The 56,454-nt window shown below is 70.5% G+C and carries 49 protein-coding genes and 1 pseudogene (2 of these 50 cut by a window edge); 25 read left to right on the forward strand and 25 right to left on the reverse strand.

The genetic code is table 11. The annotated features are described in order from the left end of the window. Together ACZ7OU_RS13625 and ACZ7OU_RS13630 are read left to right on the forward strand one after the other, a co-directional pair. On the forward strand, positions 1-661 hold the 3' portion of the coding sequence (locus ACZ7OU_RS13625) for an ABC transporter substrate-binding protein (RefSeq protein WP_470241620.1). The gene continues 227 nt to the left of window position 1, outside the view; the window shows 661 of its 888 coding nt (coding positions 228-888); the start codon falls outside the window, past its left edge; it ends in the stop codon at positions 659-661. Positions 662-775: 114 nt separating this feature from the next. Next, positions 776-946: pseudogene (locus ACZ7OU_RS13630) on the forward strand (SAM-dependent methyltransferase); the annotation flags it as partial. Here the strand turns inward: ACZ7OU_RS13630 and ACZ7OU_RS13635 are convergent. From ACZ7OU_RS13635 to ACZ7OU_RS13645, 3 genes are all read right to left on the reverse strand, one after another. Beyond that, on the reverse strand, positions 943-1,902 hold the full coding sequence (locus ACZ7OU_RS13635) for an LLM class flavin-dependent oxidoreductase (RefSeq protein ID WP_470255233.1): 960 nt from the start codon (positions 1,900-1,902) through the stop codon (positions 943-945). The pseudogene ACZ7OU_RS13630 and the gene ACZ7OU_RS13635 overlap by 4 nt on opposite strands. 11 nt (positions 1,903-1,913) lie before the next feature. Then, positions 1,914-2,432: a GNAT family N-acetyltransferase gene (locus ACZ7OU_RS13640; protein ID WP_470255234.1), complete on the reverse strand. Its 519-nt coding sequence runs from the start codon at positions 2,430-2,432 to the stop codon at positions 1,914-1,916. Positions 2,433-2,538: 106 nt separating this feature from the next. Beyond that, positions 2,539-6,249, reverse strand: coding sequence for a multifunctional oxoglutarate decarboxylase/oxoglutarate dehydrogenase thiamine pyrophosphate-binding subunit/dihydrolipoyllysine-residue succinyltransferase subunit (locus ACZ7OU_RS13645; protein ID WP_470255235.1), 3,711 nt, complete (start codon positions 6,247-6,249; stop codon positions 2,539-2,541). Between the two features lie 258 nt (positions 6,250-6,507). Between ACZ7OU_RS13645 and ACZ7OU_RS13650 the strand changes: the two genes are divergently transcribed. Further along, the gene (locus tag ACZ7OU_RS13650; protein ID WP_470255236.1) at positions 6,508-6,780 is read left to right on the forward strand and encodes a hypothetical protein; all 273 of its coding nucleotides are present in this window, start codon (positions 6,508-6,510) and stop codon (positions 6,778-6,780) included. Here ACZ7OU_RS13650 and ACZ7OU_RS13655 read toward each other — a convergent pair. The 4 genes from ACZ7OU_RS13655 to ACZ7OU_RS13670 form a co-directional block, all read right to left on the reverse strand. Next, positions 6,777-7,280, reverse strand: a complete 504-nt coding sequence (locus ACZ7OU_RS13655) for a DUF4291 family protein (RefSeq protein ID WP_470255237.1) — start codon at positions 7,278-7,280, stop codon at positions 6,777-6,779. The genes ACZ7OU_RS13650 and ACZ7OU_RS13655 overlap by 4 nt on opposite strands. A 190-nt stretch (positions 7,281-7,470) precedes the next feature. Continuing rightward, the gene (locus ACZ7OU_RS13660; RefSeq protein ID WP_470255238.1) at positions 7,471-11,226 is read right to left on the reverse strand and encodes an ABC transporter ATP-binding protein; all 3,756 of its coding nucleotides are present in this window, start codon (positions 11,224-11,226) and stop codon (positions 7,471-7,473) included. Between the two features lie 97 nt (positions 11,227-11,323). After that, a complete protein-coding gene (locus ACZ7OU_RS13665) occupies positions 11,324-12,205 on the reverse strand; it encodes an ABC transporter permease subunit (RefSeq protein WP_470241609.1) in 882 nt (293 codons plus the stop codon). Then, a complete protein-coding gene (locus tag ACZ7OU_RS13670; protein ID WP_470241608.1) occupies positions 12,205-13,227 on the reverse strand; it encodes an ABC transporter ATP-binding protein in 1,023 nt (340 codons plus the stop codon). Before ACZ7OU_RS13670 ends, ACZ7OU_RS13665 begins: the two co-directional genes overlap by 1 nt. A 502-nt stretch (positions 13,228-13,729) precedes the next feature. On the opposite strand from ACZ7OU_RS13670, the gene ACZ7OU_RS13675 reads away from it, so the two are divergent. From ACZ7OU_RS13675 to ACZ7OU_RS13685, 3 genes are read left to right on the forward strand one after another with little or no spacing between them, the layout of a single operon-like run. Then, positions 13,730-14,407 (forward strand): response regulator transcription factor, encoded by a 678-nt coding sequence (locus ACZ7OU_RS13675; RefSeq protein ID WP_470255239.1) that lies wholly within the window; start codon positions 13,730-13,732, stop codon positions 14,405-14,407. After that, positions 14,400-15,752 carry a sensor histidine kinase gene (locus tag ACZ7OU_RS13680; RefSeq protein WP_470255240.1) on the forward strand — a complete coding sequence of 451 codons (1,353 nt, stop codon included), beginning with the start codon at positions 14,400-14,402 and terminating at the stop codon, positions 15,750-15,752. Before ACZ7OU_RS13675 ends, ACZ7OU_RS13680 begins: the two co-directional genes overlap by 8 nt. A 45-nt stretch (positions 15,753-15,797) precedes the next feature. Continuing rightward, on the forward strand, positions 15,798-16,910 hold the full coding sequence (locus ACZ7OU_RS13685; RefSeq protein WP_470255241.1) for an acyltransferase family protein: 1,113 nt from the start codon (positions 15,798-15,800) through the stop codon (positions 16,908-16,910). Positions 16,911-16,912: 2 nt separating this feature from the next. Here ACZ7OU_RS13685 and ald read toward each other — a convergent pair whose 3' ends face one another. After that, positions 16,913-18,028 (reverse strand): alanine dehydrogenase, encoded by a 1,116-nt coding sequence (ald, locus tag ACZ7OU_RS13690; RefSeq protein ID WP_470255242.1) that lies wholly within the window; start codon positions 18,026-18,028, stop codon positions 16,913-16,915. A 172-nt stretch (positions 18,029-18,200) separates the two neighbouring features. On the opposite strand from ald, the gene ACZ7OU_RS13695 reads away from it, so the two are divergent. Both ACZ7OU_RS13695 and ACZ7OU_RS13700 read left to right on the forward strand, forming a co-directional pair. Further along, positions 18,201-19,133 (forward strand): zinc-binding dehydrogenase, encoded by a 933-nt coding sequence (locus ACZ7OU_RS13695; RefSeq protein ID WP_470255243.1) that lies wholly within the window; start codon positions 18,201-18,203, stop codon positions 19,131-19,133. Further along, positions 19,130-19,543, forward strand: a complete 414-nt coding sequence (locus ACZ7OU_RS13700) for a pyridoxamine 5'-phosphate oxidase family protein (RefSeq protein WP_470255244.1) — start codon at positions 19,130-19,132, stop codon at positions 19,541-19,543. The genes ACZ7OU_RS13695 and ACZ7OU_RS13700 overlap by 4 nt, the downstream gene beginning before the upstream one ends. 43 nt (positions 19,544-19,586) lie before the next feature. Here the strand turns inward: ACZ7OU_RS13700 and ACZ7OU_RS13705 are convergent, their stop codons facing one another. Next, a complete protein-coding gene (locus tag ACZ7OU_RS13705; RefSeq protein WP_470241601.1) occupies positions 19,587-20,501 on the reverse strand; it encodes a zinc metalloprotease in 915 nt (304 codons plus the stop codon). 162 nt (positions 20,502-20,663) lie between these two features. Then, complete coding sequence (locus ACZ7OU_RS13710; protein ID WP_470255245.1) at positions 20,664-22,208, reverse strand: PucR family transcriptional regulator; 1,545 nt, start codon at positions 22,206-22,208, stop codon at positions 20,664-20,666. A 50-nt stretch (positions 22,209-22,258) separates the two neighbouring features. On the opposite strand from ACZ7OU_RS13710, the gene ACZ7OU_RS13715 reads away from it, so the two are divergent. Next, a complete protein-coding gene (locus ACZ7OU_RS13715; RefSeq protein ID WP_470255246.1) occupies positions 22,259-22,879 on the forward strand; it encodes a class I SAM-dependent methyltransferase in 621 nt (206 codons plus the stop codon). Here ACZ7OU_RS13715 and rdmE read toward each other — a convergent pair. Beyond that, the gene (gene rdmE / locus ACZ7OU_RS13720; RefSeq protein WP_470255247.1) at positions 22,876-24,402 is read right to left on the reverse strand and encodes an aklavinone 12-hydroxylase RdmE; all 1,527 of its coding nucleotides are present in this window, start codon (positions 24,400-24,402) and stop codon (positions 22,876-22,878) included. The two genes, ACZ7OU_RS13715 and rdmE, sit on opposite strands and share 4 nt — an antisense overlap. Positions 24,403-24,565: 163 nt before the next feature. Between rdmE and ACZ7OU_RS13725 the strand changes: the two genes are divergently transcribed. Beyond that, positions 24,566-25,876, forward strand: coding sequence for a bifunctional o-acetylhomoserine/o-acetylserine sulfhydrylase (locus ACZ7OU_RS13725; protein WP_470255248.1), 1,311 nt, complete (start codon positions 24,566-24,568; stop codon positions 25,874-25,876). Continuing rightward, positions 25,873-26,991 carry a homoserine O-acetyltransferase MetX gene (gene metX, locus ACZ7OU_RS13730; protein WP_470255249.1) on the forward strand — a complete coding sequence of 373 codons (1,119 nt, stop codon included), beginning with the start codon at positions 25,873-25,875 and terminating at the stop codon, positions 26,989-26,991. The genes ACZ7OU_RS13725 and metX overlap by 4 nt, the downstream gene beginning before the upstream one ends. On the opposite strand, the gene ACZ7OU_RS13735 is transcribed toward metX, so the two are convergent. After that, a complete protein-coding gene (locus ACZ7OU_RS13735; protein ID WP_470241595.1) occupies positions 26,942-27,199 on the reverse strand; it encodes a hypothetical protein in 258 nt (85 codons plus the stop codon). The two genes, metX and ACZ7OU_RS13735, sit on opposite strands and share 50 nt — an antisense overlap. A gap of 13 nt (positions 27,200-27,212) precedes the next feature. Continuing rightward, positions 27,213-28,091: an AurF N-oxygenase family protein gene (locus ACZ7OU_RS13740; RefSeq protein WP_470255250.1), complete on the reverse strand. Its 879-nt coding sequence runs from the start codon at positions 28,089-28,091 to the stop codon at positions 27,213-27,215. 80 nt (positions 28,092-28,171) lie between these two features. Between ACZ7OU_RS13740 and ACZ7OU_RS13745 the strand changes: the two genes are divergently transcribed. After that, positions 28,172-28,801, forward strand: a complete 630-nt coding sequence (locus ACZ7OU_RS13745; protein WP_155541160.1) for a TetR/AcrR family transcriptional regulator — start codon at positions 28,172-28,174, stop codon at positions 28,799-28,801. Here the strand turns inward: ACZ7OU_RS13745 and ACZ7OU_RS13750 are convergent. Together ACZ7OU_RS13750 and ACZ7OU_RS13755 are read right to left on the reverse strand one after the other, a co-directional pair. Further along, a complete protein-coding gene (locus tag ACZ7OU_RS13750) occupies positions 28,798-29,298 on the reverse strand; it encodes a hypothetical protein (protein ID WP_155541161.1) in 501 nt (166 codons plus the stop codon). The genes ACZ7OU_RS13745 and ACZ7OU_RS13750 overlap by 4 nt on opposite strands. Positions 29,299-29,344: 46 nt before the next feature. Continuing rightward, the gene (locus ACZ7OU_RS13755; RefSeq protein ID WP_470241593.1) at positions 29,345-29,935 is read right to left on the reverse strand and encodes an SACE_7040 family transcriptional regulator; all 591 of its coding nucleotides are present in this window, start codon (positions 29,933-29,935) and stop codon (positions 29,345-29,347) included. Positions 29,936-30,256: 321 nt separating this feature from the next. Between ACZ7OU_RS13755 and ACZ7OU_RS13760 the strand changes: the two genes are divergently transcribed. The 4 genes from ACZ7OU_RS13760 (at position 30,257) to ACZ7OU_RS13775 (ending at position 35,928) form a co-directional block, all read left to right on the forward strand. Continuing rightward, entirely contained in the window at positions 30,257-31,027 is a 771-nt protein-coding gene (locus tag ACZ7OU_RS13760) for an SGNH/GDSL hydrolase family protein (RefSeq protein WP_470255926.1), read from the forward strand. Positions 31,028-31,175: 148 nt separating this feature from the next. Then, a complete protein-coding gene (locus ACZ7OU_RS13765) occupies positions 31,176-32,789 on the forward strand; it encodes a carboxyl transferase domain-containing protein (RefSeq protein WP_470241592.1) in 1,614 nt (537 codons plus the stop codon). A gap of 2 nt (positions 32,790-32,791) precedes the next feature. Continuing rightward, a complete protein-coding gene (locus tag ACZ7OU_RS13770; protein WP_470255251.1) occupies positions 32,792-34,777 on the forward strand; it encodes an acetyl-CoA carboxylase biotin carboxylase subunit in 1,986 nt (661 codons plus the stop codon). Further along, positions 34,774-35,928 (forward strand): acyl-CoA dehydrogenase family protein, encoded by a 1,155-nt coding sequence (locus ACZ7OU_RS13775; protein ID WP_470255252.1) that lies wholly within the window; start codon positions 34,774-34,776, stop codon positions 35,926-35,928. Before ACZ7OU_RS13770 ends, ACZ7OU_RS13775 begins: the two co-directional genes overlap by 4 nt. Before the next feature lie 59 nt (positions 35,929-35,987). Here ACZ7OU_RS13775 and ACZ7OU_RS13780 read toward each other — a convergent pair whose 3' ends face one another. The 3 genes from ACZ7OU_RS13780 to ACZ7OU_RS13790 are packed head-to-tail and all read right to left on the reverse strand — an operon-like array spanning position 35,988 to position 38,212. After that, positions 35,988-37,331, reverse strand: a complete 1,344-nt coding sequence (locus ACZ7OU_RS13780) for a hypothetical protein (protein ID WP_470255253.1) — start codon at positions 37,329-37,331, stop codon at positions 35,988-35,990. Beyond that, a complete protein-coding gene (locus tag ACZ7OU_RS13785; RefSeq protein WP_470241588.1) occupies positions 37,328-37,663 on the reverse strand; it encodes a hypothetical protein in 336 nt (111 codons plus the stop codon). The genes ACZ7OU_RS13780 and ACZ7OU_RS13785 overlap by 4 nt, the downstream gene beginning before the upstream one ends. A 15-nt stretch (positions 37,664-37,678) precedes the next feature. Next, complete coding sequence (locus ACZ7OU_RS13790; RefSeq protein ID WP_470241587.1) at positions 37,679-38,212, reverse strand: YbaB/EbfC family nucleoid-associated protein; 534 nt, start codon at positions 38,210-38,212, stop codon at positions 37,679-37,681. A gap of 166 nt (positions 38,213-38,378) precedes the next feature. Here ACZ7OU_RS13790 and map point away from each other — a divergent pair, with 166 nt between their 5' ends. The 4 genes from map (at position 38,379) to ACZ7OU_RS13810 (ending at position 41,744) form a co-directional block, all read left to right on the forward strand. Continuing rightward, a complete protein-coding gene (map, locus tag ACZ7OU_RS13795; RefSeq protein ID WP_470241586.1) occupies positions 38,379-39,143 on the forward strand; it encodes a type I methionyl aminopeptidase in 765 nt (254 codons plus the stop codon). A gap of 9 nt (positions 39,144-39,152) precedes the next feature. Beyond that, the gene (locus tag ACZ7OU_RS13800) at positions 39,153-39,665 is read left to right on the forward strand and encodes a GNAT family N-acetyltransferase (protein ID WP_470241585.1); all 513 of its coding nucleotides are present in this window, start codon (positions 39,153-39,155) and stop codon (positions 39,663-39,665) included. 59 nt (positions 39,666-39,724) lie between these two features. Next, on the forward strand, positions 39,725-40,570 hold the full coding sequence (locus ACZ7OU_RS13805) for an SDR family oxidoreductase (protein ID WP_470255254.1): 846 nt from the start codon (positions 39,725-39,727) through the stop codon (positions 40,568-40,570). A gap of 112 nt (positions 40,571-40,682) precedes the next feature. Beyond that, a complete protein-coding gene (locus ACZ7OU_RS13810; protein WP_470241583.1) occupies positions 40,683-41,744 on the forward strand; it encodes an alpha/beta fold hydrolase in 1,062 nt (353 codons plus the stop codon). Here the strand turns inward: ACZ7OU_RS13810 and ACZ7OU_RS13815 are convergent. The 5 genes from ACZ7OU_RS13815 to ACZ7OU_RS13835 form a co-directional block, all read right to left on the reverse strand. Then, positions 41,733-42,599, reverse strand: coding sequence for a peptidoglycan recognition protein family protein (locus ACZ7OU_RS13815; RefSeq protein WP_470255255.1), 867 nt, complete (start codon positions 42,597-42,599; stop codon positions 41,733-41,735). The genes ACZ7OU_RS13810 and ACZ7OU_RS13815 overlap by 12 nt on opposite strands. Positions 42,600-42,602: 3 nt before the next feature. Continuing rightward, entirely contained in the window at positions 42,603-42,815 is a 213-nt protein-coding gene (locus tag ACZ7OU_RS13820) for a hypothetical protein (RefSeq protein WP_470255256.1), read from the reverse strand. A gap of 47 nt (positions 42,816-42,862) precedes the next feature. After that, complete coding sequence (locus ACZ7OU_RS13825) at positions 42,863-44,065, reverse strand: acyl-CoA dehydrogenase family protein (protein ID WP_470255257.1); 1,203 nt, start codon at positions 44,063-44,065, stop codon at positions 42,863-42,865. 20 nt (positions 44,066-44,085) lie between these two features. Continuing rightward, positions 44,086-45,381, reverse strand: a complete 1,296-nt coding sequence (locus tag ACZ7OU_RS13830; RefSeq protein ID WP_470255927.1) for an acyl-CoA dehydrogenase family protein — start codon at positions 45,379-45,381, stop codon at positions 44,086-44,088. Between the two features lie 95 nt (positions 45,382-45,476). After that, a complete protein-coding gene (locus ACZ7OU_RS13835; protein WP_470255258.1) occupies positions 45,477-46,274 on the reverse strand; it encodes an SDR family NAD(P)-dependent oxidoreductase in 798 nt (265 codons plus the stop codon). A 101-nt stretch (positions 46,275-46,375) separates the two neighbouring features. Between ACZ7OU_RS13835 and ACZ7OU_RS13840 the strand changes: the two genes are divergently transcribed. Further along, entirely contained in the window at positions 46,376-47,200 is an 825-nt protein-coding gene (locus ACZ7OU_RS13840) for a helix-turn-helix transcriptional regulator (protein WP_470255259.1), read from the forward strand. Here ACZ7OU_RS13840 and ACZ7OU_RS13845 read toward each other — a convergent pair. Further along, on the reverse strand, positions 47,195-48,400 hold the full coding sequence (locus tag ACZ7OU_RS13845; protein ID WP_470255260.1) for a low temperature requirement protein A: 1,206 nt from the start codon (positions 48,398-48,400) through the stop codon (positions 47,195-47,197). The two genes, ACZ7OU_RS13840 and ACZ7OU_RS13845, sit on opposite strands and share 6 nt — an antisense overlap. A gap of 150 nt (positions 48,401-48,550) precedes the next feature. Between ACZ7OU_RS13845 and ACZ7OU_RS13850 the strand changes: the two genes are divergently transcribed. Next, positions 48,551-49,411, forward strand: coding sequence for an effector-associated domain 2-containing protein (locus ACZ7OU_RS13850; protein WP_470255261.1), 861 nt, complete (start codon positions 48,551-48,553; stop codon positions 49,409-49,411). Positions 49,412-49,417: 6 nt separating this feature from the next. Here the strand turns inward: ACZ7OU_RS13850 and ACZ7OU_RS13855 are convergent, their stop codons facing one another. Then, on the reverse strand, positions 49,418-50,596 hold the full coding sequence (locus ACZ7OU_RS13855) for a TetR/AcrR family transcriptional regulator (protein ID WP_470255262.1): 1,179 nt from the start codon (positions 50,594-50,596) through the stop codon (positions 49,418-49,420). A gap of 147 nt (positions 50,597-50,743) precedes the next feature. Here ACZ7OU_RS13855 and ACZ7OU_RS13860 point away from each other — a divergent pair, with 147 nt between their 5' ends. The 3 genes from ACZ7OU_RS13860 to ACZ7OU_RS13870 form a co-directional block, all read left to right on the forward strand. Next, the gene (locus ACZ7OU_RS13860; RefSeq protein WP_470255263.1) at positions 50,744-51,955 is read left to right on the forward strand and encodes an acetyl-CoA C-acetyltransferase; all 1,212 of its coding nucleotides are present in this window, start codon (positions 50,744-50,746) and stop codon (positions 51,953-51,955) included. An 8-nt stretch (positions 51,956-51,963) separates the two neighbouring features. Beyond that, positions 51,964-54,135 (forward strand): 3-hydroxyacyl-CoA dehydrogenase NAD-binding domain-containing protein, encoded by a 2,172-nt coding sequence (locus ACZ7OU_RS13865; protein ID WP_470241566.1) that lies wholly within the window; start codon positions 51,964-51,966, stop codon positions 54,133-54,135. Positions 54,136-54,241: 106 nt separating this feature from the next. Beyond that, positions 54,242-56,454, forward strand: the 5' portion of a protein-coding gene (locus ACZ7OU_RS13870) for a GH92 family glycosyl hydrolase (protein WP_470255264.1). 124 nt of this gene lie beyond the right edge of the window; the window shows 2,213 of its 2,337 coding nt (coding positions 1-2,213); its start codon is at positions 54,242-54,244; its stop codon lies beyond the right edge, outside the window.

Here is a 56,454-nt window from a genome sequence, read left to right on the forward strand (position 1 = left end):
GGCGCTGCAGGACAAGTCGCTGTCGGTGGTGCCGGACTACAGTGGGAACCTGTTGCGGTACTTCGACAAGGAGACGTCCGCGACGACGTCCCAGGACGTCTACGCGCAGCTGCGCCAGAAGGTCCCGGCCGGGTTCGAGGTCCTGGACCAGGCACCGGCCGAGGACAAGGACCTCCTGGTCGTCGGCGCGCAGCTGGCGGCCTCGGGCGTGAAGACGTTCTCCGACCTGGGGAAGCGCTGCGGTGAGCTGGTGTTCGGCGGGCCGGGCCAGTGGAGCAGCCGCTGGAAGGACAAGATCAAGTCGCTGTACGGCTGCGAGTTCAAGGAGATCCGCACGACCGACACGGGCGGCCCGGTGACGGTGGCGGCGTTGAAGTCGGGCGACGTCCAGGTGGCGGACCTGTTCAGCACGTCGTCGACGATCGCGGCGAACGGGTTCGTGCCACTGGCCGACGACAAGAACATGTTCCCGGCGCAGAACATCGTCCCGCTGGTGGCGCGAGGGACGTTGTCGCCTTCCGAGGCGGCCGCGCTGAACCGCGTGTCGGCGGCGCTGACGACCGAGCAGCTGACGCAGCTGAACGTCGAGTTCACCGAGAAGAAGCGCAACCCACTGGACATCGCCGAGGACTTCCTGGCGCGCAACAACCTGAAGTCCTAGTCCAGGGCGAGCTTCACCCCGAGGCCGATGAAGATGCCACCGGTGGCGACCTCGATCCGCCGCTGGTTCTTCTTCCGGCGCACCCACTCGCAGCGGCTCGGCGACGGCGCGGACCGGCCGCTGCACGCGATGACCGACGCCTTCACCGCGGCCGGCTTCCGCACCGCCGTCGTCAGCGAACCGCCGTTCGCGCCGGAAGCTCGCGAGCTCTTCCCCGATGAGCTGGCGAAGTTCCCGTCCGGGGCCTTCCTGAGCTTCCTGTTCTTCGTCCTCGAGGCCGGCTAACCGCGCAAGGCCGCCGCGACTCGGCCGGCGTCCTCGATTCCCCGCTCCGGTGGCTCCTCCGGCAGCGGCAGGAGCACCACCGACCCGCTCCCGGCCTCGTGCAGCGCGCGCACCGAGGCCACGCACTCGTCCAGCTCGCCGCACACCGCGAGCCGCGAGAGCCACGAAGGATCCAGCGCGGCCGCCAGTTCGTCCACAGTGGACGCCGAGTCGACCAGCTCCAGCAGCTCCGCGGCGAATGGCAACCCTTCGACCTGCACGCGCGCACCGGGGGTCAACGACTCCGCCACGGTCAACCGGGCCCGCGAGGGGTCGCCCAGTGCCAGCCAGTTGTACGTCACCACCACGTGTCCCGGAGCCTCGCCGATCCCCTCCAGCGCCGTCCGCACGAACTCCGGCGGTGACGGCTCGGCCAAGATCGTCCCGTCCGCGGACGTCCCCGCCACCGCCAGGGACTTCGGGCGGCGTACCCCGGCCAGGACCGGCGGCACGACCGCCGGCGGGAACACCAGCTCGACCTCGTCCAGGCTGACGTGCTTGCCCGTCATCGAGACCCGGTCGCCCGCCAGCAGGCGGCGCACCGCCACCAGCGTCTCCTCCAACGCCGCCAGCTGCGAAGCCGGGTACGCGCCGATCTGGCGCATCCACGACGCCACCCCGTGGCCCAGCCCGCCGATCAGCCGGCCCGGGTGCAGCTCCGCCAGCGCCGCCAGCTCCATCGCCGCGATCGCCGGGTTGCGGGCCACCGCCGGCAGGACGCCGATGCCCACCTTGATCGTCGACGTCACCGCGAGCGCCGTCGCCACCGTCGCGATCCCGGCGGCCCAGAAGCAGTCCTCGACCAGCCAGACCTCGTCGAGACCCGCGGCCTCCGCCTGGCGGGCCAGCTCGACCAGCTTGGCCGGTGGCTGCTCGCGGTTGATCCGGACGCCGACGGACGAGGTCGGTGCGTACATGCGGAGGCTCCTCAGATCCGGGAGAACGCGGGCGCGTACTCGAACGCGCCCGCCTGCGTGGGTTTGTAGCCGGTGAGCGTGCGGGCCTGGAAGTGCTTGCCCCAGGCCGGATCCGGCGCCGCGATCGAGAGCGTCGACGCCGTGACGAAGCCGAACCGGCCGTAGTACGCCGGGTCGCCGAGCAGGACGACGACGCCGTACCCGAGCGCGTCCGCCGCGCCGAGCACCGCGTGCATCAGCCCCGATCCGACGCCGGCGGCCTGGTGCCCGGGCCGCACGCCGAGCGGCCCAAGCCCGACGGCCGACGTCGTGTCGTCGCCGAGGCGGGCCCGGCTGCAGCACACGTGCCCGGCGAGCTCGCCCTCGCACACGGCCACCAGCGACAGCGCGTCGAGCAGGTCGCCGTCCGCGCGCAGCTCGTCCACCAGCGGCGCTTCGACCGGGGTGACGCCGGGTTCGCGCCGGAAGGCCTCGCTGTGGATCGCGTACACGGTGGTCCGGTCGGCGGGCGTCTCGCGGCGGATGAGCATCCCGCCACCTTGCCCCGAACCGGCCGCGTGCGAAAGCGGGTTTCACCCGGACGACGAAGGCCTCCTCCCGGCGGACCGGGAGGAGGCCTTCGTCGTGCTCAAGCGATCAGTCGAACGCCTTCGAGATCAGTGCCTTCTGCTCCACCTCGTGCACCTTCGACGAGCCGGCCGACGGCGCCGCCATCGGGCGGCGCGACACGACCTGCAGGCCCGAGAGCAGCTCCGGGAACTTCCGCGGCAGGTTCAGGCCGAAGAACGGCCACGCGCCCTGGTTCTCCGGCTCCTCCTGGACCCACACGACCTGCGAAGCGTTCGTGTAGCGCTCCAGCGCCGCCACCAGCTTCTTCTTCGGCAACGGGTAGTACTGCTCGATCCGCACGATCGCGACGTCGTCCGCCTCGCGCTTCGTCCGCTCCGCGATCAGCTCCCAGTACAGCTTCCCGGAGGTCAGCAGCACCTTGCGGATCTTCGCCGGGTCCGGCGTCACGTCGTCGATGACCGACATGAACCGGGACTGGCCGGTGAAGTCGTCGGTCGCCGACGTCGCCGCCTTGTTGCGCAGCATCGACTTCGGCGTGAAGACGACCAGCGGGCGCTGGATGCCGTCGAGGGCGTGCCGGCGCAGCAGGTGGAAGTAGTTCGCCGGGGTCGACGGCACCGCCACCGTCATCGAGCCCTCCGCGCACAGCGAGAGGAAGCGCTCGATGCGGCCCGACGTGTGGTCCGGGCCCTGGCCCTCCTGGCCGTGCGGCAGCAGCAGCACGACGTCCGAGCGCTGGCCCCACTTGGCCTCGCCCGAGGAGATGTACTCGTCGATGACGGTCTGCGCGCCGTTGACGAAGTCACCGAACTGCGCTTCCCACATCACCAGCGATTCGGGGTTCGCCACCGAGTAGCCGTACTCGAAGCCGACGGCCGCGTACTCCGACAGCGCCGAGTCGTAGATCATCACGCGGCCCTGGCCGTCGGCCAGGTTCTGCAGCGGCGAGTACTCCTGGCCGGTCTTGCGGTCGATGAACACCGAGTGCCGCTGGGTGAACGTGCCGCGGCGCGAGTCCTGGCCGGACAGCCGGATGAGCCGGCCTTCCAGCGCCAGCGAGCCGAACGCGAGCAGCTCGCCGAACGCCCAGTCGATGTCGCCCTCGCGCGACATCTTGTGGCGGCGCTCCATGACCGGCTTGACGCGCGGGTGCGGCGTGAAGCCCTCCGGCACGTTCACGAACGCGTCGCCGATGTGCTCCAGCGTCTCGCTCGAGATCGCGGTCGACACCTTCGCCGGGACCTGCTGCTCCTCCTCGACCGAGGGGGACGCCTTCGCCGGGTGCTTCTCCAGCTCCCGGACCTCGTTGAAGACGTGCTCCAGCTGGCTCGAGAAGTCGCGCAGCGCGGCCTCGGCCTCTTCGACGGAGATGTCACCACGGCCGATCAGCGACTCGGTGTAGGTCTTCCGCACCGAACGCTTCGTGTCGATGATGTCGTACATCGCCGGCTGCGTCATCGAGGGGTCGTCGCCCTCGTTGTGGCCGCGGCGGCGGTAGCAGATCAGGTCGATGACGACGTCCTTGTGGAACGCCTGCCGGTACTCGACCGCCAGCTTGGCCACCCAGTGCGCGGCCTCCGGGTCGTCGCCGTTCACGTGGAAGATCGGCGAACCGATCATCTTCGCGACGTCGGTGGCGTACTGCGACGAGCGCGAGTGCTCCGGCGCGGTGGTGAAGCCGACCTGGTTGTTGACGACCACGTGCACGGTGCCGCCGGTGCGGTACCCGCGCAGCAGCGACAGGTTCAGCGTCTCGGCGACGACACCCTGGCCCGCGAAGGCCGCGTCGCCGTGCATCAGGACCGGCAGCACGGTGTAGCCCTCGCCGCCCTTGTCGAGGAGGTCCTGCTTCGCGCGGACGATGCCCTCGAGGACCGGGTCGACGGTCTCCAGGTGCGACGGGTTCGCCGTCAGCGAGACCTTCGTCTCGCCGTCGCCGAACATGCGGAAGTACTTGCCCTCGGCGCCGAGGTGGTACTTCACGTCGCCGGAGCCGTGCGCCTGGCCCGGGTCGAGGTTGCCCTCGAACTCCTGGAAGATCTGGCTGATCGGCTTGCCGACGATGTTGGCCAGGACGTTCAGCCGGCCGCGGTGCGGCATGCCGATGACGACCTCGTCGAGCTCGTGCTCGGCGGCCTTGTCCAGCAGCGTGTCGAGCAGCGGGATCGCCGTCTCGCCGCCTTCGAGCGAGAAGCGCTTCTGGCCGACGTACTTGGTCTGCAGGAACGTCTCGAACGCCTCGGCGGCGTTCAGCTTCGAGAGCACGTACTTCTGAACCGCGGGGTCCGGCTTCTCGTGCGGGATCTCGACGCGCTCCTGGATCCAGCGGCGCTCCTCGGGGTCGAGGATGTGCGTGTACTCGATGCCGACCGTGCGGCAGTACGAGTTGCGCAGCACGCCCAGGATGTCGCGCAGCTTCATCCGCTCCTGGCCGGCGAAGCCGCCGACCGGGAACTCGCGGTCGAGGTCCCAGAGCGTCAGGCCGTGGGACAGGACGTCCAGGTCGGCGTGGCTGCGCTGGCGGTAGTTCAGCGGGTCGGTGTCGGCCATCAGGTGGCCGCGCATCCGGAACGCGTCGATGAGCTCGATCACGCGGGCGGTCTTGTCGACCGGGCCCTCGGGGATGTCGGCGACCCAGCGGATCGGCTCGTACGGCAGGCGCAGGCTGGTGAAGACGTCGTCGTAGAAGCCGTCTTCGCCGAGCAGCAGCTGGTGGATGCGCTTGAGGAACTCGCCGGACTCCGCGCCCTGGATGATGCGGTGGTCGTAGGTCGAGGTCAGCGTCATGATCTTGCTGATGGCGAGGTCGACCAGCGTCTTCTCGCTGGTGCCCTCGAACGCCGCCGGGTACTGCATGGCGCCGACGCCGATGATGGCGCCCTGGCCGGCCTGCAGACGCGGCACGGAGTGGTTGGTGCCGATGCCGCCCGGGTTGGTCAGCGAGATCGTGGTGCCGGCGAAGTCGTCCGCGGTGAGCTTGTTGTTGCGGGCCTTCTTGACGATGTCCTCGTAGGCCTGCCAGAACTGCAGGAAGGACATGTCCTCGCAGCCCTTGACCGAAGCCACGACGAGCGTGCGGGAGTTGTCCTTGCCCTTCATGTCGATCGCGAGCCCGAAGTTGACGTGCTCCGGCGTGATCGCGAACGGCTTCCCGTCGATGACCTGGTAGTGCCGGTTCATGTTCGGGTAGTTCTTCAGCGCCCGCACCATGGCGTAGCCGATGAGGTGCGTGAAGGAGATCTTGCCGCCGCGGGTGCGCTTGAGGTGGTTGTTGATGACGATGCGGTTGTCGGCCATCAGCTTGGCCGGGACCGCGCGCACGCTCGTCGCGGTGGGGACGCTCAGCGAGGCGTCCATGTTCTTCGCGATGGCGGCCGCGGCGCCGCGCAGCTGCTTCGACTCCGGCTCGTCCTTCTTCGCTTCGGCCTTCGGCTCCGCCTTGGCGGCGGCCGGCTTCGGCGCGGCCTTGGGCTCCGGCTTCGCGGGGGCCGCCTTCGCGGGGGCCGGCTTGGTCGACGCCTGCTTGGCCGCCGACTCCGCGTTCTGCACGGCCTTCGGCGACGGCTGAGCCGCCTGGCCGTTGGTGGCCGGCTTGGCTTCGGCCTGCTGCCGGGCGTTGTCCGCCTTGGCCTGCGCGTTCTGCGTCGGCTTGAAGTCCGCGAAGAAGTCGTGCCATGCGGCATCGACTGAGGAAGGGTCGGCGAGGAACTGGTCGTACATCTCCTCGACCAGCCACTCGTTGGGGCCGAATTGTGACGCAGGGCTGCTGCTGGACACGGCTGGGGCTCGCCTCTATCCGTCTCGATCTCGATCATGAATCCGCTGATGCGCCTACCAGGCTAACCCCCTCGGTGACCGCGATGTGATGGAACCGGCCTGTGTGAGGCGTGGCGCACTAGGGGATCGGTCACTGACTCGATCAAGATGTGCTAAGGGAACCTTAAGCGCTGTACCCGGTACAGGGTTCGCGGCGTCTTTTTGCCGGGTTCGCCCGCCTGCCGCCGGTCGTTCACCACGCCGGGTTCCACTGGAGGGATGTGGCTGGTCGAATGTCCTTCGTTCTGGGACCAGGGCCTGGTGCGGCCGCTGGTGACGGAGTCCGGCAAGGTCGTGCTGCGCTGCGACTCGTGCCAGGCGGTCTGGCCGACGCTGGCCGACTTCGAGGAGATGGAGTGGGTCGAGCCCGACGAGCCGGACTGGCTGGTCGGAGCCGGCGTGCACGTCCGCCCGGGGACGGTCCGGTGGGCTTCGCGGCCGGACGTCGAGGCGGCGGGCATGGGCGCCCTGAAGTGGCGGGCGCTGCCTTAGCCGAGCGGGTACGGCGGCTCGTGGGGGACGAGCTTGACCGCCTTGTGCAGCTGGTCGGTGGCCAGCAGACCGGAGATGTCCCGGACGACCGGGGTGACGTCGGTGACGGCGGTGATCCACCCGCCGGCGTAGCGGTCGAGGGCTTCGCCGGTGAGACCGAGGCGGACAGCTTGGAAGTTCAGCGGCGTGTGGTCGAGATCTCGCTCGGCGTCCCACTGGATGAGCACCGGACCCTCGTGCGAGAGGGCCCACTCGAAGCCCTCGCGCGTGAGGTCGACGGCCAGGACGCGCTCGTGGCCGGGCTTGCTCCCGTTGCCGCTGTGGTAGGCGGCCAGGCGGAAGGACGGGTCGAGCCAGACGGTGCCGTCCGGCTCCCCGAAGGCCTGCTTTTCGAGCGCGGCGTCGGCGACGGCCGGTGAGCACGCCTGGTAGACGCGGACCGTCGTCTCGGTCTGCGCAGCTCGCACCTGCCGGTCGGGGACCCGCTTCTCTTCGAACATGCCCGCCATGCTCCCAGCGCCCCGGCCGCCCGGCCACGGACTTTCGTGCGCAAGAGGGCATCGCCCGTGCTCAGCGGGGCATCACGCGTGACTGGAGGGGCATCACGCGTGATCCCGCGGGCATCAGCGCGATGCCCGCTCAATCACGCGTGATGCCTTCCTGATCACGCATGATGCCCGTTTGCGCACTTCAGCCGAGGGACCAGAGGCGGGCGTAGAGGCCGTTCGCCGCCAGGAGCTCCTCGTGCGTTCCCGTCTCCGCGATGCCGCCGTGGTCCAGGACCACGATGCGGTCCGCGCGGGCCGCCGTCGCCAGGCGGTGGGCCACCACGAACGTCGTGCGGCGGCGGGACACCGTCTCCGTCGCGCGCAACACCGCCGCCTCCGTCGAGGGGTCCAGGGCCGCCGTCGCCTCGTCGAGGAGCAGGACGTCCGGGTCCACCAGCTCCGCCCGGGCCAGCGCCACCAGCTGACGCTGCCCCGCCGACAGCGACCGGCCGCGTTCGCCCACCGGCTGCAGGAAGCCCGCCGGCAGGGCCGCGACGCCGTCGAACGCGCCCACCGCGCGGACCGCCGCCTCCACCTCCGCGTCGGTCGCCGCCGGGCGGCCGTAGCGGACGTTGTCCGCCACCGTTCCCGAGAACAGGTGCGCCTCCTGCGGCACCACGCCCATCCGGCGCCGCAGCCCGGCGAGCTCGTACTCGCGGACGTCCGTGCCGTCGATCCGGACCTCGCCGCCGGTGACGTCGTAGTAGCGCGCCACCAGCTTCACCGCCGTCGACTTGCCCGCGCCCGTCGCGCCGACCAGCGCGATCGTCTCGCCGGCCGCGACGTCCAGCGAGAACTCCGCGAGCGCTGGCGTCTCCGCGCCGGTGTAGGAGAAGTCGACCTCCTTGAACGACACCTCGCCCCGCAGCCGTGACGGCGTCGCGACGGCGTTCTCCGCCGCCGGCACCGACGTCGGCGTCCGCAGCAGGTCGCCGATGCGGTTCAGGCCGACGCGGGCCTGCTGGTAGCCGTCGAACACCGACGACAGCTGCTGGATCGGCGAGAAGAACTGCTGCAGGTACAGCAGGAACCCGAGCAGCACGCCGGCCGACAGCGTCCCGGCCGAGACGCGGTTCGCGCCCGCCACCAGCACGGTCGTCGTCGCCAGGTCGGACATCAGCGCCACCAGCGGGAAGTACGTCGCGACGTACCGCTGCGCCCGCAGCCGCGAGCGCCGGTAGTCGTCGCTGCGCGAAGCGAACGCCTCCGCGGAACGGTCTTCGCGCGTGTACGCCTGGGCGACGCGCAGGCCGCTCATGTTCTCCTGCATGTCCGCGTTGACGAGGCTGACCCGCTCGCGGGCCTCGTTGTACGCCTTCGACGCCGCCCGCCGGAAGATCACCGTCGCGACGGCCAGCACCGGCACCATCGCCAGCGCGTACAGCGCCAGCCCGGCGTCGGTGACCAGCAGCGCCGCCGTGATCCCGGCCAGCGTCAGCGCGCTGACCACCGCCGTGGCGAGGCCGGTCTGCAGGAACGTCGAGAGCGCGTCGACGTCCGTCGTCATCCGGGTCATGATCTTCCCGGACAGCTCCCGCTCGTAGTAGTCGAGCCCGAGCCGCTGCAGGTGCGCGTAGCTGCGGACGCGCAGCGCGTACAGCACCGTCTCGCCGACCCGCGAGGTCAGGCGCGTCTGCGCGAACACCACCAGCCAGTCGGCCGCGATCACGAGGGCGCCGATCCCGGCGGCCAGCCAGATCATCGACTCCACGCCCGCGCGGACGCCGTGGTCGACGCCGAACTGGTAGAGCCCGGGCAGCGCGATCGACGCCAGCGCGTCCGCCGCCACCAGCCCGATCACCAGCGCCAGTGGCCAGCGGACCGGCCGCAGCAGCCGGGCCAGCCGGAAGCCGGGGTCGGGCGCGGTGACGTCCACATCGGACATCCGCGGCTCGTCGACGGCGGGTGCGAGCTTGCGCACGCCTTCGATCAGCTCCGGCGTCGGCGGCACGTCCAGGCCGCCACTGCCGCCGCCTCCGCCGACGAAGCCGCTGCTGTTCGTGTCGCCGCTGCGCAGGCGCGCAGCGTCCGCGAGGTCGTCGACCTCGTCGCGGCTCTCGTCCCGCGGCCACAGCGCCTGCGTGATCCCGGCGGGGCCGCGGTCGAGGCCCTCGCAGCGGTGCTTCTCCTCGACGTCGTCGCCCGGACCCGCGACCAGCTCGCGGAACAACGGGCAGCGCGCCATCAGCTCGTCCTCGGTGCCGACGTCGACGACGCGGCCCTCGTCCAGCACCGCGATCCGGTCGGCCAGCGCCAGGGTCGAGCGCCGGTGCGCGATCAGCAGCGTCGTGCGGCTCGCGGTGACCGAGCGCAGGGTGTCGTGGATCGCCGCCTCGGTGACGGTGTCGATGGCCGACGTCGCGTCGTCCAGGATCAGGATCCGCGGGTCGGTGATCAGCGCCCTGGCCAGCCCGAGGCGCTGGCGCTGGCCGCCCGAGAGCGTCAGCCCGCGCTCGCCGACCAGCGTGTCGTAGCCGTCGGGCAGCGCGCGGATGAACTCGTCGGCCTCGGCGGCGCGTGCCGCCGCGACGATCTCCTCGTCGCTCGCGTCCGGCCGGCCGTACGCGATGTTGTCCCGGATCGAGGAGGAGAACAGGAACGCCTCCTCGAACACCACGCCGATCGCCTGCCGCAGCTGCCGCAGGGAGATGTCGCGGACGTCGAGGCCGCCGACCCGTACCGAGCCCGCGTGGACGTCGTAGAACCGGGGCAGCAGCAAGGAGATCGTCGACTTCCCGGAGCCCGCGGTGCCGACCAGCGCGAGGGTCTCGCCCGGGTTCGCGGTAACCGACAGCCCGGCCAGCACCGGGTCGGTGCGCGTGTAGCCGAACCGGACGTCGGCCAGCTCGACGCCCAGCGGTCCCGGCGGCAGCGGCCGCGCGTCGGGGGAGTCGACGACCTCGGGTTGCGCGTCGATCAGCTCGTACACGCGCTCGGCGCCGGCGCGGGTCAGCTGGGCCTGCACGACCAGGCCGGACAGCATCCGGGCCGGGCCGATCAGCGTCGCGAGGTAGGTCGCGAAGGCGAGGAAGGTGCCCAGGGTGATCGAGCCGTTCAGCGCGAGGACACCGCCGATGCCGAGCACGGCCACCTGACCGGCCGCGGGCAGGGCCGCGGTGGTCGCCGTCGGCACCGCCGACAGCTTCGCCGCGCGAAGCCGCTCCGCGAACAGCTTGCGCGCGGTCCCTTCGAGCTTCGAGACCTCCCGCGCCTCCTGGCCGAAGCCCTTCACGACGCGGACGCCGGTGACGGTCTCCTCGACCTGCTGCGCGACGTCCGCCGCGCGCTGCTGCGCCGACCACGTCGCCGGGAACAGGCGCTTGCGGCTGCGGGCGATGACGACGCCGACCGCGGGTGTGACGACCAGCGCGATCAGCGTCAGCACCGGCGACATCCACAGCATCGCCGCGAACGACAGCAGCGCGAAGATCACCGAGCCGAACGAGAGCGGGATCTGCATGAGGATCCCGACGACCAGCTGCAGGTCGGAGATGGCCCGCGAGACGACCTGACCGGTGCGCAGTGCGTCCTGCTTGCCGCCGTCGAGGCGCGAGACCGCGTTGAAGACCCGCTGGCGCAGGTCGTGCTGGACGTCGAGGGCGAGCTTCCCGCCGAAGTACCGGCGCAGGAACGCCGTGGCGAACGCGACCAGCTGCAGCGAAACCAGGAAGACGGCGATCCCGGGCAGCGCGCCGGTCCGCCCCGCCACCGCGTCGTCGACCGCCGTGCGCACCAGCAGCGGGCTCGCGGCCTGCACGCCGACGCTGAAGACGGCGGCGAGCAGCGAGAGCACGACGACGCCGCGGTGTTCCCAGGCCGCGGCGGACAGCCGGCGGACCCAGCCGACGGTCTCAGCGGGTGGGAGCTCTTGACGGGAGCGGGGCGGAGCGATGGTCACGTTGCAACACTAAGCGCCGCCACCGACAAAATATTTCCCGGAAAGCCGTGAAGGCCGCCTCGAAGACTTCGAGACGGCCTTCACGGACGGGTGAAACTCAGGTGATGTCGCGCTTCTGGTTGCCCGCCCAGCCGAGGCCGAAGAACAGCATCGTCCACGCGAAGAAGATCAACGCCGAGGCCCACCACGAGATCACGCCGGGCGCGCCCGCCGCGAGCTGCAGGCCCAGTGCCGACCAGTGGTCGACGCCGCCGGGCAGGTTGAGCGAGTTGATCCCGAACGCGTCCGCCGCGATCCCGCCCACGATCCCGTTGGCGGTGCCGTTCGGCAGGATCCCGCCCAGGATGTCGGCCGGGCCCCAGAGCGCGATGACGAGGACGTTCTCGACGATCAGGAACCACACCAGGAACAGCACCACCGCCAGTGGCACGTTGCGCAGCACCGCGCCGAACCCGATGCCGAACAGCGTCACCAGCACCGAGGCCAGGATCGTCCCGCCGAGGGCGGCCAGCCACTGACCCGCGCTGGGCCATCGCCCGGCGTCGACCGACACCATCACCGCGACTGCCGAGACGCCGAAGCTGACCAGGCCGTAGATCGCGCCCCAGGCCACGTACGTGAGCATCTTCGCGGTCAGCGCCGCGATCCGGTTCGGCGCGGTCAGGAACGTCGTCGTGATCGTCTTGCTGCGGTATTCGCCGGCCAGCGCGAAGACCCCGAACAGGCCGGGGATCAGCTGCGCGATGTTCACGCCGTGCGCGAACGCCAGCAGCCCGACCGGCAGCTTGCTCGCGTCCAGGCCGACCGCGCCCGCGACCTCGCGCGCGTCGCTCGAACCGATGAAGTCCGCGAAGTCGTTGGTGATCCTGCCCCAGACGAACGTCAGCCAGAACGCCACCAGCGCCAGCGGGATCAGCAGCACCCACCACGTGTTCAGCGAGAGCGTCTTGCGGAACTCCGCTTTGATCAGGTTGCCCATCACTGCTGCGGTCCTCCCCAGTACTGCTGCTGTTGCTGCTGCGGACCCGTCGGCGGATACCCCGGCGGCGGGCCCTGGTACTGCGGCTGCGGGGGATAACCCTGGGGACCGCCGGCGTACTGACCCTGCGTCAGCTGGAAGAACATCCGCTCCAGGTCGGCGTGGTCCTCCTGCATCCCGTAGACGGCGATGCCGGCCTTCGCGGCGATGTCACCGATCTGCTGGACGCTCGACCCGGCGACCGCGACCCGGCCGTCCGGCGTCGGTGAGACGGCGGTGATGCCGTTCTCCTGCAACGCCTTCACCAGCGCACCCGGGTCCGCCGGCTGCACCAGCACGCGCGACTGCTGGCTCTTGCGCAGCTGGTCGAGCGAGCCGTAGTACCGCGTGACGCCCTGGCTGATGATCACGACCTGGTCGATCAGCTGCTCGACCTCGTTGAGCAGGTGGCTCGAGACCAGCACCGTCCGCCGCTGCTCCCGCGCGTACGAGCGCAGGAAGTTGCGCAGCCACAGGATGCCTTCGGGGTCGAGGCCGTTCGTCGGCTCGTCCAGCACCAGCACCTGCGGGTCACCCAGCAACGCCGTCGCCAGCGCCAGCCGCTGCCGCATGCCGAGCGAGAACCCGCCCGCCTTCCGGTCCGCGGCGCTGCCCAGGCCCACCAGGCCGAGCACCTCGTCCGCGCGCCGGTCCGGCACCCCGATGGCCGCCGCGTACACACGGAGGTGGTTGCGCGCCGTCCGGCTCGGGTGGAAACCCTCGTTCTCCAGCACCGAGCCCACGATCCGCGCCGGGTTCCCCAGCTGCGAGTGCGGCCGCCCGTTGATCGTCGCCTGCCCCGCCGTGGGCGTCACCAACCCGAGCAGCATGCGCAACGTCGTCGTCTTCCCGGCGCCGTTCGGGCCAAGGAAGCCCGTCACCGAGCCCGGCTCGACCGTGAAACTGAGGTTCTGCACCGCGTTCACCGCGCCGAACTGCTTGCTCAGGTTCTGCACCACAATCCGGCCACTGCCGTCGTGCATACCGTCCCCTAACGTTCCCGCTGATGCGGCGTCATCCTGCCCTACCCGCGCCGCCCGCGCGCACGGAACGGCCGAACCCGCGAAGAGCGACCTTCGTCACGTTCCGCTACCGGATCCGGCGGGCGGCCGTGCGCGTTGCACGGCGCTGACCTGAGGTTTCGGTGCTGGGGTGGCCCTGGGGGCAGATCAACTTGGTAAAGAATTCATTCGACTTGCCGACCCGGTGGAGCAAAGTCCGCCGGACACCTCTAAGCTAGTAACTGGCGGCCCGCTCCCAATGACCCCCAGGTTGGTTGAGCGGGTCGCCGTTTCGTCTCCGCCTCGGGCTTCGCCTCCTCGGCGTCGGCTCATCCCCTCTACCCGGGGGCCGAGCCCCCGGACCCCCACGGTGCCTCGGGCTCGGCTTCCAGCGTTGTCCCGGTGGCGTGGTCTGGTGGCGCGGTCTGGTTGCGTGTCTGGTTGGCGTCGTTCGGTGGTGCTTGTCTTGTGGCATCGTTGCGCGGTGCGGATCTTGCTCGTTGAAGATGAACGGCGGCTGGCCGAAGCCCTGCGGGCCGGGCTCGGGGCCGAGGGCTATGCCGTCGATGTCGCCCACAACGGGCGGGATGCTCTCTGGCTCGCCGGTGAGCACCCCTACTCCGCCATCATCCTCGACATCATGCTGCCCGGCCTGAACGGCTATCGCGTCTGCCGGCGGCTGCGGGACCAGGGCGACTCCACCCCCATCCTCATGCTCACCGCCAAAGACGGCGAGGACGACGAGATCGAGGCCCTCGACACCGGCGCCGACGACTTCCTGCCCAAGCCCTTCTCCTACGGTGTCCTGCTCTCGCGGCTGCGCGCCCTCATCCGGCGGGGCGGCGCCACCCGGCCGGGGGTCCTCAAACTGGGTGATCTCGAGCTCGACCAGGCCGGCCGGACCTGCCGGCGCGGCACCGCCGACATCACCCTCACCGGCAAGGAGTTCGCCCTCCTCGCCTACCTCATGCAACGGCCGGGACAGGTCGTCACCAAAGCCGAGCTGCTCGACAACCTCTGGGACTTCGCCGCCTCCGCGACCGCCAACCTCGTCGAGGTCCACGTCAGCGCGCTGCGGCGCAAGATCGACGTCCCCTTCGGCGCCGAGACCATCCGGACGGTCCGCGGCGCCGGCTACCACGTGGTCGGCTCGGGTGCCTAGCTTCCTCCGCTCCACCCGGTTCCGCGTCGCCGTGACGGCCTTCGCCGCTTCGGCCGTCGCGCTCGGCGCCGTGTCGGTGTGGTTCGTGCTCCAGGCGGAGGGTCGCCTCCGGAACACCGCCGCCCAGCTGGCCGACGCCCACGCCGACGCCATCGTCCAGCTCCTGAACACCGGCGCCCGGCCCGCCGACCTGGCACTGCTCGTGCGTGACTCGATCTACGAGGTCAAGGACCAGGCCGGCAAGAGCGTCGCGTCCTGCCCCGTCCTGCGCGACGCCACCCTGGCCACCTACGACACCGATGTCACACTCGCGCCGTACGAGTTCGACCGCTCGAGCCAGACGTCCGTCGGTTGCGGGCCCGAACTGCGCGACCTCGACGAATACCTCACCCTGCACGTCGTCCACGCCGACAGTGGCGACAGCGAGTACGACGTCTACGCCGGCGTCCAGATCGACCCCGAGGGCCAGGTGGCCGTCGACTCCGTCCGGACGGTGCTCACGGCCGGCGTCCCCGCGGTCGCGCTGCTCATCGGCGTCATCGCGTGGCTCGCCGTCCGCCGGTCGCTGCGCCCGGTCGAGGCCATCCGCGGCGAGGTCGCCGAGATCGGCGCGCACGACCTGAGCCGCCGCGTCCCGGCTCCGCGCACCGGCGACGAGATCGCGCGCCTCGCCGGGACGATGAACACCATGCTCGCGCGGCTCGACGAAGCCGTGACGCGCCAGAGCCGGTTCACCTCCGACGCGTCGCACGAGCTGCGCACCCCGCTCGCGTCGCTGCGGACGCAGCTTGAGGTCCTGCTGGCCCACCCCGACCGGCTCGACTGGCGGCACTCCTGCGAGAACGCGCTGCTCGACGTCACCCGCCTGCAGGACCTCGTCGCCGACCTGGTGCTGCTCGGCAAGCTCGACCACGCCGGGCCGGACCGTCTCGAACCCGTCCCACTGTCCGAAGTGGTCCAGACGGTCGCGGCCGGCCGGGCGGAGATCGAGATCCGCGGCGCGCCGGTGGTCCGCGGTCACCGGTCGCGGCTGGAACGGCTCCTGCGCAACCTCGTCGACAACGCCCGGCGGCACGCGGTGTCCCGGGTCGCCGTCGAGGTGTCCGCTGTGGACGGATGGGTGGTGCTGTCGGTCACCGACGACGGGCCGGGCATCCCCGAAGCTGACCGCGAGCGCGTCTTCGACCGCTTCGTCCGCCTTGACGACGCCCGCGCCCGCGACGACGGCGGATCCGGGCTGGGCCTGGCGATCGTCGCCGACATCGCCCGCGCCCACGGCGGCACGGCCGCGGTCGAAGGCGGCAGCCGGTTCGTCGTCCGGCTCCCGGAGCTGAAGACGTCTTAAGCCGGCTTCAGGCCGGGCTCAGCGTCGGCGGCCGACGCTGCGGGCATGATCAACTCTTGGCGGCCCCTCGACCACGCCGAATACCGGTCGTCGTCGTGGTTCCCGGGTCTGACCGGCGTGCGCGCGCTCGCCGCGCTGGCCGTCGTGTTCTTCCACTACGGCGGGCCGGTCGTCGACCGGCTGCAGGGCTGGATCGCCGTACAGCTGTTCTTCGTGCTGTCCGGCTTCCTCATCACCACGCTGGCGCTGCGCGAAGAGGACCGCACCGGCCGGATCTCGCTGCGCGACTTCTACGTCCGGCGCGTCTTCCGGATCATGCCGGTGTACTTCCTGCTGCTCGGGCTGACGGCGCTGGCCGTGACGCTCGCCGGGACCTACCAGAGCAGCCGGCTTTCCGACGCGATGCCGTACTACCTGACCTTCCTCAACGAAGTCGTCGACTTCAACACGCCGTACCCGACGTCGTGGTCGCTGGGCGTGGAGGAGAAGTTCTACCTCGTCTGGCCCGCGGTGCTCGTGCTGACGTCGTTCGCGAAGTCCGGGAAGACCGCGCTGCGCCTGATGATCGGCGCGGGCGCGGTGGGCGTCGTGCTGGGTGTGCTGCCGCTGGCGCCTTCGCAGCAGTGGGCGAGCCTGACGGTGCACTACGGCTCATTGGTCGTCGGCTGCCTGCTCGGGCTGGCCCTGCACCACCCGCGCGGGTTCGCCGTGCTGCGGCCGCTGACCAGCCCGGCCGCGGCGGTGCTGGTCGCGCTCGGGTTCTGCGTGCTGCAGCTGTCGGTCAAGCCGCTGGGGCAGGCGCTGGGCGGGAACTGGCAGTTCGTCGTCCCGATCTACGCGGTGGGAGCGGCGCTGCTGCTCGTCGCGGTGGTCTCGGCGGGTCCGGTGCGGCGGCTGCTCGCGAGCCGTCCGCTGACCTACCTCGGTGACCGGTCCTACGCGCTCTACCTGTCCCAGACCGGCGCCGCGGGCGTCGCGGGGCTCCTGCTGCCGACGGGCTTGCTCAAGGCTGCGGCGACGTCGGGTCTCGCGCTGCTCTTCGCCTGCGGCCTGCGACGGTGGGTGGAACTGCCCGCGATCGCGTTCGGCCGGCGGCTGGTGGCGAAAGGGGAGCGGGCCCCTGCCGGGGAACGACAGGAGCCCGCTCGGGTGAAATAGGGTCAGGCGAGAACCGTCTCCAGCGCCGTGTGCGGCAGGTCGTGAGCGACCGCGACCGGGCCGTTCGTCAGGGCGCCGGCGTGCGTGTTGAGGCCCTTCGCCAGCGCCGCGTCCGCCTGCAGCGCGGCCTTCCAACCGTGCTCGGCCAACTGGACGGCGTAAGGCAGCGTCACGTTCGTGAGCCCGTAGGTCGACGTCCGGGGCACCGCGCCCGGCATGTTCGCGACGCAGTAGAAGACCGACTCGTGCACGGTGTAGGTCGGGTCGTCGTGGGTGGTCGGGCGCGAGTCGGCGAAGCAGCCGCCCTGGTCGATCGCGATGTCGACGAGCACACTGCCCGGCTTCATGCGGGACACGAGCTCGTTCGAGACGAGCTTCGGCGCCTTCGCGCCCGGGACGAGCACCGCGCCGATGACCAGGTCGGCCTGCAGCACGGACTCCTCGACCGACAGGCGGTTCGACGTCACCGTGCGGATGCGGCCGCCGAAGTCGTTGTCGATCTGGCGGAGACGGTCGACGTTCGTGTCGAGGATCTCGACGTCCGAGCCGAGTCCCAGCGCGACGCGGGCGGCGTTGATGCCGGCCACCCCGCCGCCGATGACGACGACGCGCGCCGGGTGCACGCCCGGGATGCCGCCGGGCAGCACGCCGCGGCCGCCGCTGGGCTTCATCAGCGAGAACGCGCCGACCTGCGGGGCCAGCCGGCCCGCGACCTCGGACATCGGGGCGAGCAGCGGGAGCGCGCCGTTCGCGGTCTGCACGGTCTCGTACGCGATCGCGGTGGTGCCGGCGGCGAGCAGCGCGTCGGTCAGCGGCCGGTCGGCGGCGATGTGCAGGTAGGTGAAGAGGACCTGGTCGGCGCGCAGCCGGGGGTACTCCTCGGCGATCGGCTCCTTGACCTTGAGGACGAGCTCGCCCTCGGCCCAGGTCTCCTCGGCGGTGGCGAGGATCTTCGCGCCGGCGGCGACGTACTCGTCGTCGGTGATGGACGAGCCGATGCCCGCGCCGGTCTCGACGAAGACGTCGTGCCCGCGGCCGACCAGCTCGTGGACCCCGGCCGGGGTCAGCGCGACCCGGTACTCGTGCCTCTTGATTTCACGGGGAACAGCGATACGCACGGTCGGCCTCCTGGGTCGGTCTGCGTTCGGATTCGGTGCGGTGGTGCCACTCACGGTGAGCCACCCGGACGGCGGTGTCATCGTGCTGAGCGGACATTTCTTCGCCGTTATCGTGGTGCTACGCGGACAAGAACGTTGACTTCGACCGCGCTGGAGGTTGCAGCGTGCAGGCATGAGAGCTGTGTGGTTGCGGGAGTTCGGCGGGCCGGAAGCGCTGGAGCCGGGGGACGCGCCGGACCCGGTCCCCGGGGCCGGGCAGGTGCTGGTGGAGGTCGCGTTCGCGAACACCACGTTCGTCGAGACGCAGACGCGCGCCGGGACGGGACCGTTCCGTCCGACGCTGCCGATCGTCCCCGGCAACGGCGTCGGGGGCGTCATCAGCGCGGTCGGCCCGGGCGCGGACCCGGGGCTCGCCGGGCAGCGGGTGGTGACGTCGACCGGCGGGTCCGGCGGGTACGCCCAGCGCGTCGCGGTGGACGCGGCGGCGGTGTTCGCGGTGCCGGACGCACTGGCGCTCGACGCGGCGGTGGCGCTGCTCGCGGACGGCCGGACCGCGACGGGCCTGGTCCATGCGACCAGGGTGCGGCCCGGCGATCGAGTCCTGGTCGAGGCGGCGGCGGGCGGCGTCGGCGGCCTGCTGGTGCAGCTGGCGAAGGCGGCGGGAGCTTCGGTGGTCGGCGCGGCGGGCGGGCCGGCGAAGGTGGCCCACATCCTGGGGGCGGACGACGTCGTCGACTACCTGGCCCCGGACTGGACGTCTTCGGCCGGCGAGGTCGACGTCGTCTTCGACGGCGTGGGCGGGGCGATCGGCACGGCGGCGTTCGGGCTGCTGCGTCCGGGCGGGCGGATGGCGATGTACGGCCTCGCGGGCGGCTCGTGGGCGGAAGTGTCGGAGGAGGCAGCCGCGGCGCGCGGAGTCTCCCTGGTCCGGTCGATCGGTAGTCCGGCGGAGCTGCGGGCGTTCACGGAGTCGGCGTTGTCCGAAGCCGCGGCCGGCCGCCTGGTGCCGGTGATCGGCCGGCGCTTCCCGCTGGAGAAGGCCGCGGACGCCCACGCGGCGATGGAGTCCCGGACCACGGTGGGAAAGACGCTCCTGGTCGCATGATCGACATCGACGAGTTCCTGGCCCGGCCGCTGACGGCCCGGGTGGCCACGGACGGACCGACCGTGCGGCCGACGTGGTACCTCTGGGAGGACGGCGCGTTCTGGATCCTCAGCGGCCCGTGGTCACACCTGCCGTCGCGGGTTCGCGTACGACCGGCGATCGCGCTCACCGTGGACATCTGCGAGCTGGACACCGGCGTGGTCCGGCAGGTCATCGCGAGCGGCGACGCGCAGGTGCGTCCGTTCGACGTCGCGCGTGGTCGCCGGAAGCTCGTCCGCTACCTCGGTTCCGACGAAGCGCGCTGGGATCCGAGGTTCCGCGCGTACCTGCACGACAACGCCGACACGGTGTGGGTGCGCTTGCGGCCGTCGCGGCTGGTCGCGAAGGACCTCAGCTACCGAGTGCTGTGAAGGGCACCCCCGAACGCCTCGGGGGTGCCCTTCACGGAAGAGGTCAGGCGCGGTAGGCCGACCAGGAGCTGTTCATCCGCGTGGCCTGGCCCGCGGTGAACTCGTACATGCAGCTGTCGTAGCTGTAGTCCATGAAGTTGTGGATCGGGTCGTTGCCCGCCGCCGAGCAGGTGTTCTTGCTCGCCGGGCAGCCGGACGTCGCCGTCGCTTCGGCCGGGGTGTCCGAGACGTAGTCGCCCGAACCGGAGCAGCCGCCCTGGAACGTGTGGTATAGCCCCATCCAGTGGCCGACCTCGTGGGTGGCCGTGTCGCCCTCGTTGTAGTTCGTCGCCGATCGGCCCGGGAGGGACTCGTCGAGGATCACCACGCCGTCCAGCTTCGGCTGCGAGCTGTAGTTCGAGGGGAACGTCGCCCAGCCGAGCAGGTCGTCGCCGAGGTTGGCGGTGTAGATGTTGAGCGCGTTCTTGCCGCCCTTGCGCAGCGCGTTCTTCATGTTCCGCTCGGCCGACGTGCCGTCGGTGATTCCGTTGTACCAGGTGGAGTTGTTCGTGTAGTCGGTGCTCGTCAGCGTGAAGCTGAAGCCGCTGGAGGCGTACGCGCTGTTGAGCACGGAGATCTGCTTGGTGATGGCCGACGCCGGCAGGTTGCCGGTCGAGCCGCTGGTGATCACGTGGAAGTAGACCGGGATCGACACCGCCGCCGGCGCCTTCAGCGTCGTGCGCTTGCCGGCGAGCTTGCTCTGCAGGTCCGCGTCCATGCGGGCCGCTTCGGCGGGCGACAGGTTGTCGGTGTGGCCGTCCTTGCCGCGGTCGGCCGCGTGCGCGGGGGTGAAGCAGTCGCCGGCCGGCGCCGCGACGGCGCTCCCGGCGGTGGTGCCCGGGACGACCAGCGCGACCAGGGAGAGTGCGGACACCGCACCCAGCTTGACGGCCCTGCGAACCCGCTCGGAACTGCTCATGGACACTCCTCTGCGACGACCCGGCTACCCCGGGTGCTGCGAAGAAGGTGCGTCAGGCGATCACCGGAATCCACCATCTTTCGGCTGGAAAAGACAATCGGAACGATCGGCGCGATCCATGCAGAGTAACGCATAGGTCGTGGAATGGGCCGAACGGCGCAGTCAGCTCCAGCGCAGCGCGACCAGCTGGGTGATGAGGGCCAGCCGGACGTCGGGGTCGTCGAGGTCCAGCGGCACCAGTTCCAGGAGCTTGCGCATCCGGTACCGCAGGGTGTTCGGGTGGATCCGCAGCTCGCGCGCCGCCGCGCGCGGGTCGCCGGGATGCCGCAGCCACTCGTAGAGTGTCTCGACGTAGCCGGCCTTGCCCGTCTCGTCGTGCGCGCGCAGGAGCCCCAGCGGGCCGAGCTCCGCGACCTTCGCCCCGGCCGCCGCCGTCGCGCCGCGGTGCAGCGTCAACGCCGTCCAGGCTTCGTCGAAGGTGATCACGCGCTCGTCGAGGATCTCCGCGCGCAGCAGGCCGAGGGCTTCGTCGGCCTGGAGGCGGGACGCCGAGAGGTCACCGATCTCGCCGGGTGCGCCTGCCGCGGCGCGCGGAGCACCGCTGCGACGAGACGGTCCCGTCACGACGAGAGCGTCCCGGAGCTCCGCCCAGCCGCCGGGGCCCGGCCGGTCCGGGACCACGGCGTAGAGCAGCCCGCCCAGCTCGGTCGCCACCGGACGGCGTCCGATGCCCTGGGAGATCCGCTCGAGCAGGGCGAGCCGCAGGCCCTCGGCGTCGCGGCCGTCGCCGCCGGTGACCTCGATGACGACCACGCGGTGCGGCTCGTCGGACAGGTCCAGCTCGGCCATCGCCTTGCGCGGGTTCGCCCGGCCTTCGAGCACCCCGCGCAGCAGCTCGGCCGACGCCCGGCGTTGCGCGTCGGTGTGCGCGCGACGGCGCAGCAGGTGCAGCGCGACGACCGGGGCGGCGTCGGCGAAGGCGGCCGCGCGCTCGTCGGACACCGGCCCGGCGACGACCGCCCACATCGACCCGAGCAGCTCGCCGCCCATCCGGATCGGCACGATCAGCCGCGGCAGCGTGCCGTCGCGCTGGGCCGGGACGAAGATCGTCTGCCGGCCGCGCGACAGCTCGCGGAAGACCCCGCGCGAGCGGAACCGCGCGAGGACGTCGTCGGGGATGCGGCGGCCCATGATCGTGGCGACGCGCGCGGGGTCGGTCAGGTCCTGGCGCGCGGAGTAGGCGAGCACGCGCGAGTTGGTGTCTTCGATGGTCACCGGGGCGTTCACGACGGAGGCGACGGCGTCGGCCAGCCGGAAGAGGTCGCCGGAGCCGGGGTCGAGGTCCTCGGACTCGTCCGCGAGCGCGTCGAGGACGGTCCGCAGCAGCCACACGAGCTGGGCCCACGACGTCGCGGCGTGCACCTGGACGAGCGCGACCCCGCTGGCCTTCGCGGCGCGCTTGACCGCGGCGGCCACGGGCGGTTTCAGCAGGACGGCGGCGGCGCCCTGTTCGGCACTCCGTTTCACCAGCTCGGCGGCGTCGTCGGCCCCGGAGGTGGCGACGCCGAGCACGAGATCCCCGGCGGCGACGGTCCCGCCGGGTTCGGCGATGACGACGTCGGCGACGGCGGGCGAGTCGTCGGGCACCTGGAGCGCGTGGAGCAGCGTCGGCCCCACCCGGTCGACCACGCTGCGCACCGAGACCACGTGGTCATTCTGGCCGAGAAACCGGTGGACGGCTCGGTAGGGTCGGATGGGTGAGCGACGCGCGGCGGATCGTCGAATCCGGCTACGACAACTCGGCGGAGCGGTACCTCGAGTGGAGCACGCGGATCGCCGACGACCCGCGGCTGCGCTTCCTGGCCGAGCTGACCGACCGGCTCGCCGACGGCGCCGAGGTGCTCGACCTCGGCTGCGGCGCGGGCGTCCCCTGCACGGCGGTGCTCGCCGAGCGGCACGACGTCCTCGGCGTCGACGTCTCCGCGGCGCAGCTCGACCTCGCGCGGCGCAAGGTCCCCGGGGCGCGGTTCGAGAAGGCGGACATGGCCGCGGTGTCCTTTCCGGACGGCAGTTTCGACGCCGTGACGGCGTTCTACTCGGTGCTGCACGTCCCGCGTGAAGAACAGGGCGCGCTCTTCGCCCGGATCGCGCGCTGGCTGCGGCCCGGCGGCTGGTTCCTGGCCGCACTGGGCTGCAGCGAAGCGAACGGCGTCGAGGACGACTGGCTCGGCACGCCCATGTTCTTCAGCAGCCACGCCCCGGCGGAGAACCGGCGGCTCCTCGAAGCCGCCGGTTTCACGCTGGTCGTCGACGAGCCGGTGACCATGCACGAGCCGGAAGGGGCGGCGACCTTCCACTGGGTGCTCGGCCGCCGCTAGCGCGACAGCACCGCGTCCAGCACCCGCCGCAGCTCGCTCGCCGGGTCGTCGACCGGCTCCTTCGCGCGCCACGCCACGATGCCGTCCGGACGCACGAGCGACGCGCCGCCCCGCGAAAGGCCGTACTGCGGGGCGATGTCGTCGAGCGTGTGGCAGTCGATGCCCGCCTCGGAAGCCGCGGGTTCCCAGCGCGACCCGTCACCCGCGCAGAGCAGCACCCACGAGTGCCCCAGCAGGTCCACAGTGGACGCGAGGCCCGGCGCCCGGAAGCCGGGACGGCCGGTCGGCGCGTGGATGTCCTCGACCCGCGCGCCGTCGTCCGGCTCCTCCGAGAGCACCGCGGACGAGCGGTAGCGGAACCCGAGGATGGCGTTCAGCATGTCCTCCGGCTCGGTGATCCCCGAGACGTCGAGATCGGGGTGCATCCGCTGCTTCATGTTGTGCAGCGAGGTGTCGATGATCATCCGCGCGATCGGCCGCCGCTCGGCTTCGTAGGTGTCGAGCAGCGCCGGGCCCGCCTCGCCGCGCAGCACCGCGGCGAGCTTCCACGCGATGTCCGCGGCGTCGCCGACCGCCGTGTTGCCGCCCTGGCCGCCGGTCGGCGGGGTCACCTTCGCCGCGTCGCCGGCCAGGAAGACCCGGCCCTCGCGGAACCGGTCGGCCAGCCGCGCGGCGATCTCCCATGACCCCGTCCAGACGATCTCCGGCTCCAGGTCCGGCAGGTCGGTGGCCGCGCGGATCATCGAGACCAGCCGGTCGTGGGGGAAGTCCGCCGGGCTTTCGCCGCGCGAAGGGAAGTAGTCCGGCGCGAAGACGTACCGGTTCGGCACGTCGGTGTTGACCAGCCCGGCGGTGAAGTCCGGGTGCTGCAGGTAGAAGAGATCGGTCACGCCGGGCTGGACGCGGTCGCCGAGGTCGGCGTCGAACACGACGCCGAGGCAGTGGCTCAGCGCGTCCATCCCCGTGGTCCCGATGCCCAGCCGGGCGCGGATGCCGCTGCGCCCGCCGTCGGCGGCGACGACGTAGTCCGCGCGCACCTCCGTCTCCTCGCCCGAGTCGCGGTGCCGCAGGGTCGCGGTCACGCCGTCGTCGTCCTGGGTCAGTCCGACCAGTTCGGTGCGGAACCGGACGCGCGCCCCGGCCTTCTCGGCGTGGGCCAGCAGGATCGGCTCGACGACGTCCTGCCCGGCCATCCCGGCGGGCATCGTCGTCGAGGCCGAGATGTCGAACTCGCTGCCGTCCTCCATGAGCCGGTGCAGGACGCGGCCGGCCAGGCTGGTCGCGACGGTGATCCGCAGCCCCTGCGACGCCCGCGGGCTCACCGCCAGCACCTCACGGTCGATTCCTGCCCAGTGGAACAGCTCCATCGTGCGCCAGTTCTGCCCGGCGGCTCGTGAGTGGACCGACGTTCCGGCGTGCCGTTCGACCGTCAGGACGTCCACTCCTTCCCTCGCCAGGAACAGCGACGCCGACAGTCCGCCCAGCCCGGCCCCCACGACCAGCACCTGAACCCGCTCCGTCATGATTTCCTCCCAGTCCGTGAATCTCTTTGTAAAAGTATCTTAGTAAGAGAGAGATCTGGAGCGCAAGCGGCGTAGGCTCCCAGGACGTGGGAACGGTTGGGTACTCCGTTCGGCCGAAGTAGCGTCAGGCTGAACGAACCCCTTGAGCCGCAAGGAGAAACCGATGAGCGCGGACGACACCTCGGCGTGGTCCTTCGAGACCAGGCAGATCCACGCGGGCGCCGCGCCGGATCCGGCCACCGGCGCGCGGGCGACGCCGATCTACCAGACGACGTCGTACGTCTTCCGCGACAGCCAGCACGGCGCCGACCTGTTCAGCCTCGCCGAGCCCGGCAACATCTACACGCGGATCATGAACCCGACGCAGGACGTGCTGGAGCAGCGCGTCGCGTCGCTCGAAGGGGGCGTCGCGGCGCTGGCGTTCGCGTCCGGCTCGGCCGCGACCACGGCGGCGATCCTCAACCTCGTGGGCGCGGGCGACCACTTCGTGTCCAGCCAGTCGCTCTACGGCGGCACCTACAACCTCTTCCACTACACGCTGCCGAAGCTCGGCATCGAGGTCACGTTCATCGACGACCAGGACGACCTCGAGCAGTGGCGCGCCGCCGTCCGGCCGAACACGAAGTTCTTCTTCGCCGAGACGCTCGCCAACCCGGGCAGCAACGTCCTCGACATCCGCGCCGTCGCCGACGTCGCGCACGAGGCCGGCGTCCCGCTGCTGGTCGACAACACCATCCCGACGCCGTACCTCGTACGTCCGATCGAGCACGGCGCCGACGTCGTGATCCACTCCGCCACCAAGTACCTCGGCGGTCACGGCACGACGATCGCCGGCGTCCTGGTCGACGGCGGCACGTTCGATTTCGGCAAGGCCCCGGCGAAGTTCCCGGGCTTCACCGAGCCCGACCCGAGCTACCACGGCCTGAAGTACTGGGAGGCGCTCGGCCCCGGCGCGTTCGCGGCGAAGGCGCGCGTCCAGCTCCTGCGCGACACCGGCGCGGCGATCGCCCCGCTGAACAGCTTCCTGATCCTGCAGGGCATCGAGACGCTGTCGCTGCGCATCGAGCGGCACGTGCAGAACGCGCAGGCGCTCGCAGAGTGGCTCGAGCAGCGTGACGAGGTCGAGAAGGTGTACTACGCCGGCCTGCCGTCGAGCCCCTTCTACGAGGCCGGTCAGAAGTACCTGCCGCGCGGCGCGGGCGCGGTCCTGTCGTTCGACCTGCGCGGCGGCGTGGAAGCGGGCCGGAAGTTCGTCGACGGCACCGAGCTGCACAGCCAGCTGGTGAACCTCGGCGACGTCCGCAGCCTGATCGTGCACCCGGCGTCGACCACGCACAGCCAGCTCTCGGCCGAGGAGCAGCTCGCCAGCGGCGTGACGCCGGGCCTGGTCCGGATCGCCGTCGGGCTGGAAGGGATCGAGGACCTCAAGGCCGACCTGGAGGCCGGATTCCGGGCGGCGAAGGCGGAACTGTGACGGCTGGTTCCGTCACCGGCGCCTGGCGGATCGGTGATCCGCCGGGTCGCCGGAAGTTCGTCACCGGCCCCGGCGCGCTCGCGCTGGAGGCCGGTGGCGTGCTGCCTTCGTTAACGCTCGCTTACGAGACGTGGGGGACGCTGAACTCCGACGCGTCCAACGCCGTCCTCGTCGAGCACGCGCTGACCGGCGACAGCCACGCGGCCGGACCGCCGGTCCCGGGGCATCCCAGCGCGGGCTGGTGGGACGGACTGATCGGGCCCGGGAAGGCCCTGGACACCGACGAGTACTTCGTCGTGGTCCCGAACGTCCTCGGCGGCTGCCAGGGATCCACCGGGCCGTCGTCACCCGATCCGGACGGGACGCCGTGGGGCAGCCGGTTCCCGGTCGTGACGGTCCGGGACCAGGTGGCTTCGGAGGCGATTCTGGCCGACCACCTGGGCATCGAGCGCTGGGCGGGCGTCGTCGGCGGGTCCATGGGCGGAATGCGCGCGCTGGAGTGGGCGGTGACGCTGCCCTCGCGGGTGGCGTCGGTGCTCGTGCTGGCCTCGACGGCGCGGGCGTCGGCCGAGCAGATCGCCTGGGCCGCGCCGCAGCTGCACGCGATCCGCAGCGACCCGTTCTTCCACGGCGGTGACTACTACTCCGCGCCGGAAGGGCCCCGGGCCGGACTCGGCATCGCGCGGCGGATCGCGCACGTCACGTACCGCAGCGAGCCGGAGCTGGCCCAGCGGTTCGGCCGCGCGTACCAGGGTGACGAGGACCCGTTGCGGGGCGGGCGGTTCGCCGTCGAGTCCTATTTGGACCACCACGCCGGCAAGCTGGCGGGGCGGTTCGACGCGAACAGCTACCTGGTCCTGACGGAGTCGATGAACACCCACGACGTCGGCCGTGACCGCGGTGGCGTCGCGGCGGCTTTGGGCCGGGTGACCGCCCGCGCGGTGATCGGCGGGGTGGACAGCGACCGGCTCTACCCGCTGTACCAGTCGGCGGAAATCGCGGCGGGGATCCCGGGGACGTCGGAGCCGTCGGTGGTTTCCTCGCCGTACGGCCACGACTCGTTCCTCATCGAGACCGATCAGATCGCCGCCCTGGCGAAGGCGCTTCTGGGCTAGTCACGCGCTCTCCCAGGCGTACCAAGGTGTCCGCGACCCGGCGCGACGCGTCGGCGGCGTAGTCCCCGAGCCGTTCCGCGGCGCGGTCGGAGAGCTTCGCGACCCGCCAGGCCACGTCGTCCGCGCGGTCGCCCGCTTCGTCGCCCACGGTGGCGATCCGGTCGGCGAGCCGGCCGGTGCCGGCGGCGAGCAGATCCTTGAGTGCCATGGCTTCCCTCCGCCTAGAGCATTCCGGCGCGGCGCCAGAGCACCGAGCTCGGGCCGCCGATCAGGTCGTTCTCCTTCAGGAACCGGACGAGCTTCCGGGCCCCGAAGGCCAGCGTCTCCCGCCGGTGCGCGCTGGTCCGCGCGGCTTCGGCCGCGACGCCGGGGTCGATCCCCGCGCGCAGGTACTGCCGTGGCCGGGACAGCAGCCGCGACATCAGCAGCGCGCCGACGGCGACGACGATCCGCGCGAACTCCTTGCGCCACCAAGGCGCGTGCGCCAGCTCGCGGACGAGGTCGTCGCGCGCGTACCGCACGTGCCGCGCCTCTTCCGTGACGTGGATCCGCATCACCGCGCGGACGACCGGCTGCACCGACTCGTCGTCGAGGTGCTCGCGCTGCAGCGCGTCGAAGATCTCCTCGCCGATCAACGTCGCGACCCACATCGCCGGGCCGTGGAGGATCGACGGCAGGGCCTGCGCGGACAGCTGCAGCCAGCGGTTGTTGCGGTAGGGGCGTCCGTCGACGCGCTCGATCAGCCGCGCGAACATCGTGGAGTGCCGGCACTCGTCGGCGACCTCGGTCAGCGCGTAGTGCACGTGACGGGTCGTCGGGTCCTGGCGGTAGGACGCGCGCAGCAGCATCTGCATGAGGATCAGCTCGAACCAGATCCCGACGCTGACCGTGTTCACGAGCTCCTGGCGCGAAAGCTCGATCCGCTGTTCGCGGCTCAGCGTGTCCCACAGTGGAGTGCCGTAGAGGGAGACCAGCTTTTCGGGGATGAAGAACTGGTCTTCGTTGAGCGGCGCGGCCCAGTGGACGTCGACGTCCGGGTCGTAGGAGAGCCGGGCGCTCGACTTCAGCAGCCGTTCCGCCGTGGCTTCGCGATCACCCACGCGCACCTCCCTGTGTCGTGTAACACTAGAACGCATGAAACATTTTCCGTCAAGTTGTAAAGGCGCCTAGGGTTGCAGCCATGCGCGACCTCCTGAAGCACGCGCTCGAAGCCGAGCTGCCCGGCGACGAGACCGCGGAGCGGATCATGGGCGCGGCGCTGACCCAGGCCGAGGACTTCGGGCTGCGCCGGTTCACCGTCGACGACGTCGCGCGCCGCGTCGGCCTCTCGCGGGTGACGATCTACCGCTACTTCCCCAAGAAGGACCAGCTGCTCAACGCGCTGGTCCTGCGGGAGATGAAGCGGTTCCTGACCAAGGTCGACGCCGTCGTCGAGGCGCAGGCGACCCCGGAGGAGAAGCTCATCGAGGGGTTGAGCTTCTCCCTGGGGTACCTGCGCGGGCACCGGCTGCTCAACCGGCTGCTGCGCACCGAGCCGGAGCTGATCCTCCCGCAGCTGACCGTCCAGGCGGGCGGCCTGTTCGCGGCGGCCCGCACCCGGATCGCGGCGCACTTCCACGCGGAGATCGCGGCGGGCCGGCTCAGCCTGCCGGCCGAGGACGTCGACGGCATGGCGGAGCTGCTCATCCGGATCGTGGTTTCGCTGGTGCTGACCCAGGAGACGGTCCTGCCGGTCGACGACGACGTCCAGCGGCGCCGGCTGGCCGAGCTGTACCTGGCGCCGATCGTCCGCTCGCTGCGTCCGGCCTAGTCGGAGACGGCTTCCGAGATCCAGGGCGCCACCGGCAGGTCGCGGTCCAGGCACTCGACCGACAGCCGGATCGTCCACCGCAACGCCTGCAGCACCAGGCTGTCCACCTCGTCGGGCGCGGCGTTCGCCAGGGCGATCTCGACCTGCTCCTGTGCGGCTTCCGTGTTGCCGTGGACCTCCGCCAGCAGCGTCCGGACGGCGGTCCGCACCGGCGGGTCGGCCTGGTCGATCGAGACCTCTTCGCCGTCTTCGTCGAAGACCTGGACCTTGACCGGCGCGCTGCCGCCGTCGCCGAGGGTGGAGACCATCGCGCTGCATTCGCCGAACAGCAGCAGCATCAACGCTTTCGTCTCGTCCGCGCGGGCCTGCGGTTCGGCGGCCGTCGGCGCGACCTCGACGAGGGCTTCGGCGTCGTCACCGAGGCTCAGCGCCGTCAGTGCGCGCTGTGCCTTCTCGACGAGCTCCTGCTCGTTCCAGTCCGCATCCACGTGCCCCATCAAACACCAGCGACGCCGATCGTGGGGATACCTTGATCCGGGTCGGTCATCCGGCCGCGCGGAGCGCACCCAGCGCGAGCCGGGAGAGCAGTTCGGCGAGGTCTCCGTCACTGAGATGGCGGTTGTACGGGGTCGAGTTGATCAATCCGAACACGGCGTGTGCCGCCGACCGAGCCTGTCGTTCTCCCAGCTCCGGCATGGCTTCGCGGATCGCGCTGACCCACACTTCGACGTACTGCCGCTGCAGCGCGCGCACCTGCTTGCGGTCGGCGTCGGTGAGGTTCGCGAGGTTGCGCTCCTGAACGGTGATCAGCGCCGGGTGCGCGAGCGCGAAGCCGACGTGGAACGCCACGAGCCCGGCCAGCGTGTCGTCCGGCGAGCCGGGCCTCGCCGCCCACGTCGTGCCGCCGTCGAGCAGATAGCGGCTGATCGAGTTCAGCATCTCGCCGAGGATCGCGTCCTTGCTGCGGAAGTGCCGGTAGAGCGCGGGCCCGGAGATGCCGACGGCGGCGCCGATGTCGTCGATCCCGACACCGTGGAACCCGTGGTGGGCGAACAGCTCGGCGGCCGCGGACAGGATCTGTTCGCGTCTGTTCGCCTTCTCGCCGTTCACTAGCGGAGTGGGGTTGACCGGCATCCGGCCATATTAGGGCCGCAGGTTAGCGAGCGCTAACACCCAGCGGCGCGGGCCTCGCTTCCGGGCCGCGTGAGCAGGCCGGCGAGCGCCAACATCAGATGGCGCCGGCCTCGCCCGGAGGCGTCCGGCACGCGAACGAATCCCCAGGTTAGCGAGCGCTAACACTGTTCCCGTCTTCCGGCGTGGGCCGAGTGGGTTACTTACAGGTAACTAGGGGTTCCTCGTGGGCCTTCCACATGCTGTGCTTTTGGGGTCGGTTCTGTCACAAAGGAGTGGCCCATGGGGGTTCCGATCCGTCTGTCGCGACGTTTCCTGCTGAGGTTGAGCACGGCTCTCGGGGCCGTCGTCCTGTCCACTCTCGGCGTCACGGGCCTCGCCCACGCCGCCGGGACCGTCTACGCCGCGCTCGGCGATTCCTACTCCTCGGGAGTCGGCGCCGGCAGCTACGGCAGTTCCGGGAGCTGCTACCGCAGTTCCAACGCCTACGGCCAGCTCTGGGCCAACGCCCACAGCGGCACGTCCTTCACCTTCCTGGCCTGCTCCGGCGCCAAAACCGGGGACGTCATCAGCCAGGCCAACTCCATCCCCTCCAACGCGACCCTGGTCACGGTCACCGTGGGCGGCAACGACGCCGGCTTCAGCGACGTGATCCAGACCTGCACCCTTGGCAGCGACGCGACCTGCACCGCCCGCGTCAACACCGCGAAGACCTACGTCAACAACACCCTGCCCGCGTTGCTGACGAACACCTACAACGCGATCAAGGTCAAGGCTCCGGGCGCCAAGCTCGTCGTCCTGTCCTACCCGCGCTTCTACACCGTCCCCGGCTCCTGCTGGGTCGGGCTGAGTGACACCAAGCGGACCGCGATCAACTCCGGCGCGGACACCCTCGCCTCGGTGATCCAGTCCCGGGCGGCGTCGGCGGGCGCGACGTTCGTCGACGTCCGGCCGTCGTTCGTCGGGCACAACATCTGCTCGTCGGCCGACGACTACCTGCACAGCCTGACCTGGCCGGTGATCGAGTCCTACCACCCGACCGTGGCCGGGCAGTCGGGCGGCTACTACGCCCCGCTGCGGGGCGCGATCGGCTGACCTTCCTCCCGCGGAAGCCCGTGAAGGCCCCCTGGCCGGCCCGAGAAGCCGGTAGGGGGCCTTCATGGCATTCCGGCGACTGGACACTCACGTTAGCGGTCGCTAACATCGGAGCTGAGGTTAACGACCGCTAACGTCGAGGGAGCCCATGGACACGCCGGCACTGGGGACTTCGGCTGCCCCGGACAGCGAGGCCTACGCCCGCAACGTCACATCCCACGCGGAGCTGGTCGAGGACCTCCGCAAACGTTTGTCGAGCGCCCGCCTCGGCGGGCCCGAGAAGTCGCGCACCCGGCACGTCGAACGCGGCAAACTGCTGCCGCGCGACCGCGTCGACACGCTGCTCGACCCGGGTTCGCCGTTCCTGGAACTGTCCCCGCTGGCCGCGAACGGACTGTATGACGACGAGGCGCCGTCCGCCGGGATCATCACCGGGATCGGGCGCGTCTCCGGCCGCGAATGCGTGGTCGTCGCGAACGACGCCACCGTCAAGGGCGGCACGTACTACCCGATGACGGTCAAGAAGCACCTGCGCGCCCAGGAGGTCGCGCTGCACAACAACCTGCCGTGCGTCTACCTGGTGGACTCCGGCGGCGCGTTCCTGCCGAAGCAGGACGACGTCTTCCCAGATCGTGAACACTTCGGCCGGATCTTCTACAACCAGGCGACGATGTCCGCGCGCGGCATCCCGCAGATCGCCGCGGTGCTCGGCTCGTGCACCGCGGGTGGCGCGTACGTCCCGGCGATGAGCGACGAGGCCGTGATCGTCCGGAACCAGGGCACGATCTTCCTCGGCGGCCCGCCGCTGGTGAAGGCCGCGACCGGCGAGGTCGTCACGGCGGAGGAGCTCGGCGGCGGCGACGTCCACTCCCGCCAGTCCGGCGTCACCGACCACCTGGCCGACGACGACGCGCACGCGCTGCGGATCGTCCGCTCGATCGTCTCGACGCTCGGGCCGCGCACCCCACGACCGTGGGATGTCCTCCCGACCGAGGCCCCTGCCGTCGATCCCGCGGAGCTGTACGGCGTCGTCCCGACCGACCCGCGCACCCCTTACGACGTGCGGGAGGTGATCGCGCGCATCGTCGATGGCAGCCGCTTCGGCGAGTTCAAGAAGGAGTACGGCTCCACGCTGGTCACCGGCTTCGCCCGGATCCACGGCCACCCGGTGGGCATCGTCGCGAACAACGGCGTGCTGTTCGCCGAGTCCGCGATGAAGGGCGCGCACTTCATCGAGCTGTGCGACAAGCGCTCGATCCCGCTGCTGTTCCTGCAGAACATCACCGGCTTCATGGTCGGGCGCGCGTACGAGGCCGGCGGCATCGCGAAGCACGGCGCGAAGATGGTCACCGCGGTGGCCTGCGCGCGCGTGCCGAAGTTAACCGTCGTTATCGGCGGCTCGTTCGGCGCCGGCAACTACTCGATGTGCGGCCGGGCGTACTCGCCGCGCTTCCTCTGGATGTGGCCGAACGCGCGGATCTCCGTGATGGGCGGCGAGCAGGCGGCGTCGGTGCTCTCGACGGTCCGCCGCGACTCGATCGAGGCCCGCGGCGGCGAATGGTCCGCCGAGGACGAAGAGGCCTTCAAGGACCCGATCCGCGAGCAGTACGAGGCGCAGGGCAGCCCGTACTACTCGACGGCGCGGCTGTGGGACGACGGCGTGATCGACCCGGCGGACACCCGCACGGTGCTCGGTCTCGCGCTTTCGACCGCGGCCAACGCACCCCTGTCCGATGTCAACTACGGCGTCTTCCGGATGTGATGATGTTCGACTCAGTGTTGGTCGCCAACCGCGGCGAGATCGCCGTCCGGGTCATCCGCACGCTGCGGGCGCTCGGCATCCGCGCGGTCGCGGTGTACAGCGACGCGGACGCCGACGCGCGGCACGTCCGGGAGGCGCACACCGCGGTCCGGATCGGCCCGGCGGAGGCCGCGAAGAGCTACCTCTCCATTCCGGCCATCGTGGACGCCGCCGTGTCTTCGGGCGCGCAGGCCGTGCACCCGGGTTACGGCTTCCTGGCGGAGAACGCCGAGTTCGCGCGGGCCTGCGAGGCGGCCGGGCTGGTGTTCATCGGCCCGCCGGTCGCGGCGATCGACGCCATGGGCGACAAGATCCGCGCCAAGGCGACGGTGTCCGCGGCGGGCGTCCCGGTCGTGCCCGGTGCGTCCGATGTGGACATCCCGGCCGGCGGCTTCGCCGAGGCGGCCGCGAAGGTCGGCTACCCGCTGCTGCTCAAGCCGTCCGCCGGAGGTGGCGGCAAGGGCATGCGGCTGGTCCGCGAAGAGTCCGAACTGGACGCGGCCATCGAGTCCGCGCGGCGCGAGGCCAAGGGCTCCTTCGGTGATGACACCCTGCTGATGGAGCGGTTCGTCACGACGCCGCGGCACATCGAGATCCAGGTCATGGCCGACCAGCACGGCAACGTCATCCACCTCGGCGAGCGCGAGTGCAGCCTGCAGCGGCGGCACCAGAAGATCATCGAGGAAGCGCCGTCGGTGCTGCTGGACGAGGCCACGCGCGCGAAGATGGGCACCGCGGCGGCCGAGGCCGCGCGCTCGGTCGGATACGTCGGCGCGGGCACGGTCGAGTTCATCATGTCGGCGCACGACCCGGACGAGTTCTTCTTCATGGAGATGAACACCCGGCTGCAGGTCGAGCACCCCGTCACCGAGCTGGTCACCGGCCTCGACCTGGTCGAGTGGCAGGTCCGGGTGGCCGCGGGGGAACACCTGACCGTCGCGCAGGATGACGTCGTCCTCAATGGACACGCGGTCGAGGCGCGCGTGTACGCCGAAGACCCGGCGCGCGGGTTCATCCCGACGGGCGGGACGGTGCTGGCGGTGCACGAGCCGGCCGGCGACGGCGTCCGCGTCGACTCGTGGATGACACGCGGCGCGGTGATCGGCTCGAACTACGACCCGATGCTGGCCAAGGTCATCGCCTGGGGCCCGGACCGCGCGTCCGCCCTGCACCGGCTGGACATGGCGCTGGCCGACACCGCACTGCTGGGCGTCGGCACCAACACGGCGTTCCTGCGCGGGCTGCTGGCCGACGAGGACGTCCGCGCCGGCCGTCTGGACACCGAGCTGGTCGACCGCCGACTGTCCACTTTGGTCTCTTCGGACGTGCCCGAGGAGTTCTTCGTCGCGGCCGCCGTGGACCGGTTGCTGGAGCTGCAGCCGTCGGGGTCCGTCGTGGACCCGTGGGACGTGCCGGACGGCTGGCGCATGGGCGGGTCCGGCGGGGTCACCTTCCGCTTGAAGTCCGGCCAGGCCAAGGCCGTGGTCCGGGTGCAGGGCACGCCCGCTTCCGCCGTCGTCCAGGTCGACGACGGCGAGCCCGTCGAGGTTTCGGCCCGGCGCGACGGTGACGTCCTGGAGATCCGCCACGCCGGTGGGTTCGACCGGTACCGCCAGGCCTGCGGTCCGGATCGGACGGTCTGGCTCGCCCGGGACGGTCTGAGCTTTCCCTTCGGTGAGCAGGAGTTCGTCCTGTCGTCGCGCGGCGAGGCCGCCGGGGCCGGGCCGGTCACCAGCCCGATGCCGGGCACGGTGCTCGTCGTCAAGGTCGCCGCGGGAGACGTCGTGAAGGCCGGGACGCCGTTGCTGGTCGTCGAAGCGATGAAGATGGAGCACACGGTCACCGCGCCGATCGACGGCGTGGTCAGCGAACTCCCCGTCCGGGCCGGCCAACAGGTCGCGCTGGACGAAACCCTTGCCGTAGTGAAGCCCCAAGAGGAGCAGCAGTGATCGACTTCCGCCTGGACGAGGAGTACGAGGCCCTCCGCAAGACCGTGGAGGACTTCGCGCACGCCGAGGTCGCGCCGGTCATCGGCGAGCTGTACGAGAAGGAGGAGTTCCCGTACGCGATCGTCGCCAAGATGGGGGAGATGGGCCTGTTCGGCCTGCCGTTCCCCGAGGAGTTCGGCGGCATGGGCGGCGACTACTTCGCGCTGTGCCTGGCCTTGGAAGAGCTCGCGCGGGTCGACTCGTCGGTGGCGATCACCCTGGAGGCAGGCGTTTCGCTCGGTGCGATGCCGATCTTCCGCTTCGGGACGCAGGACCAGAAGGAGAAGTGGCTGCCGTCGCTGTGCGAGGGCACGGCGCTGGGCGGCTTCGGCCTGACCGAGCCGGGCGGCGGCTCGGACGCGGGTGCGACCCGCACGCGGGCCACTTTGGACGGTGACGACTGGGTCGTCAACGGCAGCAAGGCGTTCATCACGAACTCGGGCACGGACATCACGCGCCTGGTCACGGTCACGGCCGTGACGGACGTGATGGAGAACGGCCGCAAGGAGATCTCGGCGATCCTCATCCCGTCCGGCACCCCGGGCTTCGAGGTGGCGCCGAAGTACTCCAAGGTCGGCTGGAACTGCTCGGACACCCACGAGCTGTCCTTTTCGGACGTCCGCGTCCCGGCGGAGAACCTGGTCGGCACCCGCGGCCGCGGGTACGCCCAGTTCCTGTCCATTTTGGACGAAGGTCGCGTCGCGATCGCCGCCCTGTCGGTGGGTCTGGCGCAGGGCTGCGTCGACGAGTGCCTGCAGTACGTGAAGGACCGCGTCGCGTTCGGCAAGCGGATCGGGGAGTACCAGGCGATCCAGTTCAAGATCGCCGACATGGAAGTCCGCACGCACACCGCGCGCCTGGCGTACTACCAGGCGGCGTCGAAGATGCTGCGCGGCGAGCCGTTCAAGAAGGAGGCGTCGATCGCGAAGCTGGTGGCGTCCAACGCGGCCATGGACAACGCGCGCGACGCGACGCAGATCTTCGGCGGCTACGGCTTCATGAACGAGTACCCGGTGAGCCGCTTCTACCGCGACGCCAAGATCCTGGAGATCGGCGAGGGCACGAGCGAGGTCCAGAAGATGCTGATCTCGCGCCACCTCGGCGTGGCCTGACGTCGCAAGTCGCCTGACGTCGCGAAAGGGGCACCTCCCGCGGGAGGTGCCCCTTTCGGCTACTGCGGCTGTTGCTGCTTCTTGTCCTCTTCGGCCCAGGCGGCCTCCGCCTGCATCTGGATGTCGGTGAGGCCGCGGTCGACCTGCACGATGTCCTTGCCCGCCCAGCCCACGAAGTTCTTCGAGCTCTTGGCGTCGGACAGCGACTTCAGCATCGGGTAGTAGTCCGGGGCCTTGGCCTTCAGCCAGTCGTCGACGAACTTCATCTTCTTGTAGCTGTCACCGAACTTCGTCTTCAGCCAGTCTTCGTGCTTCTTGATCGTCGAGACGTCGTGGTCGCTCAGGTGCGACTTCGGCGGCGTCGGCTTGGGCGGCTCCGGCGGCTTCGGCAGCGGCCGCGAGAAGTTCGGCGTGGTGCCGTCGCCGGGGTGGGCGCTGGGCGTCGCGCCCCCGGTCGTCGGCGGGCCGTCGTGGGTGACCGCCGTCCCCGGTGGTGGCAGCGGCCGCGAGAAGTTGGGGGTCGTGCCGTCGCCCGGAGGACGCGTGCTGGGCGTGGCGCCGCCGGTCGTGGGCGGGCCGTTGTGGGTGACCGCGGTACCCGGCGGCGGCATCGGCGTCATCTCGTGCCCCGCGCTCGAGGAGGAGCCCGGCTTCCCCTTGACCAGCTTCGACAGCCCGGTGAGCCGGGCCAGCGTGCGGCCGGCGTAGGAGACGACCTTGGCGAGCTTCGCCATCATCGCCGCGACCTGCACCGAGACGGTCGCGACGCACTTGGTCACGCCGACGGCGATCGACGCGCCGAAGGTGGGGATGGCCAGCGCGAGCGCGATCAGCATCGTCGAAATGATGTCGCCGAGGATCGTCGTGATGATGTCGCGCAGCAGCGAGCGGACCGCGCCGATCAGGGCGCCGGTGGTCTCGACCATGTAGCCGGCGACGTCGGCCGCCTTGGCGTTCGCGTCGATCCAGCCCTTCCGGTCGTTGATCGACTTGAGGAAGCTGTCGTAGCCCTTGCCCTGCCACTGGGTGATCGTCGCCTTGAGCGTGTCGTCCAGCGACGTGCCGGTGTTGCGCAGCGACTCGCCGATCTTGTGCAGCTCGTTGGCGACCTTCGTGACCTCCGCGGGGTTGCCCGCGACCTGGTCCAGTGGCCACTTCAGGAACGAGACGTGCTCGATCAGCCAGCCCAGGCCCGCCGCGATCAGCTTCGCGAGGGGGTCCATGGCGAACGCGACGGTGTCGAGCACGGCGCTGATGACGTTGATGCCGAGCTCGACGCTGACGGCCGCGAGGTCGCCGCCGTGCTCGGTCTGGACCTTGCCGATCGAGTCGCCGACCTGCTTCCAGCTGTCGAAGACGCCGGCGCCGGTCGTGGAGTTCGATGCCGTGATGGGAACGGTCACTTGCCCAGCTCCGTCTCGAAAGTGCTCAAACCCTGGGCGGTGTTCGAGTCGTGGGTCGCGTACGTCTCGGCGGCCTTCTTGAGGTCGTCGGCGGACTTGCCGATGTCACCGACGAGCTTGGTGATCTCCCCGGTGATCACGCCCATCGTGATCCGCGAGGGCACGGCGAGCACCTGCGCGAGCAGGATGCCGAACGCGGCGTTGTCGAACCCGTTCGCCGCCTGCATCCGGTTCGCGGCGTCCTGCACCGCCGGTTGCGTGGTGCCGGACAGGAACTGGCTGAACTTCTGCAGCTCGGCCGGGTCGACCGTGAAACCTTCTCCGGAAACCACCGGTTCTCCTCCGTACTACCAGGGGTTGCTGTCGCCGTCGTCCTCGTCCGGCGCGGGCCGGGGACGACGACGGGGCGGGGGTGGCTGAGGCGGCTGCGGGTTCGGTGGCGGGCGGTGCGCGGGCGGCGGGGGCCGGTCGTCGGCCTCCTGCTCCGGCATGAACACGTCGCTCTTGTCCGTGGGCGTTTCCGCTTCGGGTGCCGGCAGGAACTCGTCCAGCAGTTCGCGGGCGGCCGAGTCCTCGCCGACCATGCCGCTGAACGCGTCGGCGACCTGGGCCGAGACCTTCTGCTGGGCCCGGCCGATCAACTGCATCACCAGGCCGGACAACGCTTGCGGGGGCCGTTCGTACGCGCGCGGGCCGAACCGGAGCTCCTGCAGGACGCCGCTCGGGCCGACGGTCACCGAGACCGCCCCGTCCGGCGACTGCACCGAGGCGACGGCGGTGCGCAGCTGTTCTTGCGCCGCCGCGGCTTTCGCCTGGATTTCCTCGAGTTCGACGGTGAACGCGGCCAGCGGGTCGCCGCCGGGGGGCACTGACTGGGTCAATTTGTCCTCGTCGCGAGAGAGGTTGTGAACCCTGCAAGTCAATCAGCGCAGTTTTAACTTCGGATGGCTCGAACGGAGCCGCAGGCTGAACGCGATGCCGACCCCGGGTGCCGAAGGGCCGCTGCACCTGCTGGACGCCGATATCTATACCGGTATAGTTATCGTCATGGTCGAGATCAAATCCGCGACCGAGCTGGCGGCAATGCGCGAAGCCGGGCGAGTGGTCGCCCAGGCGCTGGACGCGGTGAAGGAGACCGCCGCGATCGGCGTCTCCCTGCGCGAGCTCGACGAGGTCGCCGCGCAGGTGATCGGCGGAGCCGGGGCCAAGCCGTCGTTCCTGCACTACCAGCCGTGGTCCGCGCCGACGCCCTATCCCGGGGTCATCTGCGCCAGCGTCAACGACGTCGTCGTGCACGGCATCCCGACGGCGTACCGCATCCAGGACGGCGACCTGGTCAGCATCGACTGCGGCGCCATCCTCGACGGCTGGAACGGCGACGCCGCGATCAGCTTCGTCGTCGGCGACGCCGACCCACTCGACCTCGCGCTGATCGAAGCGACCGAGCGCGCCCTGGCCGCCGGGATCGCCGCGGCCCAGCCGGGCGCGAAGCTCGGCGACATCTCCCACGCGATCGGCACCGCCGGGCGCGCGTCGGGCCACGGCATGCTCGAGGACCACGGCGGCCACGGGATCGGCCGGCGGATGCACGAGGACCCGCACCTGGCGAACGAAGGCCGCGCGGGCCGCGGGATGCGGCTCAAGCCCGGTCTCGCGCTGGCGATCGAGCCGATGCTCACCCGCGGCGGCGACGCCTACCGGTGCGCCGAGGACGGCTGGTCGCTGCTCACCACCGACGGCAGCCGCGCCGCGCACGTCGAACACACCATCGCCATCACCGAAGACGGCCCGCGTGTGCTCACCGTGCGGTAGACAAGGGGAATGGACAACATCGTCATCCGATCGGGTGACTCTGGGGATGCTGACACACTGCTGCGCTTCTTCGACGAGGCCGTCGAATGGCTCGTCGCGCGCGGCAGTTCTAAGCAGTGGGGGACCGAGCCGTGGACCCGCGTCCCGAAGCGCGTCGAGCGCGTCAAGGTGATGGCCGCGGACCCGGGCCTGCGCATCGCGATGGTCGACGGCGAGGCGGCCGGCGCGCTGATCGTCTCCGAGGAGCACGACCCGCACGTGCCGCCGGTTAACGAGCGTGAACTGTACGTCCGGCTGCTGATCACGTCGCGGCGGTTCACCGGGCGGCGCGTCGGCGGGCGCCTCGTCGAATACGCGCTCGACGAGGCGCGGCGGCGCGGCATCGACCTCGTGCGCGTCGACTGCTGGGCCGGCGGCGACGGTGCCTTGCAGCGTTACTACGAGAGCCAGGGCTTCAAGCCGACCGTGCAGTTCCACGTCGAGGAGTGGGTCGGGCAGGTCCTGGAGCAACGCGTGGGGTAGCGCGATCGCGGACCAGGGGTGACACTGTTGACGGGTTGCCAACAGACGAAGGAGTCGCCATGGCCGAGGAGCTCGCGGGCAAGGTCGTCGTCATCACCGGCGGCGGGCAGGGGATCGGCGCGGCGACCGCGTCGGCGCTGTCCCGGCTGGGCGCGCGGGTGGTGATCGGCGACCTCGACCAGGTCCGGGCCGAGAAAACGGCCGGCGAGCTGGACGCGGAAGCGCTGCCGCTGGACGTCACCGACATCCGCGGCTTCACCGAGTTCCTCGACGAGGTCGAGCGCCGCCACGGCCGGATCGACGTCCTGATCAACAACGCCGGGATCATGCCGCTGGCCCGCCTCGAGGACGAGAGCGACGCGACGACCCGGCGTCAGCTGGAGACCAATCTGCACGCCGTCATCCACGGCACCCGCGAAGCGATGAAGCGGATGCGGCCGCGACGGTCCGGGCACATCGTGAACGTCGCGTCGTTCGCGGGCAAGGCGGGTTTCCCGGGTGCGGCGACGTACTGCGCGACCAAGCACGCCGTCGTCGGATTGTCCGAAGCGGTGCACCTGGAGCTGCACGGATCCGGGGTGCACGTCTCGTGCGTGATGCCGGCGATCGTCCGGACGGAGCTCGCGAGCGGACTCGGCGAGGCGAAGTTCTTCAAGTCGTCACGGCCGGAGGACGTGGCCGACGCCATCGTGTCCACGCTGCGCAAGCCCCGGCTCGAGGTCTTCGTGCCCCGCTCGGTGGGCACTATGGGCAAGCTCACCCGGCTGCTGCCCCGGCGGGCCGGCGAAGTGCTCGCCCGCGCGTTGAAAGCGGACCAGCTTTTGGCTTCAGCGGCCCATTCCCCGGCCCGCGCGGACTACGAGGCGCGCGCCGCCGAAAGCGCACCCGGGGCGGGCACGGAGTAACTCGGACGGCCTAGTCACTGTCCGATTTGGACGTGGCCGCTGTTGAGTCCACCGGCCTGACCGGGCAAGATTGGCCGGAAGTGCCCGGGGGACGTCGCAGGAGGCTTTCGAAATGGTTTCACCGCCCGCACGGCTGGCCGCGGCGGCGTCGAACGTGGTCGGCAAGGTGCTGCACGGCGGTGTCGCCGACCTGCGCCCGATGCCGCGGGTGCTGATCGACCAGGGGCCCAACCGCTCGGTGTACCGGATGACGCACAGCAGCCGTCCGGTGTCCGGGCCACCGATCCTGCTGGTGCCGCCGCTGGCCGCGCCGGCGATCTGCTTCGACCTGCGCCGCGGCTGCAGCCTCATCGAGCACCTGGTCGAGGGCGGTCGCAACGCGTACCTCGTCGACTACGGCATGGTCGCCTTCTCGGACCGCCGCCTGGGCATCGAGCACTGGATCGACGAGGTCCTGCCGCGCGCGATCCGCAAGGTGAGCGCCGACAACGGTGGCCAGGCCGTGCACCTGGTGTCGTGGTCGCTGGGCGGGATCTTCTCGTTGCTGGTGAACGCGGACCAGCCGGACCTGCCGATCGCGTCGATCACGGCGATCGGCTCCCCGGTGGACTTCACGGCGATCCCGATCATCGCGCCGTTCCGCCCGCTGGTGGACCTGACGAACGGCCACCTGCTGACCCCGATCTACCGCGCGTTCGGCGGCGCACCGTCCTATTTGGTCAGTCGGGTGTTCCGCGCGACGGGCATCAGCAAGGAGATCACGAAGCCGATCGCGATCCTTTCGCACCTCGACGACCGCGACTACCTCGCGCAGATCGAGGCGGTCGACCACTTCATGGGCAACATGTACGCCTACCCGGGCCGCACGTTCGGCCAGCTGTACCACCGCTTGTTCCGCACGAACGACCTGGCGGAGGGCAAGGTGGACCTCAACGGGCGCATCATCTCGCTGTCCTCGGTCCGGGTCCCGACGCTGGTGGTGGCGGGCGAGAACGACACGATCGCGCCGCGGCCGTCGGTGGAGCGGGTGGTGGAACTGCTGGACAAGGCCCCGGAGGTCCGCTTCAAGACGGCGCCGGGCGGCCACCTCGGCGTCCTGACGGGCCGCAAGGCACGCGGCACGACGTGGCGCTACCTGGACGAGTTCCTCGACGACCAGGCGTCAGCCGACTAGGTCGATCTCGAACGGCTCGGCCGCGCTGTAGCTGACGTCCGCCCAGACCGCGCCGGGCACTTCGTAGCGCCGGTGAGACGTCAGCTTCGGGTCGTGGCCGGGGTTCTGCGCGGGGTTGTGGCCGACGCCCGCGCGATCCGAGCCCCACGCGAAGATGTTCGACACCCACATCGGCCGCGCGGAGCCGTCGCCGCCCAGCCGCGGCCGGACCACGATCGCCCCGCCGGGACTGCCGGACAGGTAGACGCGGACGCTGTGCTCGCCCGCGTCCGGCGGCGTGACGGTGATGCGCTCCAGGATCTCGACGCCGACGGGCCCGGTGCTGGTGGGGTTGGCCGCACGTTCGCGCAGCCAGGCACTGTCGATGCCGACGGGGTCGATCTTGCGGCCGACGGGAACGCAGACGTCCTTGTGCCCGGCATAGCGTTCGACACCGCGGTTCATGTACCGCAGCAGCGCGGCGACGAGCTTCGGGTAGGCGTCGAGCTGCGCGGCCGTCCAGCCACCGGCGCCCGTGGACTCCGCTTCGATGCCGAGGAACTCGTCGTTCACATCGAGGAACCCGAGCCACCGCGACGCACCGGCGTGGTAGGCACACCCGGCGGCGACGACGTAGATGGTGCCGCTCCGGCCGAGGCCGAGGTTGCACAACGGTCCGGCGAGATCGGCGCGGCCGTGCGTGACGATGTCGAGCGAGGGGTAGTCCCCGGGCGCGGAGTCGGCGGTGGCGGTGTGGTGCCCGACAACACCTTCGACGACGCGCATGCCGCCGTGGCCGCGGGTCTGCCACCCGGGGACTTCGACAACGGGATACCCGGTGCTGCGGGCGGCATCGACGAGCCAAGGAACGTACACGGGTCAGCCCTCCAGAGCGTCGTAGGCACCGGCGTCCGCTTCGGTATCGGGCGCATCGCGCGCCGCGATCCGGGCGGCGAGTGCTTCGCGCGCTTCGTCGAGGGTCTTCGGTTGCTGCCGGGTTTTGTCCCAGCCTTCCGCAGCCCATTCTTCGGGCGTCTTGATCGGCGTGGAATCCCCAGGCTCATGGACGACGGTCTCGCTGTGTTCGGTCACGGTCGGCCTCCGGACCGCGAGGGTACCGGAGGCCGACCGCCCCGCGCTCACTTCAGCTCGGCGCTCGACTTCCCGAGAATTCTCCGGGCGACGATGAGCTGCTGAATCTGCTGCGTCCCCTCGAAAATGTCCAGAATTTTGGCGTCCCGGGCCCACTTCTCGAGCAAAGACTCTTCGCCGTAAGCCCCGGTCAGCTCGACGCACTTGAGCGCGATCTCGACGACCGAACGTCCCGCCTTGGCCTTCGCCATCGACGCCTGCAGCGAGTTCGGCTTGCGGTTGTCCGCCATCCACGCCGATTCCAGCGTCAGCAGGTAGGCCGACTCGTAGTCCGCCTCCAGGCGAAGGAACTCCGCCGCCGCCGCGTGCTGCGAGTTCGCCGGACGGTCGTAGTCGATCGAAACACCGGCCTCGGTGAGAATCCGGCGGGTCTCCTCCAACGCCGCCCGGGCCACGCCGATCGCCATCGCCGCCACCAGCGGACGGGTGTTGTCGAACGTCTGCATGACGCCCGCGAAACCCTTGGCCGTGTCGATTTCCGGCGTGCCCAGCAGGTTCTCCGCCGGCACGCGGCAGTTCTCGAAGCGCAGCACCGCCGTGTCCGAAGCGCGGATGCCGAGCTTGTGCTCGACGCGCACCACCTCGAAGCCCGGCGTGCCCTTCTCCACCACGAACGACTTGATCGCCGCGCGGCCCTTGGACTTGTCCAGCGTCGCCCAGACCACCACCGCGTCCGCGCGCTCGCCCGACGTCACGAAGATCTTCTCGCCGTTGAGGACGTAGTGGTCGCCGTCGAGGCGGGCCGTCGTGCTGACCGCCGCCGAGTCCGAGCCAAACTCGGGCTCGGTGATCGCCATCGCCGCCCACATGCCGGAGAAGCGTTCCAGCTGCTCGTCCGTCGCGACCGAGCCGATCGCGGCGTTGCCGAGGCCCTGGCGCGGCATCGACAGCAGTAGCCCGACGTCACCCCAGCACATCTCGATCGTGCCGAGGACCACGTTCAGGTTGGCGCCGTTGCGGTTGCCCTTTTCCTTGTCGGGACCGGAGCGCCGCACGCCGGCCGCGCCCGCGCCGCCCTCGCCGGAGGAGTTGAGCCCGTCCAGCAGCGCCGCGAACATGTCCAGCTCGCTGGGGTACGTGTGCTCCGCGCGGTCGTACTTGCGCGAGATCGGCCGGAACACCTCGGCCGCGGCCTGGTACGCCTGGTTGATCAGCGCGCCGGCCTTCTTGGGAGCTTCCAAGTTAATCATCGTTAACGCCTTTCCGAAGCCTAGAGAAGGACGGCGCCTTCCATGACGCCGATGGCGCGCAGGTCCCGGTACCAGCGCTCGACGGGGTGCTCCTTCACGAAGCCGTGCCCGCCCAGCAGCTGCACGCCCGCGCTGCCGATCTGCATGCCCTTGTCCACGGCGAGCTTCCGCGCCAGCGCGACTTCGCGGGCGTAGGGCTTGCCCTGCTCGGCCCGCGCCGCCGCGCGCAGCGTCACCAGCCGCAGGCCCTCCAGCTCGATCGCGATGTCGGCGACGGAGAACGCCACCGCCTGCCGGTGGCTGATCGGCTCGCCGAACGCCGTCCGCTCGTTGACGTACGGCACGACGTAGTCGAGGACGGCCTTCGCGGTGCCGGCGGCCAGCGCCGCCCAGCCCAGCCGCGAAAGCCGGACGAGGTCGGTGAAGACGTCGAGCTTTCCGCCGCCGAGCAGCGCGCCCGCGGGCAGGCTCACGCGCTCCAGGTGCAGCTTGCCGGTGGCGGCGCCGCGCAGGCCCATCGCCGGTTCGCTCTCGATGGTCACCCCGGCGTTCGACGACTCGACGAGGAACAGCGCCGGTCCGCGGCCTTCGAGGTCGGCCGACACGATGAACAGCTCGGCCTGCGCGGCGCGCGGGACCAGCGTCTTCACGCCGTCGAGCTGGTAGCCCTTCGGCGTGCGGCGCGCCTTCGTCGCGGGCTTGAACGGGTCGTAGAGCGCCTTCTGCTCCTGCAACGCCAGCGCCGCGGCGGGCACATTCTCGCCGACGAACGCGGGCAGGTAGTCGGCCTGCTGCTGCTCGTCACCCCAGCTGACCAGCGCGGTGCTCACCGCGGACGGCGCGAGCACGGCCACGGCCAGGCCGAGGTCGCCGTGCGCGAGCGCTTCCGCGACGAGCGCGTTGGTGACGACCGAGCGTTCGACGCCGACCCCGCCGAGCTCCTCCGGGATGCCGACCAGGCTGATGCCCAGCTCGGCGGCCCGGGTCAGCAGGCCTTCGGGCGCCTCGAGCTTGGCGTCGGCGTCCGCGGCGGCCGGGCGCAGCTGCTCGGCGGCGAACTCCGTCACGGTCTCGACGATGAGCTGCTGGTCCTCGCTCGGCGTGAGGTCGAACAGTCCGGTGTCGCCGGCCGGCGTGAGCCGGGCGGGCTTGCCCAGCTTCTGCACCGACTTGAACGACCGGGTCGCCGCGCCGGCGGCGCGGAAGCCGGTGCGCGTCCCCGCGGTGACCAGGCCTTCGATGGGCTTGCGCAGCCCCGCCCGATCGACGACCTTGCTCCCGGCCAGCCGGGTCAGCGCGGACAGGCCCCAGCCCATCGCGTCCCGTTTCCTTGGCGCAGCCATGTGGCCCTCCATCCGTTACCTACTCGTGAGTAGGTTAACGCGGGAGTCGCTTCGGCGCCAGTGTGGGCTCACTTACGAGTGAGCCGGACCGAGATCTCCCACAGCTCCCGGGCGTCGCCGTGGTCCCGGCGTCGCTCGAGCCGGGGCCGCCCGCCGTTGCGCCCGCCCGGGCCGACGTACGCGTTGCCGGAGACGTCCTCGGTCGCGGCGAACAGGATGGGCAGCGCGCCGTACTCGGCCTTTCGCTGCGCGATCACCGGGTAGAGCGCCTTCAGCGCCATGGCCTGGACGCCGCTGTAGTTCCGGTCGATCCCGGTCCGCGCGACGCCGGGGTGGGCGGCAACCGCACGGACGCCGCTCCCGGATGCGGTCAGCCGCCGCTGCAGCTCTTGGGTGAACAGCAGGTTCGCCAGCTTCGACTGCGCGTACGCGCCCATCTTCGAGTAGCGGCGGCGCTCCCAGTTCAGGTCGTCGAGACGGAGCCGTCCCATCCGCGACAGTCCGGACGAGACGGTAACGACCCGTCCTGTCAGGTGCGGCCGCAGCAGGGTCGTCAGCAGGAACGGCCCGAAGTGGTTGACGGCCATGTGCGTCTCGAAGCCGTCGGCGGTCTTCCCGTAGGGCACGGCCATGACCCCGGCGTTGTTGACCAGGACGTCGACGTCGCCGGTCCAGCCGGCAGCGAACTCGCGCACCGAAGCCAGGTCGGCGAGGTCGAGGCGCCGGACCTCGGTGTCGCCCGGCGGCGGCGTGACGCGGGCGGGGTCGCGCACGGCGAGGACGACCCGGTGACCCCGGGCGGCGAGCTCGCGGGCGGTGAGAGCGCCGAGGCCGCCGCCGGCGCCGGTGATCAGATAAGTGGTCATGGCTTCAGCGTCGCCGCGCTCGCGGCGACCCGGCAGAGTGCGCCGATCGGGGGATCGGCGATCCCTGGGTGTGCGCGGCCCGGACGTCGATAATCGATCGCGTGAACCGTGCCGAGCTCGCCGACTTCCTGCGTCGCCGTCGCGAGGCTTTGCGCCCCGAGGACGTCGGGCTGCCGCTCGGGCAGCGCCGCCGCACGTCCGGGCTGCGACGCGAGGAGGTCGCGACGCTCTCGGGGATGTCCACCGACTACTACACGCGGCTGGAGCAGCGGCGCGGGCCGCGGCCGTCGGAGCAGATGCTGGCCGCGATCGCCCGCGGCCTGCGGCTCACCCTGGACGAGCGCGACCACCTGTTCCGGCTGGCCGGGCACACGGCGCCGTCCCGGGTGTCGCGCGCGGACCACGTCAGCCCGGCGCTGATGCGCGTGCTGGACCGGCTGCACGACACTCCCGCGCAGGTGATGTCGAACCTCGGCGAGACGCTGGTGCAGAACCGGCCGGCCCAGGCGCTGCTCGGGGACGAGACCGGCCACACTGGGCCCGCGCGCAGCGCCGCCTACCGGTGGTTCACCGACCCGGCGGAGCAGCTGCTCTACCCGCCCGCGGACCGCACGCGTCACGCCCGGTTCCTGGTGGCGACGCTGCGCGCGGCTTCGGGCACCGATCCCCGGGCCGCAGAGCTGGCGCGGTTGCTGCTCGCGAAGAGCGCGGAGTTCGCGAAGCTGTGGGAGGCGCACGAGGTCTCGGTGCCGTTCGAACGGCGCAAGACGATCGTGCACCCGGGTCTCGGCGAGATCGCGCTCGACTGCCAGCTGCTCTTCACCGACGACCTCGCGCAGCTGCTGCTGGTGTTCACCGCGACGCCCGGCACCGAGGACGCGGAGAAGCTGCAGCTGCTCTCGGTCGTCGGCCCGGAGCTGTTATGAGTGCTCGGTGTGCACCTGCCGCCGCCACTCGGCGAACCGGAGGCGTTCGAAGCCGATGAGCCCGAGCACGAGCCCGGCGACGACCAGGAGCAGCACGGCGGCGGGCACGTGCTCCAGCAACGGCGTCGCCGCGACCAGCAGGACGCCCAGCGTCAGACGTTGGACGTTCCAGCTGCCGAGGTTGCGCTTGCGCAGGGCGCTCAGCGCGATCAGGTAGAGCGCGAGGCCGCCGGTCAGCGCCCAGATCGGCACGCCGTGCAGCGCTTCGCCGGGTGTGTGGTGTTCGGTGTCGGCGATGTAGAGGAAGGCCTTCTTCAGGCCGAGGGCGACGAGCACGATCCCGGCGATCAGCGGCAGGTGCAGGAAGGTGTAGGAGTCGGTGGCGAGCTTCGTGCGTTCGGTGCCGGTCGCCTGGGTCAGCCGATGCTCGGAGACGCGCGCGACGACGTCGAAGTACGTCCACCACATCCCGGCGGCCAGCGCGAGCCCGCACACGGCGGCCCCGGTGACCAGCCACGACATCGGCAGCGCGCCGATCCCGATGCCGATCGCGACGATCGACTCCCCGAGCGCGATGATCACGATCAGCCCGAACCGCTCGGCGAAGTGCGCGGGAGAGTTCAGCCGCCACCCATCGGGTCCGGCGAGGTAGACGTTGAGGTAGTCGGCCAGCAGCGCGACGACCCACAGTCCCAGCTGCCACGGCCCGCTCAGCGCGGTGCTGACGGCAAGCAGCACGACGCTCGGCAACAGTCCGACGAACATCCGCAGCAGGACCTTGCGCAACCCGGGATCATGCCGCGCGGCCCCGAGGTAGGCGACGAGGTGCAGCAGCCGCACGAGCGCGTAACAGGCGACGAAGAGCACCGGAGCGAACAGCCCGCCGGGGAAGTCGACGAAGGCCTCGGGGATGGTGAGCGAGACGAGGAACATGACGGTCATGGCCCCGAACATCGCGAGCCGAGCGATCCCGTGGTCGACGTGGATGGTGGTCCCGAGCCAGGCATAGGAGCACCAGCACCACCACAGGACGGCGAGCATGACGATCCCCTGCCCGACGCCCATGGGGCTCAGGTGGTCGGCCATCAGCTGGGTGGTCTGGGTGATGGCGTAGACGAAGACCAGGTCGAAGAAGAGCTCGATGGTGGAGACGCGGTGGTCCTCATCCGCGCTAACCAGGTGCAGGCGTCTCGTGGGCACGCCGAATTATGGACGAAACAAGGACAAGGAGGACCGGTTTCCCGGTAACGCTGTGCGCGAACATGGCCGACGGTGCACGCGTCTGGGACAATCGAGACGGGACGGGGAGGTGTCGTGGATTCACTTCCGGCTGCGCACCACAGAACGATCATGGCCGTCGACATCGCCGGCTACAACGACCCCGGCCGCACGATGGCCCACCTGCGCGAGGTGCACGAAGGGCTCTGGTCGGTCCTCAAAGGCAGCTTCGCCGAGACAGGCGTCCCATGGGACGTCTGCTTCGTCGAGAACACCGGCGATGGCGCGATGATCCTGCTGCCCCCGGAAATCGCGAAGGCGGATCTCGTCGCCCAGTTGCCCGAACGCATGCACGCCGAATTGCGTCGCTACAACACTGTGCATTCCGAGGCGGCGCGGATCCAGCTGCGGGTCGCCCTCAATGCCGGCGAAGTCCAGCAAGCCAGTCACGGTTCGGTCAGCAAGGCCGTCAGCTTCACGTTCCGCGTGCTTGACGCTTCGGCGGCGAAGGCCGCGCAGAAGGCCACCGGCGCAGACCTGGCACTGCTGGCGTCCGACACGTTCTACAACGACGTGGTGTCCCAGGACCCGGCCGCGGCTCCCGGCGAGTACGCGCGGATCCCGGTGTCGGTCAAGGAAACCAGCACGGTCGCGTGGCTGCGTCTCCTGGGAGTGTCGGAGGTTCGCCGCCCGGTGCCCCGCGAACCGGTGCCCGACTTCACCGCGCTCGTCGAAACGCTCATGGACGTCCCGTGGGTCCGCAACAGCGACAGCCGCCGGCTGCTGCTGGAGATGTTTCCCCGCCGCGAAATCGCGTCCCAGGTGTCGTACTACCCGCAAGATCGGTTGCACGTGATCGCGCTGGCGAAAACGTGTCTCCGCTTCACGGACGGCCTGCGGTGCCTGCTCGACGTGGTGCTGACGATCGATCCCGACTCCCCGGAGGTCGTGCGGCTGGCCGAGCTGATCGGGCGGTGGCCGGAGGACCGCTGACCCGACTCAGGCGATGCCCAAGACCGTGTGCAGCAACGTCGTCAGTTCGGCTTCGAAGTTCGGCCGGGTCGCCAGCCGGCGGGTTCGGGCCAGGTCGTTAGCGATCGTTAGCGCCGCGTGCACCGTGATCTTCGCTTCGCGCGGGGGTAGTGATGGGCGGACTGCCGAGAGCAGTGTGACCCACTGGGCCACGTAATCCCGTTGCACCCGCAGCAGATCAGCCTTGTCGCGGTCCGGCATCGTCACGCGGTCGGTCGAAAACGACACCAGCAGCTCCGGCGTGTGCAAAATCGTGTGCACGTACGACGCCGCCAGACGGCGCAGGGCGGAGTGCTCGTCCGACGTCTGCAGTGCCCTCTCCGCCGCCAGGGCCAACCGGTCCGCCGCGCGGTGGCCGATCGCCACCATCAAAGCCGCCTTGCTCGGGAAGTGCCGATACACGCTCGGGCCCGCGATGCCCGCCGCCGCTCCGATGTCCTCCATGCTCACGTCGTGGAAGCCTCGCTGGGCGAACAACGTCGTCGCCTCCGCCAGGACCTGCTCGCGGCGGGAGGGAGTACCCAGGCTGAGCGCAGACGGAGGTGGCGGTGAGGACGGCGTCGGGAGTGTGGCGTTCAGCACACCCAGGGCCAGCTCCACCAGCAATGCAGCGAACCGGCGGCGCGCCACCGACGTGTGGTGGACCGACACGCTGCCGAACACCGACAGTGCTCCCCAGCACAACAGCTCGGCGTCTTCGGTGGGCAAGTCAGGGCGCTGGACCAGCAGCGCCTTCGACCATGCCGTCAGCGCCAACGTCGAACGGCGGGCGATCTCCCGCTGGTCCTCCTTGGGCAGGTGACGCCCCTCCCAGCGCCACAACGCCGCTATCTCACGGCGTTCGACGGCCTGTGTCGCGAGCCGGCCGAGGAGGGATTCCAGCTGGTCAACAGGGGAAACCGAGTCCGACAACGCCTCCGCCGTCGCTGCCTCCAGGTCCTCGAAGCCGCTCAGGACCACGTACGCCAGGATCGCCTGCTTGTCCGCGAAGTGCCGGTACAGCGCCGGCCCCGTGACGCCCGCCGCGTCCGCTATGTCCTTGATGCCTACTCCGGGGAACCCTCGCGCGCGGAACAGCTCCGCCGCCACCGCGGCCAGCTGGGCCTTGCGGTCGCGGGGGCGCGCACTTCGCACAGAGTCGGTCATCGTGAAAGAACGATAGCGGCTAACGGCACACCTGCAACCCATTGACACCTTGGGGTTATCCGGCGATATGTTAATGGCCATTAGCACTACCGGTCGGTATCATCGGCCACGGAACGACGACGTCCACCGCTCGCGAGGAGAGGTTCTGTGAGTAGCGAGGCCTACATCTACGAGGCGATCCGCACGCCTCGCGGCAAGAACAAGGGCGGTGCCCTGCACGGCACCAAGCCGGTCGACCTGGTGGTCGGCCTGATCGAAGAGCTCAAGGTCCGCCACCCGAACCTCGACCCCGCGGTGATCGACGACGTCGTACTCGGCGTCGTCTCCCCGGTCGGCGAGCAGGGCGCGGTCATCGCGCGCACCGCCGCGCTGAACGCGGGCCTGCCCGAGACCGTCGCCGGTGTGCAGCTCAACCGCTTCTGCGCCTCCGGCCTGGAAGCCACCAACACCGCCGCGCAGAAGGTCCGTTCCGGCTGGGACAACCTGATCATCGCCGGCGGCGTCGAGTCGATGTCGCGCGTGCCGATGGGCTCCGACGGCGGCGCGCTGTTCATGGACCCGGCCACCGCGTACGACAATTACATCGTCCCGCAGGGCACCGGCGCCGACCTGATCGCGACTATCGAGGGCTTCTCGCGCGAGGACGTCGACCGCTGGGCCGTCCGCTCGCAGGACCGCGCCGAGGCTGCCTGGTCCGGCGGTTACTTCGCCAAGTCCGTCGTCCCGGTCAAGGACATCAACGGCGTCACGGTCCTCGACCACGACGAGCACCGCCGTCCCGGCTCCACCGTCGAGAGCCTCGGCAAGCTCAAGCCCGCCTTCGCCGGCATCGGCGAGCTGGGCGGCTTCGACGCCGTCGCGCTGCAGAAGTACCACTCGGTCGAGCGCATCAACCACGTCCACACCGGCGGCAACTCCTCCGGCATCGTCGACGGCGCCGCGCTGGTGCTCGTCGGCTCCGAGCAGATCGGCAAGACCTTCGGGCTGACGCCGCGCGCCCGGATCGTGGCGACCGCGTCGATCGGCTCCGAGCCGACGATCATGCTCACCGGCCCGACTCCGGCCACCGAAAAAGTCTTGAAGACCGCGGGCCTCAAGCCCGAGGACATCGACCTGTGGGAGCTCAACGAGGCGTTCGCGTCCGTCGTGCTCAAGTGGATCAAGGACCTGCACCTCGACGAGGACAAGGTCAACGTCAACGGCGGCGCGATCGCCATGGGTCACCCGCTCGGCGCCACCGGCGCGATGCTGGTCGGCACCGTGGTCGACGAGCTCGAACGCCGCCAGGCGCGCCGCGCCCTGGTGACCCTGTGCATCGGCGGCGGCATGGGCGTCGCGACCATCATCGAGCGGGTGTGAGGACCACAATGGCCGAGAGCAAGACCATCCGCTGGGAGCAGGACTCCGACGGGATCGTCACCCTGACCCTCGACGACCCGAAGCAGTCGGCGAACACGATGAACGCCGACTTCCGCGAGTCGCTCGGCGTGACCGTGGACCGCCTGGAGGCCGAGAAGGACTCCATCACCGGCGTCGTCATCACGTCCGCCAAGAAGACCTTCTTCGCCGGCGGCGACCTGAACGACCTCATCCAGGCGAAGCCCGAGAACGCGGTCGAGTTCACCGAGTCGTCCGGCCTGATGAAGGGCCAGATGCGCCGCATCGAGCAGCTCGGCAAGCCGGTCGTCGCGGCGATCAACGGCGCCGCGCTCGGCGGTGGCCTCGAGATCGCGCTGGCGACGCACCACCGCATCGCCGCCGACGTCAAGGGCAGCCAGATCGGCCTGCCCGAGGTGACGCTGGGCCTGCTGCCCGGCGGCGGCGGTGTCGTGCGCACTGTCCGATTGCTGGGTATCCAGAGTGCGCTGCTGAACGTCCTGCTGCAGGGCCAGCGCCACCGCCCGGCCAAGGCGCTCGAGCTCGGCCTCGTGCACGAGTTGGTCGGCACCGTCGAGGAGCTCGTCCCCGCCGCGAAGGCGTGGATCAAGGCGAACCCCGAGGGCGGCGTCCAGCCCTGGGACGTCAAGGGTTACAAGATCCCCGGCGGCACGCCGTCGAACCCGAGCTTCGCGGCCAACCTCCCGGCGTTTCCGGCGAACCTGCGCAAGCAGATCAAGGGCGCGAACATGCCGGCGCCGCGCGCGATCCTGGCCGCCGCGATCGAGGGTGCGCAGGTCGACTTCGACACCGCGATCCTGATCGAGACGCGCTACTTCATCAGCCTCGCCACCGGCCAGGTCTCGAAGAACATGACGAAGGCGTTCTTCTTCGACCTGCAGACCATCAACTCCGGCGGTTCGCGGCCGGACGGCTTCGAGAAGTACACGGCCAAGAAGGTCGGTGTCCTGGGCGCCGGGATGATGGGCGCCGCGATCGCGTACGTGTCGGCGAAGGCCGGCATCGACGTCGTCCTCAAGGACGTCTCGCTCGAGGCGGCCGAGAAGGGCAAGGGCTACGCGGCCAAGCTCGAGCAGAAGGCCCTTTCGCGCGGCAAGACCACGCAGGAGAAGTCCGACGCGTTGCTGGCGAAGATCAAGCCGACCGGTGACCCGGCCGACTTCGCGGGTGTCGACTTCGTGATCGAGGCCGTGTTCGAGAGCGTCGAGCTCAAGCACAAGGTGTTCGGCGAGATCGAGAGCGTCGTCAACGCCGACGCGGTACTGGGTTCCAACACCTCGACGTTGCCGATCACCACCCTCGCCGAGGGCGTGCAGCGGACCGAGGACTTCATCGGGATCCACTTCTTCTCGCCGGTGGACAAGATGCCGCTGGTCGAGATCATCTGCGGCGAGAAGACGTCGCCGGCGACGCTGGCGAAGGTCTTCGACTACACGCTGCAGATCAAGAAGACGCCGATCGTCGTCAACGACAGCCGCGGCTTCTTCACCTCGCGCGTCATCGGCACGTTCATCAACGAGGCCGTCGCCGCGCTGGGCGAGGGCGTCGAGCCGGCGTCGATCGAGCAGGCGGGTTCGCAGGCCGGCTATCCGGCGCCGCCGCTGCAGCTGATGGACGAACTGACGCTGACGCTGCCGCGCAAGATCCGCAAGGAGACCCGCGAGGCGATCGAAGCCGCCGGTGGCACGTGGAAGGCGCACGCGTCGGAAGGCGTCATCGACCGGATGGTCGACGAGTTCGACCGCAAGGGCCGCTCGACGGGCGCGGGCTTCTATTCCTACGGCGAGGACGGCAAGCGGACCGGGCTGTGGCCGGGGCTGCGCGACGCGTTCAAGTCGGGCTCGGTCGAGGTGCCGTTCGAGGACCTCAAGGAGCGGATGCTGTTCGCCGAGGCGCTCGAGACGGTGAAGTGCTTCGACGAGGGCGTCCTGACGTCGGTCGCCGACGCCAACATCGGTTCGATCTTCGGCATCGGCTTCCCGGCGTGGACGGGTGGCGTCATCCAGTACATCAACCAGTACGAGGGTGGCCTGCAGGGCTTCGTCGACCGGTCGCGTGAGCTCGCGGCCCGGTACGGCGACCACTTCGAGCCGCCGCAGTCCCTGGTGGACAAGGCCGCCAAGGGCGAGATTTACGAATAAGAGCTGGACGTCGAAGGCCGTCACTTCGGTGGCGGCCTTCGTCGTGTCCGACTGTTTGTCCGCTCCAGTTCGCCCGGCGGCCATTAACGCGGGTTAACCTCCGCCCATGCGCCGTCCCGTCACGGTGGCACTGGCCGCCGCAATGCTCGCCTCGACGTTGACAACGATGTCAGCCGCCGCTGCTGACCTGAGTCCTGCCGACTTCGTCGATCCGCTGATCGGCTCCGCCGGGGACGGCAACACCTATCCCGGCGCCACCGCGCCGTTCGGGATGCTCGCCTGGAGCCCCACCAGCACGCGCGGGGACCAGACGAGCACCGGTGCCGCCAACGGCTACCAGTACGACACCACCCGCGTCCGCGGCTTCGCGTTAACGCACGTTAACGGCGCTGGCTGCAACCCCGGCGCCGCGGGTGACGTGCCGATCCTGCCCTTCGTCGGCGACGTCACCTCCTCGCCGACCGCGGACAGCGCCGACGCCGTCTACGCGAGCAACTTCAGCCACGCCGACGAAGCAGCGTCGCCGGGACGGTACCGTCTCGGCCTGGCCAACGGCGTCACGAGCGACGTCGCCGCCACCGAACGCACGGCCATCGGCACCCTGCAGTACCCCGCGGGCAAACCCGCCAGCCTGCTGTTCCGGACGTCGAACTCCCTCAACGGCAGCGAAGACGCCGAGACCCACATCGACGCACAGCACGGGACCGTCACCGGGTCCGTCCTCACCGGCGCGTTCTGCGGCCGCCGCGCGAATGGCGGCGTCAACAACCGCAAGTCCTACTACCGCCTGTACTTCACGGCGCGGTTCGACCAGCCCGTCACCGGCACCGGGACGTGGAAGGACGCGACGCTGCAGCCCGGCGGCACGGACCAGACCGGCGGCGAGGGCTACGCGACCGGCAAGGACCGCGCCGGACGCGGCTCCGGCGGCTACGTCACGTTCGCGCCCGGCAGCAAGGTCACCATGCGGCTCGCGATCTCCTACGTCTCCCTCGAAGGCGCGGAACGCAACCTGCGCGCCGAGCAGAACAGCAAGTCGACAGTGGACACCATCGCGGACAAGACCAAGAAAGCCTGGAACGCCGAGCTGAGCCGGATCGACGTCGCGGGCGGCACCGCCAACCAGCGCGTCGTCTTCACCACCGCGCTCTACCACGGGCTGCAGCAGCCCAACCTCGTCAGCGACGTCGACGGCCAGTACCTGGGGATGGACCAGAAGCTCCACCGCGTCGAACGCGGACAGGACGCGCAGTACTCCAACTTCTCCGGCTGGGACCAGTACCGCGCGCAGATCCAACTGCTGGCCCTGCTCGAACCGCGCGTCGCCGGGAACTTCGCGCAGTCGCTCTACAACTACGCGAAGCAGAACGACGGCGTCTGGGACCGCTGGGTGCACGTCAACGGCGCGACGCACGTCATGACCGGCGATCCGTCGGCGGCGACGATCGCGACGTTCTACGCGATGGGTGTCCGCAACTTCGACTACCGCGGCGCGTTCGACTCGCTGTACAAGCAGGCGACAGTCCCGCGTCCCGAGGGGTTGCAGGACGGCGGCTGCCCCGGCCAGTGCGTCGGCCAGCGGCCCAACCTCGCGCAGTACTTGACGTCCCACTACGCGCCAAACGATGTCTGCCACTGCTGGGGCGGCGCCGCCGAGACGCTGGAAGACGCCGTCGCCGACTCCGCAATCGGACATTTCGCAGAGCTGCTGGGCCGCACTCGCGAAGCTGCGGAGCTGCGGGCCCGGGGTGCGTACTGGCGAAATGTCTTCAACCCGGAGACCGGCTACACCCAGGCCCGCAACGTCGACGGCAGCTGGGTGACGCCGTTCGACCCGGCGAGCGACCGCGGCTTCGCCCAGGGCAGCGCGGCCGCCTACACCTGGATGGTCCCGCAGGACGTCTCCGGGCTCGCCGACGCGATGGGCGGCAAGGCGAACGCCGTCACCCGGCTCGACGGCTTCTTCCACGACGCGAACGGCAACTGGCAGCTCAAGGGCGGCGGCCCGCTCAAGTACGACCCGACCAACGAGCCCGACATCCACGCGCCGTGGCTGTACGACGAGCTCGGGCAGCCGTGGAAGACGCAGGAAACCGTGCGGCAGCTGGTGAACTCCGTCTACGGGATCGGGCCGTCCGGGCTCCCCGGCAACGACGACCTCGGCACGATGTCCGCCTGGTACGTCTTCGCGACGCTTGGGATCTACCCGCGGACGCCGGGCTCGGGCGAACTGCTGCTCTCGAGTCCACTGTTCCCGAGCGCGGTCATCCGGCCGGCGGGCGGCGCGCCGATCCGGATCACGACGTCGGGCAGCGGGAA

The sequence above is a fragment of the Amycolatopsis sp. NPDC114505 genome, assembly GCF_055633615.1.

Excerpts from the sequence above, each read along its gene's own strand:
- ACZ7OU_RS13635 (WP_470255233.1), bottom strand. The coding sequence starts at position 1,902 with ATGTACGCACCGACCTCGTCCGTCGGCGTCCGGATCAACCGCGAGCAG.
- ACZ7OU_RS13640 (WP_470255234.1), bottom strand. The coding sequence starts at position 2,432 with ATGCTCATCCGCCGCGAGACGCCCGCCGACCGGACCACCGTGTACGCG.
- ACZ7OU_RS13650 (WP_470255236.1), top strand. The coding sequence starts at position 6,508 with ATGTGGCTGGTCGAATGTCCTTCGTTCTGGGACCAGGGCCTGGTGCGG.
- ACZ7OU_RS13655 (WP_470255237.1), bottom strand. The coding sequence starts at position 7,280 with ATGTTCGAAGAGAAGCGGGTCCCCGACCGGCAGGTGCGAGCTGCGCAG.
- ACZ7OU_RS13665 (WP_470241609.1), bottom strand. The coding sequence starts at position 12,205 with ATGGGCAACCTGATCAAAGCGGAGTTCCGCAAGACGCTCTCGCTGAAC.
- ACZ7OU_RS13670 (WP_470241608.1), bottom strand. The coding sequence starts at position 13,227 with ATGCACGACGGCAGTGGCCGGATTGTGGTGCAGAACCTGAGCAAGCAG.
- ACZ7OU_RS13685 (WP_470255241.1), top strand. The coding sequence starts at position 15,798 with ATGATCAACTCTTGGCGGCCCCTCGACCACGCCGAATACCGGTCGTCG.
- ACZ7OU_RS13695 (WP_470255243.1), top strand. The coding sequence starts at position 18,201 with ATGAGAGCTGTGTGGTTGCGGGAGTTCGGCGGGCCGGAAGCGCTGGAG.
- ACZ7OU_RS13700 (WP_470255244.1), top strand. The coding sequence starts at position 19,130 with ATGATCGACATCGACGAGTTCCTGGCCCGGCCGCTGACGGCCCGGGTG.
- ACZ7OU_RS13705 (WP_470241601.1), bottom strand. The coding sequence starts at position 20,501 with ATGAGCAGTTCCGAGCGGGTTCGCAGGGCCGTCAAGCTGGGTGCGGTG.
- rdmE (WP_470255247.1), bottom strand. The coding sequence starts at position 24,402 with ATGACGGAGCGGGTTCAGGTGCTGGTCGTGGGGGCCGGGCTGGGCGGA.
- ACZ7OU_RS13725 (WP_470255248.1), top strand. The coding sequence starts at position 24,566 with ATGAGCGCGGACGACACCTCGGCGTGGTCCTTCGAGACCAGGCAGATC.
- ACZ7OU_RS13735 (WP_470241595.1), bottom strand. The coding sequence starts at position 27,199 with ATGGCACTCAAGGATCTGCTCGCCGCCGGCACCGGCCGGCTCGCCGAC.
- ACZ7OU_RS13745 (WP_155541160.1), top strand. The coding sequence starts at position 28,172 with ATGCGCGACCTCCTGAAGCACGCGCTCGAAGCCGAGCTGCCCGGCGAC.
- ACZ7OU_RS13750 (WP_155541161.1), bottom strand. The coding sequence starts at position 29,298 with ATGGGGCACGTGGATGCGGACTGGAACGAGCAGGAGCTCGTCGAGAAG.
- ACZ7OU_RS13755 (WP_470241593.1), bottom strand. The coding sequence starts at position 29,935 with ATGCCGGTCAACCCCACTCCGCTAGTGAACGGCGAGAAGGCGAACAGA.
- ACZ7OU_RS13765 (WP_470241592.1), top strand. The coding sequence starts at position 31,176 with ATGGACACGCCGGCACTGGGGACTTCGGCTGCCCCGGACAGCGAGGCC.
- ACZ7OU_RS13770 (WP_470255251.1), top strand. The coding sequence starts at position 32,792 with ATGTTCGACTCAGTGTTGGTCGCCAACCGCGGCGAGATCGCCGTCCGG.
- map (WP_470241586.1), top strand. The coding sequence starts at position 38,379 with ATGGTCGAGATCAAATCCGCGACCGAGCTGGCGGCAATGCGCGAAGCC.
- ACZ7OU_RS13800 (WP_470241585.1), top strand. The coding sequence starts at position 39,153 with ATGGACAACATCGTCATCCGATCGGGTGACTCTGGGGATGCTGACACA.
- ACZ7OU_RS13805 (WP_470255254.1), top strand. The coding sequence starts at position 39,725 with ATGGCCGAGGAGCTCGCGGGCAAGGTCGTCGTCATCACCGGCGGCGGG.
- ACZ7OU_RS13810 (WP_470241583.1), top strand. The coding sequence starts at position 40,683 with ATGGTTTCACCGCCCGCACGGCTGGCCGCGGCGGCGTCGAACGTGGTC.
- ACZ7OU_RS13825 (WP_470255257.1), bottom strand. The coding sequence starts at position 44,065 with ATGATTAACTTGGAAGCTCCCAAGAAGGCCGGCGCGCTGATCAACCAG.
- ACZ7OU_RS13830 (WP_470255927.1), bottom strand. The coding sequence starts at position 45,381 with ATGGGCTGGGGCCTGTCCGCGCTGACCCGGCTGGCCGGGAGCAAGGTC.
- ACZ7OU_RS13835 (WP_470255258.1), bottom strand. The coding sequence starts at position 46,274 with ATGACCACTTATCTGATCACCGGCGCCGGCGGCGGCCTCGGCGCTCTC.
- ACZ7OU_RS13850 (WP_470255261.1), top strand. The coding sequence starts at position 48,551 with ATGGCCGTCGACATCGCCGGCTACAACGACCCCGGCCGCACGATGGCC.
- ACZ7OU_RS13855 (WP_470255262.1), bottom strand. The coding sequence starts at position 50,596 with ATGACCGACTCTGTGCGAAGTGCGCGCCCCCGCGACCGCAAGGCCCAG.
- ACZ7OU_RS13865 (WP_470241566.1), top strand. The coding sequence starts at position 51,964 with ATGGCCGAGAGCAAGACCATCCGCTGGGAGCAGGACTCCGACGGGATC.